Raw genomic sequence first — 44842 nt, 5'->3', positions numbered from 1 at the left:
TAAAATCAGCAAGAAATAAAAAATTATCTTGAAAGTGGAATCCGAAAAACCTGAATTAATGTTTTTAGTGGACAATCTTGTTTTTACCAAAAAAAAGAAGCTGTCCTTTTGAGACAGCCTCTTGTTTATTTTACTCCTAATTACGTTCCTCTTTTAAATTAAAAATTTAAATATATCATTTTCAAACTTTTTTGTAAATTCATCCTTAATTACAGATTGCTTTTCTCCAAAATTATTGACTAAAAGATAAACGTATGGCAAGAATACATTTATTTGAATTTGAAGACCAAAAATGGTTTCCTGTTTTTTTAAGAAACTACATAACCGACTTTTTACAATTCCTGTCGAACAAAACCGGAATGTACAAACCCGTTGTTCCTTTACTTGTCGATATTTTAAAAACGAACAATACAACAACAATTATTGATCTCGCTTCAGGCGGAGGCGGTGGACTTATTTGGTTAAACAATGAATTAAAAAAAGAAATCCCGAACTTACAAATCATTCTAACTGATTATTACCCAAATATTCCGGCTTTTGAATACACTAAAAAGCAAGCTGATAATTTTGAATACATAAGTCATTCTGTCGATGCCCGAAATGTTCCTTCAGACTTAAACGGACTTAGAACTCAATTTCTTTCCTTACATCATTTTAAACCAAACGATGCGAAACAGATTTTGCAAAATGCTGTAGATTCTAAATCTTCAATTGCCATTTTTGAAGTTCAGGAAAGAAGCTTTGCCAGTATCGCAGCAATGATTTTTTCTCCAATAAGCGTTTTATTGACTACGCCATTCATCAGGCCTTTTAAACTTGGCCGCATTATTTTCACTTATTTAATTCCTGTAGTTCCTCTTTTTGTTTTATGGGATGGTATTGTTTCTTCCTTAAGAACTTATTCAGTTGAAGAAATGAATGATCTTGTAAAAGACCTACATAATACAGAATCTTATAACTGGCAGATTAACAGGGTAAAATCCGGCCCTGGAGTTGTACTGTATTTAATAGGAACAGAGAAAAAATAAATTCTTAAAGCATTTATCCCAAACATAATCCACAATTCATAATTCTTAATAATTATTTTGCAAAAGAATACTTTCTAAAAACAAAACTTTACTAAATTCGTTTGAAGAAAAATTAACCTGCTAATCCCAAATTAGTTTATGAAAAACCTACTACTTGTATCATTTATTATGATAAGCTTTTCGTCGTGGTCACAAACCGCAGAAATTTATTTTAACAAAGCTTTTAACAAAGCTGCAACCGGAAATTACAAAAGCGCAATTGCTGATTACACAAAAGCCATTGGCAAAAATTCTAAATTTGTTGAAGCGTATCAAAATCGTGGCGTTGCAAAATACCAATTGAATGACTTACAAGGTGCAATGGCCGACTTTAGCAAAACAATTGAACTTGACGAAATGAATGCCGATGCTTTTACGGGCCGTGCAAACGTAAACTTCAAACTGTCAAAATTCCACGAAGCTATTCAAGATTGTACTTCTTCACTTGGTTTAAACCCAAGAGATTATGTTGCTTACAATTTACGAGGTTTAGCTTACAATAAAATTGGAGACAAAGCCAATTCCTGCAAAGATTTCCTAAAAGCAATCGAATTAGGAAGCCAAAGTGCTATAAAAAACAAAAGAACTTTTTGTAAATAATAATTTGAAATTATCTTAATAAAAAAGCAATCTGCAAATACATTCTTTTGCTGATTGCTTTTTGTATTTTATTATAATAATTTATCTGTCCAAGAAAGTATTAACACAATAAAAACAGATTGGAGCTTGTAACCAAAAGGAATTTATTATATTTCGATTTCAAATGAAAAATGGACACAGCACCAAAAAAATAATCAAACAATAACAGTAAAAACTGCATGTCACTTTTAAGAAAAATAAATAACCTTCAAACAGATAAAAATTCAGGATTTGGTACTAATGCCGGAAGCTACGGCGGAAGATTTGTAAATAAAAACGGAACTCCAAATATAGAAAAAAGAGGTATGCACCTGCTCCGACGAACAAGCTGGTACCATACCATGATTGATATGCCGAATTGGAAGTTCATGTTTATTTTATTTTCTTTCTATATTATAATCAATTTTATTTTTGCTGTTATTTATTATGCCATCGGAATCGAACATTTGGACGGAATTGCCCAATCGGGAAGCATTTTAACCCAGTTTGGACAGGCCTATTTTTTTAGTGCACAGACTTTTACAACCGTTGGTTATGGACATATAAGTCCAACCGGATTCCTTACAAGTGCTTTATCTGCGGCCGAAGCCCTGATTGGTCTGCTCAGTTTTGCAATCGCAACAGGTTTATTCTTTGGAAGATTCAGCAAACCAACAGCTTTTTTAAAATTTTCACACAATGCTTTAATCTCTCCTTATGCAGAAGGCAAAGCCTTAATGATTCGACTTGTTCCTTTTAAAAATACCAATTTTACAGATGCGGCAGCAAAAGTTACTTTAGGAATGAGTATTGAAGAAAACGGCCAGAGGGTAAATAAATTTTATAATCTTAACCTCGAATTAGATCGTATAAATGCACTTTCGTTAAGCTGGACATTAGTTCACCCAATTGATGAAAACAGTCCGCTGTACAATTATACCGAAGAAGATTTTAACAAAACTCATGGTGAGATTTTAGTCTTTATTACCACTTTTGATGACATGTTTAGTAATACAGTGGCAGCCAGAACTTCATATACCTTCAGTGAAATAATTTACGGCGCAAAATTCAGGACTATGTACAACCGAAGTAAAGATGGTACTAAAACGATTTTGCATTTAGACAAATTAAATCAATTTGATACTATAACCTTCTCATAAGGTATCATTTTTATCAAGTTTTAAAGGTTTTTTGAGATTTTATTTTACTTTTGTTTACATAATCGTATAAAAATGGTAAACAACATAAAAACTGTTTTCAGTATAAAAGATCTTGAGAATTTATCCGGAATAAAAGCACACACGATTCGTATTTGGGAAAAAAGATATAACATTTTGGAGCCAATGCGCACTGATACCAATATCAGACTTTATAATCTGCAAAATTTACAGAAACTTCTAAACATCACCTTATTACACGAATACGGTTATAAAATTTCTAAAATAGCAACTTACCCGGAAGAAAAAATCCCGCAGTTGGTACGCGAAATTATTTCGAAGAAAAACTCTCAAAATTATGCCATTACATCTTTTAAAATGGCCATGATGAATTTTGATCAGGAACTGTTTTTCAACACTTTTGACTGGCTTATTTCTGAAAAAACGTTCAAAGAAGTTTTTAAAGAACATTTTTTGCCCTTATTAAAAGAATTAGGATTATTGTGGCAGTCGGAAACAATAACACCTGCAAATGAACACTTTATGAGTCATTTGATCAAACAGAAAATTTTAATTTATACCGAAAGCCTTCAGATTCAAAAACCAACAAAAACAGACAGAATTTTTGTTCTTTCACTTCCGTTAAATGAAATTCATCAAATTGGACTGCTTTATCTTCAATATGAAATTTTATCTAAAGGCTACAAAACCATTTATTTAGGCGAAAGTATGCCCATTGAAAATCTGCAGGATTTAACCAAGCATTTTGAAAACATCACTTTTGTATCCTTTATGACTATCCAGCCAGATCGCAGCGTTATTAACCAATATGTAAAATCAATGGGGCAAAAACTGCTGCAAAAAAATAATGAAATCTGGCTTATGGGTAAAATGGTCGAACACATCGATCAAAAAGTACTGCCGGAAAGAATCCGTATTTTTGATTCCATGGAAGAAACAATAGAAACAATTTAAATATTCTGTTTAAAGTTTTTGTATATTTGTTAAACAAAAATGACAAAAACTATCGCAATAATAGGATCAGGCTTTTCTTCGCTAGCCGCTTCTTGTTACCTGGCACAACAAGGAAACAAGGTCACTATTTATGAAAAAAATCTAACCATTGGCGGTCGGGCAAGACAATTCAAAAAAAACGGTTTTACATTTGATATGGGACCAAGCTGGTATTGGATGCCAGATGTTTTTGAACGTTTTTTTAATGACTTCAACAAAAAACCATCAGATTATTACGAGCTTATAAAACTAAATCCTGCCTATCGCGTTTATTTTGGCATAAATGATTTTATCAGTATTTATGACAGTTTAGAAGAAATTAAAACCACATTTGAAGAAATTGAAAAAGGAAGTGGTAAACAACTGGAAACCTTTATTAATCAAGCCAAAAGCAATTATGATATTGCTATAAAAGATTTAGTGTATCGTCCCGGAGTTTCTCCTCTGGAATTAATCACAAAAAAAACGGTTTTAAAACTCAATCAATTTTTTAATAATGTCAGCTCTGATATTCGCAAGAAATTTAAAAATGAAAGACTGATTCAAATTCTCGAATTTCCCGTTTTATTCCTCGGAGCGAAGCCAGCTAAAACACCATCATTTTACAATTTTATGAATTATGCCGATTTCGGACTCGGAACCTGGCATCCAAAAACCGGAATGTTTGATGTCATTCGAGGAATCGAAAAATTAGCTTTAGAACTTGGCGTTACCATCAAAACAAATTCTTCCATTGAGAAAATAATTGTTGAAAACAGAACTGCCTCGGGAATTATTGTAAATGGAAAAACAATAAAAGCTGACATCATTTTAAGTGGAGCAGATTATCAGCATACTGAAACTTTACTGGAAAAAGAACATCAGGTTTATTCTCAAAAATATTGGGAGAGTCGAATCTTTGCCCCATCTTCTCTCTTGTTTTTTATAGGGTTCAATAAGAAAATTGAGAACATTTCGCATCATGCCTTATTTTTTGATGTCGATTTTAATCAGCATGCGGCAGATATTTATGACAATCCAAAATGGCCTGAAGCTCCTTTATTTTATGCCAATTTCCCGTCTAAAACAGATCAGACTGCTGCACCAGACGGAATGGAAACTGGGTTCTTCTTAATTCCGCTGGCACCCGGAATTGAAGATAACGAAACATTAAGAGAGGCATATTTCGAAAAGATAATTACTCGTTTTGAGCAGCTTACACAACAGAAAATCAGAAATAATATTATATTTAAGGAATCCTTTTGTAAAAACGATTTTGAAGCAGATTATAACGCCTATAAAGGAAACGCTTACGGAATGGCTAATACATTATTACAAACCGCATTTTTGCGTCCAAAACTAAAAAGCAAAAAAGTACGTAACTTATATTTTACAGGGCAATTGACAGTTCCCGGGCCAGGTGTTCCGCCTGCATTAATTTCAGGAAAACTAGCTGCTGAATTAATTCAAAAATCTTTAAGGTCTTAAAAAATGAAAACATTATTCGACGCCGTTTCTTTTAAATGCAGCAAATTGATTACCAAGAACTACAGTTCCTCTTTTTCGCTTGCTGTAAAAATGCTGTCGCCAAGCATTCGCGATGCCATTTACAGCATTTACGGATTTGTTCGTTTTGCTGATGAAATTGTAGATTCTTTTCACGATTATGATAAAGAATCCCTGATTGACGATTTCGAAAAAGAATATTACAAAGCAATGGAGTTAGGAATCAGCCTAAATCCTATTTTAAATTCTTTTCAGCATACTGTAAAAGAATATAATATTACCGACGATTTGGTTCAGGCTTTTTTAAAAAGCATGAAACTCGACCTTATAAAATCAACTTACAACACACAAGCCGAATATGCTGATTACATTTACGGTTCTGCCGATGTTGTAGGTTTAATGTGTTTAAAGGTTTTTGTATCGGGAAAAGAACATAAATACGAACAGTTAAAAAACGAATCCATGCGATTAGGATCGGCCTTTCAGAAAGTGAATTTTTTGAGAGATTTAAAAGATGACAATACCATCTTGAACCGAACTTATTTTCCGGGCGTTAACCTCAACAATTTCAACGAAGATTCAAAAGCACAGATCATCAAAGAAATCGAAGAAGATTTTCGTATTGCATATCAGGGAATTGTAAAACTGCCAATCGAAGCCAAATTTGGCGTTTATACCGCATATGTTTATTACAGAAAACTGCTTAAAAAACTAAAAAAAACACCTTCTCATGAAATTGGAAATTCAAGAATCCGGGTTTCAAATTATACAAAAGCAGGGCTTTTAGCACAGTCGTTTGTGACATATAAATTGAAGCTGGTTTAGATTAAACGAACAGTTTGTCATTTCGACCGAAGGGAGAAATCGCACTCGAAACTCCGCAATGTGAAGAACCAATCTTTGTCGAATCCCGTGTGCGATTTCTCCCTTCGGTCGAAATGACAAACAAAAAAATAATCTTTAGAGTCAATCTTTAATAAACTATAGCTAAACTCTACAGATTTTAAATCATAATTTTAATAACAACATTTATAAAATGATTTCTTTTTTAATCTTTTTAGGCGTTTTTCTGTTTATGGAATGTGTTACCTGGCTTACACACAAATATATAATGCACGGTTTTATGTGGTATTTTCATGCTGATCATCATCAGCCAAAATACGAGCATACTTTTGAGCGCAACGACATTTTCTTTGTCATTTTTGCTACGCCGAGTATTCTTTTATTTTATTTTGGAGTTGAGGGCGGATTCAACTATTTGTTTTTTATTGCCTGCGGTATTACGCTTTACGGAGCTTGTTATTTTTTAATTCACGATGTATTAATCCATCAGCGTTTTAAATGGTTTAAAAACACCAAAAACAAATACCTCGTCGGACTCAGAAAGGCGCATAAAATACACCACAAACACCTAAATAAAGAAAAAGGAGAATGTTTCGGAATGTTGTTTGTACCATTAAAATATTATAAAATGTAATTATTTGGGCGTTCCAAAAAACATTTGTAACAATTGATTTAGTTAGAAGATGAAATTATACAAGATAGCAACCGTACAATATGTAAATGCCAAGGTCGAAGACTGCTGGGATTTTTTCTCCAGTCCCAAAAACCTGCAGACTATTACACTCGACAATATGAATTTTAAAATCAAAGATTTTGATGAAAAGCGAATGTATCACGGGCAGATTATAACCTATACTTTACGGCCGCTTTTAGGAATAAAAATTTCGTGGGTTACAGAAATCACAGCCTGTAAAGAAAATCATTATTTTATCGACGTTCAGCGTTTTGGCCCTTATAAATTATGGCATCATAAACACTTTTTTGAACGAACAGCCGATGGCGGAACCAAAATGACAGACATCGTTCATTATGCGCTCCCACTCGGAATATTGGGAAGAATTATGAATAGATTAGTGGTGAAGAACAAACTAAAGACCATTTTTGATTTCCGTTATAATAAGATCGAGGAATTGTTTAATTCAAAATCACAGCCAAAGATTATACAGATTAATGCAGAGCAAAAAAGCATATAATTTATTTTTAAACACATAGAGACATAGTATTCATAGCTTTTAAAAAGGCGTTTCACTTGCATAAACAAACATAGATATTACTATGTGTTAGAAACTTGTTTCTTTTTATATTCTTTTACAAGAAAAACAGAACCTATGTTTCTATGTGTTTAAAAAACCACACACAATACAAAATATTCGTCAAGCGAAAATTATAAAATGACAAAACAAAAAGTTTCCTTTTTCTGGTTCAGACGAGATTTACGTTTAGAAGACAATACCGGATTATTTCAAGCCTTACAAGCCAATTTTCCTGTAATTCCATTATTTATTTTTGATGATGATATTCTGGACAATCTTCCAAAAAATGATGCACGGGTAAGTTTCATTTACGATTCACTTCAAAAAATAAATACCGAATTAAATACTTTTGAATCTTCTATTTTAATCAAAAAAGGAAAAACAAAAAATGTTTGGAAATCACTTCTGGAAGAATTCGATATTCAAAACGTATTCTTCAATAAAGATTATGAACCTTTTACTATTAAACGCGATACTGCAATTTGCTCTTTATTGAAGGTAAATAATATTGAATGTTTTTCTTTTAAAGACCACGTTATTTTTGAAGAAAAAGAAATCACAAAAGCCGACGGGCTTCCGTACACGGTTTATACACCTTATAAAAATAAATGGCTCGAAAAGTATCATTTAGCAGGATCTGCTCCAGAATATGATTCTGCTCCATTTCAATCTAATTTTGCAAAAAATCAATTTCCATTTCCAGAATTAGCAGCAATTGGTTTTGAAAAAAGCCCGATAAAAGTGCAGCCGCACAACTTAACTCAAATTACCAATTATAAAGAAACAAGAGATTTTCCGGCTCTTGACAGTACTTCTTATCTTTCTCCTCATTTACGTTTCGGAACCGTAAGTATTCGAAAATTAGTAAACTGGGCAAATCGAAAAAATCAGACTTTTTTAAGCGAATTAATTTGGAGAGAATTCTTTATTCAGATTCTGTTCAGTTTTCCTAATTGTGTCAATCATAATTTTAAATCGGCATACGACGGAATTCAATGGCGAAATAATGAAGAGGATTTCAAACGCTGGTGTTCTGGAACAACCGGATACGCTATGGTCGATGCCGGGATGCGCCAGCTAAACGAAACAGGTTATATGCACAATCGTGTTCGTATGGTTGTGGCTAGTTTTTTATGCAAACATTTATTGATTAACTGGCAGTGGGGCGAAGCTTATTTTGCCAAAAAACTACTGGATTTCGAACTGGCTTCAAACGTTGGAAACTGGCAATGGGCTGCAGGAACAGGCTGTGATGCAGCACCGTATTTCAGGGTTTTTAATCCTGAAATACAACAAAAGAAGTTTGACGAAAAAGGCGAATATATCCGCAAATGGATTCCTGAGTTTGATTTTGGTTATAATGAACCTATGATTGATCATACCTTTGCGAGAGATCGCGCGATTGCAACTTATAAAGCGGGAATCATTAAATAAAATTCCAATTCCAAATTGTTCTTAATCTTGTCATCCTGAGGAACGAAGGATCACACTAGAAGCTCCGCAAACAATATCGCCAATCTTTGTCGATTTCCGAATGTGATCCTTCGTTCCTCAGGATGACAAACTAGACAAAAAAATCTTTGTCAAATGTTTCAAGTTTCACGCTGCGTAACCTGAAACTTGAAACCTGAAACAAAAGAAACAATTCTTAATACTTCAAATAATTCTCCACAGCAATTTTCGCTTTCAAATCGAACATTAAACTATAAAGTCCAAAGAACAGTTCATGTAAATAAATTTGTATCCGCTCTTTTTTTGCATTTTTCTCTAATAAATGCTATTCTAATACTTATTTCTTCGGCAAAATCCTTTTCTTTTCAATAAGGCCGTTTTCTTTCAAAATACACAACTGATTAACAATCAAGTATTTATTTTATTTGTAAGAAAAAAAATACGTTAATTTATGTTTGTAAGTTTTTAAATACAAAATTTTTTATATATTTTGCATTTTTTTTAAGTACAAAATATAATTTTTGTTATAACAATTAAACAAGTAAAAAACATATATAAAACAACTTAGCAACCTTTTATTGGTATCAATTTTAAATTTTAAAAATAATGAATATGAAGAAAATTGTATGTATGCTTTTATTAGCTCAGAGTTCATTTATGATGGCGCAGACAGAAACGTTTATTACCACCAATGGTAAAAAAGTAGAAATAAATCCTAACTCATTAAATACTGCTGACAATGGCTTATCTGCAAGTAATGGAAAAGTTCAATTAGGAGGAACATTGAATAAACCTACACAAATTGTAACAACCAGCTCAAATACATTAACAATACAAGGACTGCAAACTGGTGCCGGTACAGATAATGTACTGGTTGCAGATGCTAATGGTGTATTAAAATGGGTAACAAGATCCTCTTTTTTGGGTGATAATTTAGGTAATCATACCGCTGCTCAAAATTTAAATATGAGCAATAAAAACATTACTAATATTAGCAATGCTTATATTAAAAATGAAGCCCAAATTCTAGATAGAACCCCTGAAAATACTAATTATTTTTCATTATATAAGAGTAATGGAATATTTGGCATTTATAGTTCAAATAAAGGAGGAAATCCCCTTGAAATTGATGAGGCAACTGGTAAAAATACTGTAAGCTCACTTCGAATAACAAAAGGAACAGATAATATAGCCCCTGTTGCTGGTGCGATTGCTACTTCTGCAGATAATAATGGTAATGTAAAATGGGTGGCTCCATCTGAAGTAACTCCTGTAGGAACTGCCTTTTTTAAATATACATTACAAAGTGACGCAAGTTTTGCAGGTAATAATGGAAAAGTGAAATTTGATAATAAAATCGTTGATAAAAGTAATTTAAAAGCTAGTATCGTTGATAATAGCGGAACTTATTCAATATTTGTTGTCCCAAAGACAGGTTTTTACAGCATTACGGCAGCAGTTTATCAGTTTTTTGCCAGTACCGGGACTATTTCTACACCTGTAACAATGAGAGGGTCTGTTTATATAAATAATGAAACTACTGGAACAAAAATAGGAACTGTCGATCTTTATGCACTTTCAGTTAGTCCTTATTATTGGACACCTGGTTTATTAACATCGATAGAAAAATTAAATGCGGGTGATAAAATATCTGTTAGCTTTAGTAATAATTTTGCATCTCAATCTGGTATCAATGCTGGAACTAATATTGCAGGAGATGGCGGGCATCCATCAGTTACCTATTTTTCAGGTTACTTTATTTCAGAATAATAAAAAAGATACTTTTAAGGAAGTAGATTATCTTTTTGCACATTGTTTTCTTAAAAGAGGAAGTTACAGCTTCCTCTTTTTTGTTAAAAACCCTAATACTTCAAATAATTCTCAACCACAATTTTCGCCTTCAAATCGAACATTAAATTATAAAGTCCGAAGAAAGTACGGTTCATATAAATAAAGTGCTTAGAACCACGATTTCCGTTCATTTTTTTCAAATTTGTATCTTCAGAAAAACGTTTGCCTAATTCTGCAATCGCGTTAAAAAAAGTTTCATCGGCAAAATCGAAAGTTTCATTTTGAAAAGGCTTCGTGAAAAGCGATAATAAATCATGAAACATTTCGGTGAAATATTCTACTTCTGCCGGAGTATCATCTGGACGAAGGATTTCTAATTCGAATAATTTTTTATTAAAAAGCTTCTCGTCTGTAATCACATTTTTATTGATTAACTCAAAATATGGTGTATAAAACTCCTCAGGAATTTGTTTCATACAGCCAAAATCCAGGGCAATTAATTGGTTTTCATCGTTAACCAAAAAGTTTCCAGGATGCGGGTCTGCATGTACTTTTCGCAAAACATGAATTTGGTACATATAAAAATCCCAAAGCGCCTGCCCTATTTTATCTGCAGCTTCCTGATCTGTATTTTTAGCTGTAAATTCAGAAAGATGAATTCCCGTCATCCAATCCATTGTAATGATTTTCTCTGATGAAAATTCCGGATAGTAATTCGGGAAAATAATATTTTCAATTTTACTGCAGGCTTCTACAACTTCCTGACTTTGTTTTAATTCTAACAAATAGTTCGTTTCTTCGATAAGTTTATCTTCAACTTCTTTGAAATATTTATCTGAATCTTTTCCCTGCAGATTAAACATTCTAATTGCAATTGGTTTTACCAAAGCCAAGTCAGAAGAAATACTGTTGGCAACACCCGGATATTGAATTTTAACGGCCAGTTTTTTATTGTTTTTCTTTGCTAAATGAACTTGACCAATACTTGCCGCATTTACAGAATTTGCATTGAACTCATCAAAAATTTCATATGGTGTTTTGCCAAAATTAGTTTTGAAAGTTTTTAAAACCAAAGGTGCAGAAAGCGGCGGAACTGAAAATTGTGATAAAGAGAATTTCTCCACATAAGCCTGAGGCAAAAAGTTTTTGTCCATGCTTAACATTTGAGCTACTTTCAAAGCGCTTCCTTTTAAGCTTTTAAGTCCGTCATAAATATCTTCGGCGTTATTTTCGTTAAGTTTATCGCGGGTTAAATCTGGGTTTACTACTTTTTCAGCATAGTGCTTTATATAATTTACTCCAATTTTGGCGCCGGTTTGAACTAATTTTCCGGCTCTTTCTATTTTTGAAGTTGGAATATAATCGATTGTTTTCATTGTTTGGTGTATATTTTTTCTTTGAATAGAAATTTTCCAAAATCTATCAAATGGTTCATTGGCGCAGCATTCATTAATTCAAATGATGCATTAACAGATTTTTCGATAAATATGTCTGTTTTTTCAAAAGCAGCAGATTCATCTTCCATCCAGAATTTAATGGTCAGCATTAATTGTAACCATGCCGATTCCTGAATGGCTTTTTCCTGAAATTTCTGCAATTTTTCCTGTTCTAATCTATAATCATCAGTTAGGATTTCAGAAACATATTCTTTAAAACTATTTCTAAGTGTAGTTACCTGAACCAGGTTTTTAAACGGATTTCTATCAATTTTAAGCGATTGTAAAACGTAACTTCTGTTTGCAGTTAGGATTTCGAAGAAAGTAAAATAGAAACTTAGCATTTTATTCTTCATGTCATATTCCTGATATTCTTCATTTTTATGAAGTAAGTTAACTGTGTTTTCAAAAAACAGTCGGAATATTTCTTTTTCTAAACCTTCTAATGTTCCAAAAAAGGAATAAAACTCAGCTTCGGTAAAATCATTTTCTTTGGCAAAATGATAAACTGATTTTGGTTTTTGGCCTTTTTCTAAAACTTCATCCATATATTTTGAAACGATATCATCTTTGGTAATTACCTTCTTTTTAGTCGCCATTTTATTTAAAATTTAGAATTTGCCATAAAGGTAAACATTGTTTAAGTACCTTTACTAATGATTAAACGGCAAGCACTGTTAAATATATTATAAACTATTATGGCTCAAAATGTTCTATTAACCGGAGGAAGCGGATTCATTGGAAAACATTTAGCAAATATTCTAATTGGAGCTGGATATTCTGTGTCAGTTTTGAGCCGTTCTGATAAAGAAAACACTTCTGAAATCACGTATTATAAATGGGATTTGGACAAAAACTATATGGATGAAAATGCCGTTCTAAATGCTGATTTCATAATTCATCTTGCGGGCGAAGGAATCGTTGAAAAAAGATGGACAGAAAAGAGAAAAAAAGCAATTTTGGAAAGCCGCATAAAACCAATTGATTTGATTTTTTCGGTTTTAGAAAAAAACAATAAAAAGCTTAATGCTTTTATTTCGGCATCGGGAGTTGGAATTTACGGCGCTGTTACCAGTCACAAAATTTGTACAGAAGAAACGCCGGCGGCAGATGACTTTTTAGGCACAACCTGTCGGGTTTGGGAAAATGCAGCTGATAAGATCGAAGCATTAGGCATTCGAACCGTAAAAATCAGAACCGCAATTGTTTTGGGAAAAGATGAAGGGTTCCTAAAAAAAGTTAACCCTAATTTTAAATCTGGTTTTGGGGCAGTTTTAGGTTCGGGAAAACAATATTTACCCTGGATTCATATCGAAGATTTATCTCAAATTTATTGTAAAGCAGTTTCAGATGACCAAATGCATGGTCCGTATAATGCGGCCGTGACAGATAACACTACAAATTTGAGGTTTTCAAAAATATTAGCAGCATTATACGGATATGCTATCTGGCTTCCTAAAATCCCTCCTTTTATTCTTAGAATTGTTTTAGGAGAAATGAGTGAAGCTGTTTTGACAGGGCAAAGGGTGTCATCAGAAAAAATACAAAAAACCGGATTTGAATTTCAGTTTACCGATTTAGAAAAAGCACTTATAGCAAGCATTAATTAAAAATCATTTCAAAGTTAAATACTTCATATCTTCGCTTTGTACAACTCCAAGTAAATTAGTATTAGCAGTTTTTGAAATTTTACTGGCTACAACACTTGGTATTGCAATATTAAAATCTGAAAGTGAAATTGGATAATTACACGAAATTTGAATTCCGTCAGGAACTCTTTTTATCAAAGCTTTCATTTCAATAATTTTCGATTTTCCGTGCAGATAAAGCTTTCCCTTTACATCATATTCCTTTTCAATTCCATCAACGTTTTTTAAATCAAATTTTGCAACTTTCCCTTTAAATACAGCCTTTGGATAACGATGGCTTTCAATATAGTTTTCATTAAAATGCTCTTGCATTAAATCCATTTTAAAACGAAAATCTTTGATTACAACAGTACAAATTAAAGCACTTGTTTCTGGTTCAAGAATAATAGACCCGAGTTTATTTACTGCTTTTACTTCTTCAAAAAAAGGAACAGAAGCTTCAAAATTTACAACTGCCTTAGTGGTTTTAAATTTGTCTTGGGCAAGTATTGAAAATGCAGTAAAAAATAAAATAAGCAATGTAGTTCTTTTCATAATCGTCATCAATTAAACAATTATGTCATTCTATTTTTAAGAAGAAAATTACAAGATAAAAAATAGAACGGCAGTACTCCGTGAAAAAATTTCGTAACCAAATTTTATACTTAAAGTTACGAAATTTCGAGACGCAGAGTTCTTGAACTAGTGCTAAATATTTGTGAATATTTTGGGGTGTAAAATGGCAGTTGTAATATGTAAAATGTAAAGTCCTTACGGGACAAAAACGTGGTTACAATTTTATTTTTTTTCTACCGATATGTAATCTCTACGAGATATTTTTTTTAATTTGATAGTGAAACAACAAATGCCGTGTAGTCCCTACAGGACAAAAACGATGTCGTCAATTTATTTTTTTTCTACCGATATATAATCTCTACGAGATATTCCGCTAGGAATTATATATCGGTAGCTAAAAAATAACGAATGACCCAAATGTCCCGTAGGGACTTCACAGCCATTCACACGATTGATCAATTTTTATCCATGCATTGGCGTGCAGATCTCCAATAAAAAACCATCTGTATCTCTAACATAGGCAACAACTTGTCCCCATGGTTTTTTCTTTGGTTCTGTAACTAAAACAGCCCCAAACGAAGTTGCTTTTTGAACGAGCTCACCAACATCTTCTGTTATGAAACCTAATTCAATGGCAAAAGGTTTGGCTTCTAAACTGCTTTCTATAAAACCATCGCTTAAATTATGCGATGCTAACTTTTTTGATGCGAAAGAAATTGTAGTTTCTCCGGTATTTAATTCTCCGTAATCATTATCCGGGCTTATAAATTTTCTTGTAAACCCAAATGCGTTTTCATAAAATTCTATTGATTTTGCTACGTTCTCAACGTACAAAATTGTATATCCAAACTTTATCATGTATTTTAGTTTAAATGTGCGTTAAATAAAGATAGGGAAATTTAGCTGATCTCTAAAAGCACATTGTATTTATCTAAGCTTGCTAAGTCTTCGATTGAGTTAATATTGGCAATTTTTTCGTGTTCTTCTACTTCTTTTCTAACTTCGATGTGTTTGATTGCTTTTCTAAAACGTCGTACTTCTTCGAGATTAGATAAAATAAGTCCTGGAACGGGAACACTTTTTCCTTCCTTATCTTTGGCAACCATTGTAAAATAAGACGAATTACAATGTTTTATAACTCCGGTTTGAATATTCTCCGCTTCAACACGAATGCCTACTATCATTGAGCTTCTTCCAACATAATTTACAGAAGCTTTCATGGTTACTAATTCTCCAACTTCTATTGGTTTAAGAAAGTTTACTGTGTCAACAGAAGCCGTTACACAATAGTTACCGCTAAATTTTGAAGCCGAAGCAAACGCTATCTGATCCAGCAGCTGTAAAATATATCCCCCATGAATTTTACCGCTAAAGTTGGTATGCGACGGAAGCATTAATTCTGAAATGCTGATTTTTGATGAAGAAACGGGTTTAAAATCTGTAGTCATGTTTTTGTTTTTGGAAATTTCTATAATTATTATTTTAAACACATAGAAACATAGTTTTCAAATGTCGTTAAAGGTGTTTCACTTGCATTAACAAACATAGATAACTATGTGTTAGAAACTAGTTTCTTTTTAATTCTTTCACAGAAAAATATCCCGATAGCTATCGCGACTATGTGTTTAAATATTTTCTTGATTCAATAATTCATTTTCATCCGTATTTAAAGCTCTGTTGATGATATTTTCGGGAAGTGATTTCTTGGCTTTTGCACCCATTTTTTTCAATTTTTCTACACTCGAAATCAGGTTTCCTTTACCGTCAACAAGTTTGTTCATGGCGCTTTCATATTCTGTTTTGGTATCTTTAATTTTATTTCCAATTCGAACTAAATCGGTTACAAAACCTTCAAATTTATCGTATAAAGCTCCTGCTTGTCGGGCAATTTCAAAAGCATTTTCCTGCTGCTTTTGGTTTGCCCACATGCTGTCTATTGTACGCAGTGTTGCTAATAATGTACTTGGAGTAACAATTACAATATTTCTGTCGAAAGCTTTATTGTATAAAGTCGAATCTTCGTTCAGCGCAATAGCAAAAGCCGGTTCTATCGGGATAAAAAGCAAAACAAAATCCGGGCTTTCTATTTGGTATAAATCGTGATAATTTTTATTTCCGAGTTGTTCTACGTGGCGTTTAATTGACAAAACGTGTTCTTTAAGCCAATCGATTTTTAGTAAATCAGATTCTTCGTTTACCCATTTTTCATAAGCAACAAGAGAAACTTTAGAATCGACTATCATTTTCTTACCGTCTGGAAGATTGATTACAACGTCAGGAAAAACGCGGTTTCCTTCGCTGTTTACAAAACTTTGCTGTACTTCATATTCGCGGCCTTTTTCTAAACCAGATTTTTCGAGAACGCGTTCTAAAACAAGTTCACCCCAGTTTCCCTGCATTTTGCTGTCGCCTTTTAATGCTTTGGTCAGGTTTAGGGTTTCTTTGCTCATTTGAGCATTCATTTCGCTTAAACCAATAATCTGCTGGCGAAGCGCCGCATGATAATCGATACTTTCTTTATGGGTTTGATCTACTTTTTGTTCAAATACATGAATTTTATCCTGAAGCGGCAGCAGAATATTTTTCATATTCTCGCTGTTTTGTTCTGTAAATTTTGCCGATTTTTCTTCGAGAATTTTATTGGCCAGGTTTTCAAATTCTTTGGTGAATTTTTCCTGAAGTTCGTTTATTTCACTTTTTTGTTCTTTATGGCGTTCCCATAAATTTTCAAAATCAACTTCTTTTTTAGAAAGCTGAATTGCCAGACTATCTTTTTCTGTTCTGATATTTTCCTTCTCAGAATTACTTAAATGAAGCTGTTTCTGAAAATTATTTCTTTCTATTTCAAATTGCTCTTTCTGCAGTTGAGACTGACTCGCATTTGCATTTAATCTTTCTTCTAAGCTCACTTTTTCTGCCTGAAATTTAGCAGAAAACAACATTTTTCCTAAGTATATCCCCAGAAACAAAGCAATTATAAAAGCCAATAAAAGTGGAAGAAATTCTAACATGTCTAAGTTTATTTTAAGTAAAAGTACGCAATAATACGTAGTGCTTAATTTTAAAAATTAAAATTTCACGAATTAGTATTAATTCTAAATTAAACAAACATAATTCTTTGTTTTTAACGCAACCATTTTAAAAGTGTACCATCTACATGATATAACCTATTAAAAAATAATCATGAAAAAATTAATGTTGAGCTTATTTATCGCTTTTGGATTTAGCGCCTGCTCTCTTAGTAATGACGACCTGAATGTTGATTGTGGAACTAATGCAGATTTACCTTTTTCAGGTTTCCCTCTTTTATGCAATTATAGTGTAAAAAATTTGCCTAATAATCCAAGTGCACTAATTGTAGGTTCTCAGGAAAAAATGGATGCTTATTTTACAAAACATGAAAATACATGTACAGTTGCAAGCGATCCAAACATTGATTTTTCAAAAAATTATTTAGTAGCACTTTTTGCCGGAGTAAAACCTACAAATGGTTACGCAATAAAAATTACTTCAATTGTAGAAAACAACTGCGAAATCATTATTAATTTTTATGAAAAAGGGCCGCAGACAGGAGAAACTTTAACGCAGACCCCAACTTATCCATCTGATTTCATTTTGATTCCAAGAACTTCAAAAGCAATTTTATTTAACAGAACAAACGAAAGCCCTGATAATATTGTAATTGGAAGTTTTGCAACTACAAACGACTTTTTTCAGCTCAATGACTACAATGTTTTAAAATTTCTTGGTGTAACTACCGGAAACTATGAGTTTGCACAATATAAATACAATGCAAAAACAGTAAGAAGTGAGTATACATTATTCTCAAAAACAATTCCTGCAGAAATTTTAGCAATTAAAGGTCAGACAAAAACGTATGGTACACCAGGTGCTCAAGGTGGTGTTTATTTTGAGCTTCGCCAAGGAATTACGGTAACTAAAATTACTATTGACAATAATGATACTGCAGATCAAAGCAGTGAAATTAAAGCTTTCAAAATGGCAATTAAGGCAAAAATCAACAGCCTAAAATAATATTCTTTGAGTAGTGTCTGTATCTTTTACGACCCAACAAAAGATACAGATATACTTGATAATCAAAAACTAACACAAAATACCACTGGTTCTGACTATTTACAAAATGTAGTTTTGTAAGCTTTTAAGAACTATTTTTGCAAAACCAAATTAATCCATTTTTTGAAAGACGATTTAGAGAAATATATTAAGCTTTGCATGAAAAATGACAGAGGAGGGCAACTGAAAATATATCAGTTGTTCTCTCCTGTTTTATATGGTATCTGCCTTAAGTATATGAAAAATGAAGACGATGCGAAGGATGTTTTCCAGGAAGCATTTGTAATTGTTTTTCAAAAAATAGGCCAATATAAATTTGAAGGAAGTTTTGAAGGCTGGCTAAAACGGATTTTCATTAATAAATTGATTGAAACTATAAATAAGAAGAAAAAAGAGAGTTTCTTTTTAGATGTTTTTGATCCCGATACTGATTTTATCGAAGAAGAGGAACTGGACATTATCCCGATTGAACAAGAAAAACTGTTAGAATATATTAGGGATTTACCGGATCAATATCGAACGGTTTTTAACCTTTATGTTTTTGAAAAAATGAAACACAAAGAGATTGCCGAATTATTAAAAATCTCTGAAGGAACATCAAAATCAAATTTGAATCGGGCAAAGCACATTTTGCAAAAAAGAATACTGAGCATAAAAAATTTTAAGATAGCATGAAGAAGCAAAAAATAGAAGATATTTTTTCATCAATGGAAGACTTCTCGAGTGTTCCGCCTCCTGAATTGTGGGGGCAGATTGAAGAAAAACTAGACAAACCTAAAAAGAAGAAGAGAGCAATTCTTTGGTGGTCGGCGGCTGCATGCTTATTATTAGGCTTACTGCTTCCTTCTGTGTTGTATTTTACTTCTAATAATTCCGGAATTAAAACAATACAAAACAATTCTATTGAAGATAATAATGTTGTTCTGGATCACAAAAATATTAACGCAGATAAAACCAGAAGTATTCAAACTAAAGAAAATATCCTTGAAAAAGAATCAAATAATAATCGGGTTTCATCATCAGAAAAAACAACAAATCAATCAAACAGTAATCAATTAAATCAAAATCCGGAAGCAGTTAAAGCTCAGACTGGTTCTCAAAACAAAACAAACAATAGCCGCTTTGAACCAAAATTTAACGCTGAAAGAAATAATGCCGTAGCCGAAAAATCATTTATTCCGGCAAGAAGTAAAACGTTTAATTCTGTTTCAAAAAATCAAATTTCAAACCATAAATACGGAAATTCAAATCAGGCTGCTGCCGAAAAATCATTTGTTTCAGCTGGAGGGAATGGATTTAATGCGGCATCTAAAAATCAAATTTCGACCACTAAAAAAGAGAATTTAAATAAGGCTGTCGCCGAAAAATCATTTGCCCCAAACAAATCGAATTCTTTTAATTTTGGTTCGAAAAGTCAATCAGACATTGAAAAAAGAAATGCTGATAAGATTTTGGCAGAGAAAACATTTGCTCCGGCAAAAACAAATAAATTTAATGTTGCTTCGAAAACCCAAATATCAAATTCAATTTTTGAAGAAAATCCAAATTCAAAAAACAATAACAATATTGTTTACAATGCTTTAAAATCTCCTTCTAATTCTCCTTTAAATAGAAATTTAATTGCCGTTAATACAAATAAAGAAAAACAAAACATTCAAAAAACTGCGGTTGATAAAAGCATCGTAAGCAGCCAAAACGATAATTCAAAAAACAATACTGTTTTTACCAATACCAGCGTATTAAGCAAAAAGGATTCAGTGCAGCTGGCAGAGCTTCAAAATTTAGAAAAAGGAATTGTAACTCCTGAGGAGAAAAAGAAAAAAGAAGAAAAATTATTATCAAAATCAGAAAAATGGGCTTTACAGCTTTTTGCAGGTGTTGCCAATTCTGAAAATTATAAAAACAATAAAACTTTAGGAAACGTAAACGATTCTAAACAAAGTAATTCATACGGTGTAAAAACACAGTACAAAATCAATAAAAAATGGGCCGTTGCTTCTGGTTTTAAAATTAATGAACTAGGGCAAAGTGTGGCAAATGTTTCTTATTTGAGCGCAAGAAATGAAGCTCTTTTTAGTTCGACTGATTATTTTGTAAAAAATGAAAGCGTTCCTCAAATTGCAACCAGCGCAAATTATCTTCTGGTTTCAAATAGTACTAAAGATGTGCTGCAAAGCGAAAATATCGAAACTGGAAATCTGGACCAAAATCTTCGTTACATTGAAATGCCCCTGGAAGTATCGTATTCTGTTTTTAATAAAAACAGGACAAATATTAATATAAACACTGGCGGATTTGTTGGTAAATTGATTTCAAACAGTGTATCGATAGATGGAAATTCTATGGGAGAAAACGTAAATGCAAACAACTACGTTTATGGTTCTACCTTAAGCAGTACTATACAATACCGTGTTTATAAAAAAACAAATGTATTTGTTGAGCCTGCTGTAAATTATTATGCAAATCCTTTAAGTAATCAATCTTTCAATCAATTTCAATGGGGATTGAATTTTGGATTAAATGTTAATTTTTAATATCTATAGTTTATTGTTTTTAATTACATTAGATATAACAAAAAGGCAGTTCGAATTGAACTGCCTTTTTTATTGAATTATGTTTGATTTATTGTAATTTGCAAGAAAAACAAACCAATAAATGGCTTTTAAAAATAATTGGAATGATATAAAATTTATTCCGAAGAATTTACAAATTGCAAAAGAACTGATTTATGATATTTGCAATTTTGAGTGTTCTGAACCTCAACCCGAAAAAGAGAGCCAGGAATATGATGCTTTCGATTTTAAAATCGGCGAAAGCCGGATTAAATTTAGATCGGCTAAAATTACTCCAACAAAAACAGGCCAGTTTGTAACTCTATGGAAACGTAATAAAGCTGGAATTATCGAACCTTTTGATTATTTAGATACAATAGATTTTGTAATCGTCAGCGTTCAAAAAGAAAATCTTTTAGGTCAGTTTATTTTTCCGAAAGAGATTCTGCTCAAAAAAGGAATTTTTACTACAACTGTAAAAGAAGGAATAAGAGCTACAAGAGTTTATCCGCCCTGGGACGAAACAACAAGCAGACAGGCACAAAAAACCCAGCAATGGCAATTGGATTATTTTTTGTCAATTTCTGATCAAATTGATATAGATCGTGCTAAGTTTTTACTTGGCAGATAGACAAAAACAAAAAGGCAGTTCGAATTTGAACTGCCTTTTTTTATGAATTAAAACCCTTCTTATTTTTTTAGGATTTTTTCTTTATAAACCACTTTATTATTTTCTGATAAAGTATAAATGTAAAGTCCCGGATATAAATTGCGAACAGACAATACTGTATTTGAAAGCTCCTGACTGCTATTAATTTCGATAGGATTTCCTAATACACGGCCATTTATATCGTAAAGTCTTAGTTTAAAGTTTCTGTTTTCGTTTGTTTTTACGGCAAAATTTAAATCATCAACCGCCGGATTTGGATATGCTGTTACAAAAAATCCATTTTTAGATCCAAAATCAGGAGTAGACAAAACATCTTGTTTTAATTCAAAACGAGCAATTACAGGTCCGTGATCTGATGTTGTTGTGGTATAACCCGGGATATCATTACGAGGATCATAAACTGCAATTGAGTTAGGAATATATTGATCGCTTAATTCATTAGAAATTATAATGTGATCTAAAAATCCGCCTGAACTTAAAAAACTGTAAGCGCCAGCCTGGCTGATTCCTAAAGTAAGTGCATTGTAGTTATTAGTATCTGTAACAAAACTTTCGTAAGAGGAAGGATTTGGCGTAATTACAGATGCTTTTACGTCATCATTATAATCTCCTAAAATAATTAAATTAGAGTTTGAATAATGTGCATCTAAACTGTCTTTTAAAACCTGGGCATCATATTTACGCATATTGTATCGTGAAATATCGCTGCCGCTGTTTGCACGCGCGTGAAGATCAATAAGATTGATTTCTTTTGTAAATCCGCCCATATTGGTTTCGATCGTTACCAAATATGGCAAACGTCCAGAGGAGAAAAAACTCGACCCATTTCCGCCAGGATAATTAGGCAGTGTTTTTGTTCCGGCACGAACTTCGTCATAAAACTCTTTAAACATAACACGAGTTTTTTTTACTGTTGTTGTCTGCGTGTTATAAAGTACTACTAGTTTTTGCGGCGGGAAATTCGGATCTGGCGCTTCAAAAGAATACGACCATGATGTCGAAGTTGTTTTATCGAATGTTTTTCCGTTGATATTTATTTTTTGAATTAAAGCGTCAATTGACGGATCATCAGAAACTTCCTGAACAACATAAACATCTGCATTTAGCTTGTTCATTACTTTGGCAACATTTTCAATCTGCAGTGCATCATCTGTTGGGCCAAACTCTACTCCGTCTGTACCTTTTACATCACTGCCAAAAAATTCTAAATTATAAGTTACCACATCAAATGTATCTGCTTTTGGTAAAGAAGAACCCGTTAATAAACCTATTTGTTTGTTTAATGAAGTTCCGGTAACGGTTAAAGATCCGGATATTGACAATTGTTTTGTAGTTGGTGCAAATCTTACGTAAAGTGTTTTTCCGGCTGCAGCATCGGCAGATGAAACTGTTAAACTCGATTGAAATGTCACATTATCCAATGATAATTCAAAAGATGCCGGAGCTGTAATTGTAATATCATCATAACCTTCTGCATTAAAAACGAAAGACTGACTTGCCGAAACAGTATTTGGTGCAGTATCTCCAAAGTCTAAAACAGGGTTTGAAGCTACATAACCCGCTTCATTTGTAATTGCTGCATCGTCAAACGACCATTCGGCAGCAAAATTAGTTCCTCCCGCTGTAGTTTCATAAACCCAGGCTAAATAAGTATGGCTCGTTTTGTAATCATTTAATTTGATGTATTGCGATTTGGTATAAGTTCCCGTAACAGTTGGGAAATTACCTTGCAATTCTGTCCAGGTTGCCGTTTCAGGATTACTTTTTCCATCGTAATCAGTAGATACCAATAATTTTAAACCAGGACCTGCATAAAATTTACGAGAGTAAAAAGATAATAATGCAAATTGCCCAAAAGTATCTAAACGCAATTTAGGAGAAATCAACCAGTCTTTACTCGCTCCCGAATCAGAATAACCGTTCATTAAAACTGCTCCCGTTCCTGAATTTACATTTCTGGCAACAGTTGTAGGCGACCATTTATTTACTGTTCCGGCTGCATTATACTGTGTCCATCCGCTATTAGACAAGACATTAGGATCATTAAATCCTTGTACGTACGGATTAATTCCTACTCCCGTCAGTGTAACTATTTTAGTAGCTGCACCATTTGATTCGTGCGTTATCTCTCCGGTAAAACTGCTGATTGCATTTGGTGTAAACTTTACATAAACAGTTGGAGCAGCATTTGAAGCAAAATCAGCAGCAGCAAATGTTAAGGATGAAGCAAATGTACTGTTATCTTTAGAAATGGTAAAGTTTGCTGTCGAAGTTAAAATAACGTCATCTGTAAGATTTGAACCTTGAATTTGGTACGTAAAAATATCTGAATCAAAATTTGTTTCAGAAAAACCTAAATTCAAAGAAGCAACCGTAGTTGTTAAAGAAGGAAGGGCAACACTTGAAGTTGCTGCATCTATTCTATTTACAGCAGACTGAATATTTCCATAAGGATCTTCGGAGACAGAAAAAACAGAGTATGAAGTACTCAAACTTAATCCCGTAAAACTTTTTACAGATTCCTGAGATGCATCTGTAATATCTAAAAATCCAGATTGCAAAGCAGCTGCTCCGGCGGCATCCTGTCCGGCTTTTATTTGTGCAATAGTTGGTTCTGCACTTCCTCCCGGTAATAACACATAATATGTTTTTCCTATTTCATCCAGTTTACTGATAAAATCAAAACTTTGAGATAAGATATTATCTACTTTTGGATAACCAGCTGCATTAACCGGAGCTAATACATCGCTTTTAATATCAACATTATCAATTGCAAATGAAGGACGTGCCCCTGCTCCTGAAACTTGTCTTGAAATCCATCGAATTTGTACTATTGGCTGATTGTCACATTCAGCCGGTAAAGTTACTTTTATCGTTTTTAAATTCTGAGGCGTTGTAACCGCTGTTGTCTGTTTTACATCATTATTTGCGTAAGCAGTTGATAATAATGATGTAAAAGGAGCGCTTGTACCAACTCTGTATTGTAAAACCATTTCATTAATACGAGTATTAGTTGCAGCAGGCGGCACATCGTATGGATTACGAATTGTCATAGCATCATACTGAACTTGTATTGCTTTTTGTCCAGTGCCATCAAAAGCAAAACCAATTGTAAGGTCTAATGAACCTGTATTTAAAAAACCAATTTTGCCATCATAATTATGAAAATTTCCACTATTAGTTGCTGCAGTACTGCTAGCTGCTAAAGGTCTGTCTGCCACTAATGCTGCATTTGTATTAAACGCAGATCCCGGAGCTGTAGCTGCAGTCCAGCCCTGAAACCCTAAAGGGTACGCTGTAACTGTTGGGGCAAAAGAAAAATTTTGCTCATAAGGCAAATTCTGAGGCGTTGGAAAAGTTTGCGCAACCAGACTTAACGAACACCAAAAAAAAGTTAAAGCCATGAGATGGCGTATCGAGTAAATGTTTTTCATAAGCTTAAAAATTGAGTTTTTAGAGATCAAATTTATACCGTTTAAAGTTAAGAGAATATTGTAAAAACATGAAATTATTGTAAGTTATTTCATAAATACACCTAAAAGACACAGCAACATTTTACTTTTAATTATCGTTATCCTCAATAATAATGCGTTTTTAGAAGATTTTTCTGAGGCATAAATAAGCTAAAACCGATTAGTTTTATTAACAAGAAAATACCCTTGTTTTACTGTATTGTATTTTTGCAGATATAAAAAGAATGTCTCAAAAAGGAACAGCTTTAAATAATTTATATCGAAAAAAAGCGGATTAAGGCTTTATTATAATCAAATGTTATTTCACATTAAACTCACTTAAGTCAGTAATTTTTTCCTTACCATTTAATTTCATATTTCTGCGGTCTTTATGATTATCCGGACGCAAATTTGAATAGCGTTTTTGAGAAATGGTTTAACACAGCATTAGTTTAGAAATCATTTTCATAACTTTAAACATAAACTTACAATTTGTTATTTTTCAAACAATTAAACTAAAAAACTAATCTTATGGAATTTTTTAAAATCAAAACAAGCTGGTCTAATGCCGAATTTATTCTGATAAAATTATGCATGGCTTCAATCTATATTTTTATTGGAAGTTATTTTCATGATTTCTTCAAAAATTATTATACACCACTTTTAATTCTGTTTGGAATTACAGTGATCTGGTTTGTTTATGAGTGGCTGAAAAAGATGAAAACAAAAAACGGGTAATCGATTCTTTTAATTTACTTTAATACTTGCAGAACAAAGCTATCTTTGCAAAAAAAATAAAACATGCACCGACACTTCATTCTTTTTAAACCTTACGGTTATTTGAGTCAATTTATTTATGAATTGAAAAGAAAGAAAAAGCTTTTGGGCGAACTGCATGATTTTCCCGAAGGTACAATGGCGATTGGAAGGCTCGATGAAGATTCTGAAGGTTTGCTTTTATTAACGACAGACGGAAAAGTAAGTGAACAGATAAGAAGCAAAAAAGTCGACAAAGAATATTATGTTCAGGTTGATGGCATAATTACTCCCGAAGCTATTGAACAATTGCAAAAAGGCGTAGAAATAGGTTTTGAAGGCGGAAAATACAAAACAAAACCCTGCACTGCTTTTATTGTTACTGAAATTCCTGATTTTGGACCAAGGGCAAAAAAAATCAGAGACGAACGACATGGCCCGACTTCATGGGCATCGATTACTGTAAACGAAGGAAAATTTCGCCAGGTTCGCAAAATGACCGCCGCAGTTGGTTTTCCCACTTTACGTTTAGTTCGTGTTCGGATAGGAAATGTATATTTGCAGAACTTAAAAGCCGGAGAGGTTTTAGAAGTAAACGATTTCCAAATAAACGATTAAACGAATTAACAAATAAACGATAATGCTAAACGTTGTTCTTGTAGAACCAGAAATACCAAATAATACCGGAAATATTGGAAGATTATGTGTAGGAACACAAAGCAGACTGCATTTAATTCATCCTTTTGGTTTTGTAATTAATGATAAAAACCTTAAACGTTCCGGTTTGGATTATTGGGTACACCTTGATGTAACCGAATATCAAAATGTTGACGAATGGGTAAAACAAATTCCAGATCATTCCCGTGTATTTTTAATGAGTTCTCATTCTGAAAAATCATATTTAGAAAATGAATTTCAGGATGGTGACTGGTTAGTTTTCGGAAAGGAAAGCGTTGGTTTAAGCAAAGAATTTATGGCCAGATTTGAAAATCATTTAACGATTCCTATGTCGCCGCTTATTCGCTCTTTTAATATTGCGAATTCTGTTGCTTTTGTAGTTGGTGAAGCTAAGAGGCAGATTGCTCTAAAAAAATAGTCATGAGACCTTTAATTGATGTAAATAATTTAAGCTATTCTAAAGAAAAACTAATTTATTATTCTCAAACTACAATTTATGCTTGGCTTTTAGCCGCAATTGGACTTTTCATCTTTGCAATTTACTCACTGACAAATAAAAACACTTTCATAGTATTCTTTTTATTATTGCCTATTATTCTATTTTTAGTTTACAAAGCATTAAAGTTGCTAAAGAAAGTTAATGAAGTTCAGTTTCGAATTAACTCAAAAGGAATTCAGTACAAAAATGAAGAACTTGTCCCCTGGAATAATATTGAAAACGAAAGAGTTGATACGAAATTCTACGGCAGGTCCAGCACCGATTTTTTTATTTATTATATTATTGAACCTAGTCAGGTAATGCAGTTTGATCTTAATGAATTAAATACTGACGCAAGTGAATTAAGCATCGCGCTTACTATTCACCGAAATAGATTTAAGAAAGAAAATAATATCCAATAAAATATCTTTCTAAAAATGTATACTTTTAAATTAAAAACAAACTTAGAAACTCAAGATATTATAAATAAACTCAATTCTATTACCGAAAAATTTCATACAAATTCAAAAGGAGAATACAAGTTTGAAGGAAAAATATCTACTTCTGAGTTTCAAATATATCCAACATTTGATTTTGGTCCAAGAAGTCAATTACGTCCTGAAATTAACGGTGAGATAATAGAATATTTAAATCATCGTGTTATCATTTTAAGTTTTAAAATACCTTCTTATTTAAAGCCAATATTCTTTTTAATTCTATTATTAAATATAGGCTTTACTATTTTCATATTTATAAATCCAATTGACGACTTTTTTAACTGGAAAATATTCGCATCTTTTATAGTTTTTACAGCCCTTATATTTTACATTAACTTTAAAAGCAAAGTTAATACATCTTTAAAAATTCTGATAAAAGCTCTAAATGCTGAAATACAAAATCATCAATAAAATTAATATTTAAGATTTTATCTAAGAAACGATTATTTTAGCTTAAAGAAAACAAAAATAAATATCCAATTAACAATTAATTCAGCATGAGTATAAATTTTAAAGAAAAGGCAAAAGGCTTATTCAAATACATATTTTTAGGGATACTTTTATTAGGGATACTAATTTTTCGTGTTGGACTTGACGGAAATATAATGTTTGTGGGAATAGGAATAATTATTTTATTACCCTTTGGTATTTGGTTATTTATTGAAAATTCAAAAGATAAAAAAGCAATAGAAAATAATAATGCTGAGATTCAAAAGCTTAAGAAATATGGAGAAAAAATAATTGTTAATCTTGAAAATATTCCAATAAAATCAAATTCATGGAAAGAAGAAGTTAGACATACATCACAGTATGAAGATAAAGTTTCTTCTGTGAATATTAACTATAATTTGATTGAGCTTGAAATCCCTTACAAAGGTGATTTTATACATTATAGTCTTCATATAGGTATGGATACAACCATATTAAAAATGCATTTCGCAATAAAAAGAGAAACTGTTTTATATATAGATTTAAAAGACAAAAATAAAAACTACCTTGATTTAGAATTTTTAGAAAGGTAAGGATTAAAAAAAATCTCGGTCTTCCTGCAAGGTTTTCCAAACCTTGTAGGTATAAATTTTAAAAGCTGGCAATAAACAAATACCTACAAGGTTTGGAAAACCTTGCAGGAAATGAATCAGGTAACGATAAACTTTCCTTTTTCAGCATCAAAAATAATATGTTCATCTTTGAACAAAGCTGCAAAACTTCCATTTGAAATTAAATGACAAGGTTCATCCTGCACAACATTTTCGGGCGTCATAACTATCATTTCATCACTTAATTGAATTGCCAAATCAATATCGTGTGTTGAAAACAAAATGCATTTTTGAGTTTCCTGAGTCAGCTTTTTCAAAAGTTTAAACAACGAAACTTTATGCAGTAAATCTAAATGTGTTGTAGGTTCATCTAAAATAATCAGCGGAGTATCTTGTGCCAAAGCTCTTGCGATTAAAACCTTTTGCAATTGTCCGTCGCTTATTTCGTAATGTTTTTTATGAGAAAGATGTTCGATCTGCGTCAACTTCATTGCTTCCTGAACTTTTTCGATATCAGTTTGGGTTAAAGTTCCAACCCAATTTGTGTAAGGCTGGCGACCGAGCGCCACCAATTCAAAAACGGAGAGATTGCTAGGCGGTAATTTTTCGGTTAAAACCAAACTTAAATTCTGTGCTAAATCTAAGGGTGTATAAGCTGAGATATTTTTTTTATTCAAATAAACATTTCCTGATAACGGATGTTGAATTCCGGTAATTGTTCGCAATAAAGTCGATTTCCCAATTCCGTTTGCACCAATTAAAGAAATCAGTTTTCCTGAACTTAAATTTAAATTTAGATTCTCTGCAATAGTCACTGTTGTTTTTTTGGATTTGTATCCAATAGTTAAGTTTGAAGCTGATAGAATATTCTTCATTGCGTTTTTTATTTAAACACATAGAAACATAGGTTTCTTTGTCTTATTAGAAGGAATTTAAGATTTACTTGTAAATCAAACATAGTTGAACTAAAGCTTTGGTAATGATCTGAAATATTCATTTACAAATGTTTTTTGACCTTCTTTAAAAATATTAAAACAATTAAAATTAATTATAATTCCTTTTGGTGCTTTTAAAAGTTTCATTTATGTCAACAGTTGAGCTTGATGAATCGAATTTATTTCGGAAACTGTTTTTAATTCTACTACTAAACAATTTTCAACAAATAAATCACATCGAAAATCTGTTACTAATTCCTTATCCTTAATATATTATTGGAACTCTCATCTCTGTGAAAAAATTTAATTTTCTTTGTGAGAGTTCTTCTTTCAGACATTCATGATAAACATTTTCCAGTAATCCTTTTCCAATGATTTTATGGACTTCTATTGAAGCACCTAAAACTTCATAAGTTAATTCATCTAAATATTTTTGAGTAATCATTAATTCATTAATTGAAATAAAAACTATGTTTCTATGTGTTTAAAAAAATTAAAGATATAAATATTTGTAGGTTTTTACTGAAAATTTCTTTTTCTTATCAAAAGCCAAATCACAACCGGCGCACCAATTATAGACGTTATGGCATTTATTGGAAGCGTAACATCAAAACCAGGCATTTGTGAAACAATATCGCAGAACAACATTATAATCGCTCCAAAAAACAAAGTACTCCAAAACAAAATAGTATGATTACTGGTTTGAAAAGTCAGCTTTGCAATATGCGGCACTGCTAAACCGATAAAAGCAATTGGCCCTGCAAAAGCCGTTATGCTTCCAGATAAAATACTGGTCGCAACAATGATTATTAATCTCGCTCTTTTAAAATTCAAACCCATACTTTTTGCGTAATTTTCGCCCAGAAGTAATGCGTTTAAAGGTTTTATACAATTAGCACTTAAAAGCAGGCCAAATAGCACACAGAAACTTAAAATCCCTATAGTTGACCACGAAAAATTGCCAAGGCTTCCCATTGACCAAAATGTAAATTTCTGCAGCTGTTCTGCCGTACTAAAATAAGTCAAAACACTTACGATTGCGATTGTAAAACTCCCAAACATTAGCCCCATGATTAAAATTGCCATGGTATCACGTAATCTTTGTGAAACTACCACAACCAAAAGTAAAACCATTGTACTCCCAAACGTCGAAGCAATCACTATTCCGTAAGGCGATAAAACAATTACACTTAAAAACGGAGGTAGAAATCCCGCTCCTAAAATTACAAATGCAACACTTAAACTAGCACCTGAACTGAGTCCCAGAACATCAGGTCCGGCAAGAGGGTTCCTAAATAAAGTCTGCATTAAAAGTCCGCTGATCGAAAGTCCGGTTCCAACCAAAACTGCCGTAATCGCTTTTGGCAGACGATAATTTATAATGATATATTCCCAGGTTGATTTTGCAGCATGGCCTCCGGTTAAACTTGTAAAAACATCTTTTAGCGGAATCATGACTGATCCTAAACTAATGCTTGCCAGAAACATTAGTAAAAGCCCCAGAGTCAAAACAACAAATAAAATGGTATTTCGTTTTTTGTTTGCCAATTTAATTCAGTTTTGATGCAAAAGTAAATTCATAGCCCGGCAATAAATCAGGATGAAAAATTTTAATATAATCTTTTAAAACTAAATCCGGGCGGCTTGGCGCCAATTCATAATAAACCGTTCCGCCAGTTGCCCCACGTTTCCCTTCAAAACTATAAACTTTTTTATTTGTAAAAGCATCAAATTCTCCATAATGCGGGTTCGCTTTTTGCAATTCATCCAGACTTTTAAAAGACCCCGAAGCAATCCAGACATTTGCCGTTTTTGCTTTATCCAAAACTTTTTCAAAAGACAAACCTTCACTTCCAGTTCCTTTTAAATCTGCCCATAAATAATTGGCGTGCGCATCTTTCATAAACTCGGCAACCCAGCTGTTTCCTTTGGCAACGTACCACACATCCTCGTACATCGAACCGTATAAAACTGTTGAGCCTGCTATTTTTTCTGCTGCCAGTTTTTTTGTCTGATCATAACTCTGAACGATTTTATCAAATAATTCTTTTGCCTTTTCTTCTTTACCAAATAATGCTCCGTAAAGTTTTATCCATTCTGCTTTTCCAAGCGGGGACTGTTCCATCCAGTCACCCTGAATCAAAACATTCAAACCGCTTTTCTTTAAATTATCCAGCATCGGATTGTTATTATCAACTCCAAAAGTCACAATCAAATCCGGCGATAATTCTATTAATTGTTCGATATTCAATTTTTCATTTTGTCCAACGTTTTTCACAAAACCTTTGTCAATTAATACTCTTGTTTTTTCAGACGAAATATAATCGGTATGCGGAAATCCAACTAATTTATTTTCTACTCCAAGCATTTCTAAAAACGGAATATTGGTTGTTGAAGTTACCACAACAGATTCTAACGGAACCTGGACTGTGGTATATGTCTGCAGGCTATCCGGAACCTTTGCTTCTTTTTCTTTTAAAATATATTTAAGGTCTTTATTCGAATTAGGCCATGGATTTGAAACTGTTACGACTGAATAACCATCATATTTTACAATAGAAAGTCCAGATGCATATTCAATACTGTTTTTTGCAGTCTCAGATTTTGCTACTTCGCTCGTTTCGTTCTTCTTACATCCGAAGAGAATAAAAAAAGAAGAAATAAAAATCAATTTAGGGAATAAATGTCTCATATTTTACGTTTTCGAAAGGAACAAAGGTAAAGCATTTTCTAAATTTTTTGTTTACCTTTATTCTTACAAAATTCAACAATTTGTATCTTTACGTTATGAATACCACAAAAATTAAAATTTGCTCAAGCTGTGAATCTCAATTCAGCTGCGGAGATATTTCGGTTGAAAAATGCTGGTGCAACGACTACCCGCCAATTTTCAACCTTTCTGAAGGAGGCGACTGTCTTTGTCCCGTTTGTTTTAAAGAAGCCTGCGAAGACAAAATCGATGCTTATGTAGAAACTATCACTCCTAAAAATGCCCTTAAAAATAAAGCCATATCTTTGCCCAAAACAGATAAACTAATTGAGGGAATTGACTACTATACCGAAAACGGCAATATGGTTTTTAAAACCTGGTATCATCTAAAACGTGGTACCTGCTGTGGAAACAAATGTCGTCATTGCCCTTATTAGAAGTTATGAGTGTTGAGTTATAAGTTAAAGATCTTTACTTGTTACTCTGCGTTTCATAACTTATAACTCATAACTTATAACTAAATAAAAAATGATTTATTTAATTACCGGAGGCGAGCGATCAGGAAAAAGCAGTTATGCCCAGAATTTAGCATTACAGCTTACAGATGCTCCTATATATGTGGCGACAGCCAGAAAATGGGATTCTGATTTTCAAAACCGGATTGATCGTCATCAACTGGAAAGAGACGAACGCTGGACAAATATTGAAAAAGAAAAACATCTAAGCGAAATAAACTTTTCCGGAAAAGTTGCTTTAATCGACTGTGTAACGCTTTGGCTTACCAACTTTTTTGTAGACAATAAAAATGATGTCACTTTAAGTTTAGAAGAAGCAAAAAAAGAATTTCTTTCAATTGCCAATCAGGAAAATGCAACACTAATTATTGTAACCAACGAAATTGGAATGGGCGTTCACGCCGCAACCGAAATTGGCAGAAAATTTACTGAACTGCAAGGCTGGATGAATCAGTTTCTGGCCTCAAATGCAGATGAAGTGGTTTTGATGGTTTCCGGAATTCCGGTCAAAATTAAGAGTTAAATTCCAAAATTTAAATTCCAAATTCCAATATCGTGAAGTATCTTTACGTGAATTCCAAAATTGATATTGAATTTTGATATTGTAATTGAATTTGGAATTTGAAATTTAAAAAATTGGAATTTATGACTAGTTTAGACGATATATTAAAATCACGCCGCGATACCCGACATTTTACAACCGATGAGGTTCCGGACGGAGTAATTCAAAAAGCTTTGCAGGCTGGACATTGGGCGCCTTCTGTTGGGCTTACAGATGCTACAAGATATTATATCATTAAATCAGATGAGGTTAAAAGTGCCATTAAAAATTTATTTTTAGATTATAATAAAAAAGCCGAAGAACTTACCGACAATCCGGAGCAGAAAGAACTTTATAAATCATTGAAACTGGAGGCGATTGAAGAAGCTCCAATTGGACTTATAATAGCTTATGACCGTTCTGTTTTAAATCAGTTTACGATTGGAACTATCGGCAGTAACGAAGCTGTAAAATTTAGTTCGGTTTGTGCGGCGCAGAATATTTGGCTTTCGCTTACAGAACAAGGTTACGGAATGGGCTGGGTTTCAATTTTAAATTATTACCAGTTTAAAAAAATCCTTGATTTACCAGAATACATAGAACCGCTTGGGTATTTCTGCATTGGTAAACCTGCTACAAATTATGGTAATCAGCCTATGTTACAGCAACTGCATTGGAAACAAAAATCTGAAACTGCCGATTGTAAAGAAATCAATGAAATTCATAAAATAAACGTTTCAGATTTTGATTTTAAGTCTCAGAAAAAAGAAAATAATCAAACCAATTTCAGTCAGCTTTTACAAGAAAAAATAGATTCCAAAACAAAACCTGTTGGTTCTTTAGGAACTTTAGAAACCCTGGCTTTTCAAATGGCAGCAGTTTTTGAAACTTTAAATCCTAAAATCATCAAACCTAATATTGTTGTTTTTGCAGCAGATCACGGAATTGCAAATCATGGTGTAAGTGACTATCCGCAGGATGTAACTCGCCAAATGGTGAATAATTTCCTGGAAGGCGGCGCAGCAATTAATGCTTTCTGCAAGCAGAATAATATTCAATTATCGATTGTAGATTCTGGAGTAAATTATGATTTCCCGACAAATGCAAAATTGATTGACGCCAAAATAGCAAAAGGAACGCAGTCTTTTCTACATGTTTCTGCCATGAGCGAAACGGAATTACAATTGTGTTTTGAAAAAGGAAAAGCAATTGTTGACGATATTGCTAAAACAGGTTCTAATTGTATCGGTTTTGGTGAAATGGGAATTGGAAACACCTCTACTGCATCGGTTTTAATGAGTCTTTTGACCGGTTTTTCAATTGAAGAGTGTGTTGGAAAAGGAACCGGAATTAACGATCAAAAACTTCTGAACAAACAAAATATTCTAAAAAAAGCACTCGAAAATTATTCCGGCCAAGCCGAATTAAAACAACTAATCGCCCATTTTGGAGGTTTTGAAATTATTCAAATGGCCGGCGGAATGCTGACCGCTTTTGAAAACAAAATGCTTATTCTGGTTGATGGTTTTATTTGTTCTGCCGCTTATTTAATTGCTTTTAAAATAAATCCTGATATTAAAAAAAATGCCATATTCTGTCATTGCTCTGCCGAAAAAGCACATCAAAAATTATTAAATTATCTTGGTGCAAAACCTATTTTAAATTTAGATTTGCGTCTGGGCGAAGGAACCGGCTGTGCAGTTGCATTTCCTATTTTAAAATCGGCTGAGGCTTTTTTGAATGAAATGGCTAGTTTTGAAAGTGCTGGAGTTAGTAGGAAATAGTTTTCAATTTTAATTTACAGTTTATATCTTTGAATCATAAATTGAAATTATTTTAAAAATCATACATGCCTTTTACTAAAGTTTATATTCATTGTGTTTGGAGTACAAAAAACAGGTTCCCATTTTTAAATTCGGTTGATCTACGCCAAAAAATCTGGCACCACATAAAAGAAAATGCATTAAAAAAAGAAATATATCTGGATTACATTAGTGGATATTCTGACCATTGCCATTGTTTGATTTCATTAGGAAATAATCAAACAATTCAAAAAACAATACAATTGTTAAAAGGTGAGTCTTCATACTGGATTAATAAAAATCAATTAACAAAAGAAAAATTTGAATGGCAGGATGAATATTTTGCGGTTTCTGTATCAGAATCTATTGTTGGCAAAGTGAGAAATTATATTATAAATCAAGAAGAACATCATAAAAAGAAAACATTTCAAGAGGAATATGATGAGTTTATAACCAAATTTGGTTTTAAAAAAATATCTTGATGGAATTTGGCTAAAGCCCAGAAGGTGCTAATTCTTTTTAACCTCCAGATAAATCTGGAGGCAATTAAATTTAACTTTTATCTTAAAATATTTTATGCAAAGAGCATTTCATAATAAATTAAAATTCAATTGCCAACATCTTTAGATGTTGGGATAAAATAATTGCCTCTCAAAAGGGCTTTAGCCAAATGGCGAATTCGGCTAAAGCCTTTTAGACATAACATCCTTCAAACCTCCAGATAAATCTGGAGGCAATTAAACCAAAACATTAAATTTTTATTTTCAAAATTTTACCCCTTTGAAAAGAATGAACTAAGCATAAAAAATAAGTTAAAAATCAATTGCCAATATCTTTAGATACTGGGATAAAATAATTACCTCTCAAAGGGCTTTAGCCAAATAGAGAATTCGGCTAAAGCCTTTTAGACATAACATCCTTCAAACCTCCAGATAAATCTGGAGGCAGTTAAATATTTTTTTTATTTTCGATTACTTATTAAATCTGAAAGAATGGACTATCAATAAAATAACACAAAAGCAATTGCCAACATCTTTAGATGTTGATATAGAAATATTGTTTCTTAAAAAGACTTTAGCCAAATAGTGAATTCAGCTAAAGCCTGTTAGACATAACATCTCTCAAACCTCCAGATAAATCTGGAGGCAGTTAAATATTTTTTTTATTTTCGATTACTTATTAAATCCGAAAGAATGAACCATCAATAAAATAATAAAAAATCAATTGCCAACATCTTTAGATGTTGGGATAAAATAATTGCCTCTCAAAAGGGCTTTAGCCAAATACCACAATCTAAATGAAAAAAGAACTACACATTTTCTTCACCTGCTTAATGTTCTACACCAGAATTCCCTGCCCAAAAAACATTACTCACGATCCAGATTATTTAAACAAAGCAACAAGATATTTCCCTTTTATAGGATGGATTGTCGGGTCAATTTCATTTCTTGCCTATTATATTTTTTCTCTTTTTCTTTCAACAGAGACGGCTGTCATTTTTGCAATAATAATTTCAGTTCTAACAACAGGCGCTTTTCATGAAGATGGATTTGCAGATGTCTGCGACGGATTTGGCGGCGGCTGGACTAAAGAAAAAATCCTAATGATTATGAAAGACAGCGCCATTGGTGCTTATGGTGCAATTGGATTAGTTTTGCTTTTTCTGGCAAAATTCAAACTACTTTCAGAATCCATTTTACTTTTTACTAATAACATTTTACTGATTTTCCTTTTATTTATTTCGGCACATTCTTTAAGTCGTTTGGCTGCAATCAGTATTGTTTTTACACATCAATATTCCCGTAATGACGCTTCGAGCAAAAGCAAACCAATTGCTAAAAACCATAGCTGGAAAGAAATTTTTGGATCTTTTTTCTTTGGGTTAATTCCTTTATTGGCACTCACCTATTTCAATTATAAAGTTCTTTTAGCTATAATTCCTGTTTTCATAACCAGATATTTTCTGGCTGGATATTTTCAAAAATGGATTGACGGTTATACCGGAGATTGTCTTGGTGCAACGCAGCAGGTTTGTGAAGTAATTTATTATTTAAGTATTCTTTTTATATGGAAATTTATTTAGTTCGCCATACCGAAACCATCTGCGAAAAAGGCATTTGTTACGGCCAGTCTGATGTAAATATTGCCGAACCTTTTGATGAAATCTTTGACCGGATTATTTCAGAATTACCTGCAGAAGCCATTATTTTTTCAAGTCCTTTAAAACGCTGCACTATTTTAGCAAAACACATTCAAGAGAATATAAAAACAATTTCTTATCAGGAAGATGACCGATTGAAAGAAATGAATTTTGGTGACTGGGAATTAAAAAACTGGAACGAAATTCCGCCGGAACAATTAAATCCGTGGATGGAAGATTTTGTAAACATTCAAGTTTCAAACGGAGAATCATTTGTGGAATTACATCAAAGAGCTGGTGATTTTTTAGCAGAACAAATTTCGCAAAAAACCCAGCATCCTATCGTTATTGCAACTCATGCCGGAATTATTAGAAGTATATTATGTCATCAAACTTCACTGCCTTTGAAAGAAGCTTTTCAAAATAAAGTCGATTTTGGGCAAGTCATAAAAATTACATTTTAATTTAGTTTTGTTTAGAATTTAATTCAAATAGTAAAACAAATTTGAATATTCAATAATTTTAACTTTATCTTTGCAGCAAATTTAAGGTTGTGTTTTTATAAAACACATTAAAAGGGAATCAAGTAAAATCTTGAGCTGTTCCCGCAACTGTAAGCTTTGTTCTAAAAAAAGAATGCTTGTTGTAACTACAAAACCACTGCTCGCCCCGGCGAGTGGGAAGGTAAACAACAAGACGCAAGCCAGGAGACCTGCCTTTGTAACAAATATCGAGCTCTCGGGAAAAAGAGTGTAGAAATTATGACTTTAAGAATACGTTTTGCTTTTTTACTTTTAATGTTGTGCCAATTGATTTCGGCGCAGGGCGATTCTATTAAATTAACAGAAGTCGTAGTTTCTGACGCAAATCTTAAAAAATACTCCAATTCTCAATCGGTTTTAAAACTTAGTGATTCAATTATCAACAGGAATGAAGCTTTATTGACTGATCTCTTAAATTTCAATTCAACCATTTATTTTAAAGAATACGGACGCGGAATGCTTTCTACAGTTTCTTTTCGCGGAACTACATCTTCTCAAACGGCTGTAATCTGGAACGGAATCAACATTAATTCGCAGATGAACGGAAGCACCGATTTTAATACCATTTCGGGTTCTGATTATAATTCGATAAGTGTAAAAGCCGGAGGAGGAAGCGTTATTTACGGAAGCGGCGCAATTGGCGGTACAGTTCATTTAAACAATGATCTGGCATTTTATAATCGGTTTGAGAATAATTTAAAACTGGATTACGGAAGTTTCAACACTATTGGAATAAATTATAAAACGAATATTTCTAACGAAAAATGGAGTGCACAAATTGGTTTTTCTAAAAACAGTTCTACAAACGATTATAAGTATTTAAACCGTTATACCTGGCGGGGCGAACAGCGCTGGAACCAAAACGGGCAATATGATATTATAACCATGAGCGCTAATGCCGGTTATAAAATCGACTCAAGAAACACTTTAAAACTTTATAGTCAGTTTTCAAATACAGACCGAAATACTTCCTTGGTTGTAGAAACTGAAACGAAAAGCAAATATATAAACGGTTTCAACCGAAACTTATTAGAATACGATGGCGATTTTGGAAAATTTAAAACCAATTTCAAAACGGCATACATTTTTGAAAACTATCAATATTTTGCCGATAATTCAACCAATTTATATACTTACGGAAAAACCGAAAGTTTAATTACGAAAGCTGATTTAGGCTATACCTTATTCAAATCAACTCAAATAAATGGGGTTTTTGATTATAACAGAACTAAAGGCTACGGAAGCAGTTTTGGCGATCACGTTCGTGAAATCAGCTCTGCGGGATTATTAGTGAAACAAGATTTTTCTGAAGCATGGAAAAACGAACTCGGTATTCGAAAAGAGTTTACAAATAATTACAAATCTCCGGTTTTATTCACTTTGGGATCTTCGTATCAGTTTAGCAAGTTGTACAATTTCAAACTGAATTTATCCCGAAATTTCAGAATTCCAACTTATAATGATTTGTATTGGGACGAAGGCGGAAATCCGGATTTAAAACCCGAAAGTTCGTATCAGGCCGAAATTGGAAACGTATTTACTTTCAAAAACATTTCGCTTACGCAGACTTTCTACTACATCAAAATTAAAGATTTACTGCAATGGGTTCCAGGTAAAAATGGCATTTGGAGCCCTATAAACAAAGACAATGTTAATAGTTATGGTGCAGAAACTTTATTGGGCTGGAAAAAACAATTCGGTAAAAATAACTTCAGTGCAAATGCTTCTTATGCTTATACTGCATCAAAAGATGAAGAAACTAAAAAGCAGCTTTTCTTTGTTCCTTTTAATAAAGTAACGGGTTCAGTCGCTTATTCCCGAAATAGAATTTCTGCTTACTATCAATTTTTATATAATGGATTTGTCTACACAAGAGCAGATAATAATCCGGATGAAATTATAAACGATTATACGGTTTCAAATCTCGGAATCGATTATGATTTTAAATTCTTAGACTCTTTTAAACTTGGTTTTCAGGTTTTAAACATCTTCAATGAAGATTATGAAAGCCTGGAAGACAGGCCAATGCCGGGTCGAAATTTCAACATGTATTTAACTTTAAAATTTTAATATTTATGAAACTTAGTAAATTACTTTTAATAGCACTTAGCGTTTCGTTATTCGTTTCTTGTTCGAGTGATGACGATAATGACGAATCAAAAGGACAATATGAAAACGGATTTTTCATTTTAAATGAAGGAAGTGCAGGACAAGGAAGTGTTTCTTTTTCAAGCGATGATTTCAGCGTATTCACAAAAGATGCTTACACTGCAGCAAACGGAACAGATTTGCTTGGAAAATATGCTCAAAATATCTTTTTTGACGGAGATAATGCCTATATTATTGCAGGCGGTTCTAATGTTATAAATGTAGTAAACAGATACACATTTAAACTAATAGCTAAAATCGACAGCGGACTTGCCAACCCAAGATATGGTGTTGTAAAAGATGGTAAAGCTTATGTAACGAATGCTAATACTTATTTCTCAACTAACAATCCAAACGGAAATACTGATGATTACGTTGCAGTAATAAACTTAACTACAAATACATTTGAATCTAAAATCAATTTGAATGCAACGGGTAACAGAATTATAGAAGAAAACGGCAAATTATATATTACTGAACCTTATAACAGTGATAAATTATTAATAGTAAATATTGCAACGAAAGCATTAGAAACTCCTGTAGTAATTGGTTCAAGTGCAGATACAATAGAAGAAGAAAACGGAACTTTATATATCTTAAGAGGTCCTTATGGAGATAGAAGCGAAATTGTAAAAGTAAAATTATCAGACAAATCTGTTTCTAGAATTACATTTCCTGAATCATTAGACGGAGCTGGATTTTTAGATATTTATGAAAATAAAATTTATTATACAGTAGGTAATTCGGTTTACTCTATTGGTACTAGTGTGGCTGAAGCTTCAACAACACCAATATTAACTGCTAGTTTGGGTTATTTATACGGGTTTGCAGTAAACAACAATCATATTTACTTAGCTGACAGCGGAGACTTTAAAGCTGATAGCAAAGCTTACATTTATAGTTTAACCGGAAGTTTGCAAAAAGAATTAGCGGTTGGTGTGGGGCCAAACGGTTTTTATTTTAACGATTAATTTGCTTTAGAATTGTTTTTTATTTGTTTTGGTAAAAAAAGAGGCTGTCTCAAAAGTCGAGACAACCTCTTTTTTATTCGGATACCTATCGGAGAAATTTTCCATTTACGCGATTCTCAACAGCTTGATTTTACTTTTGAGACAGCCTCTTTTTTTGTTTCCATTCCGGAAAATATTTAAACGCAATTATTTATAAGTACATTTCGTTTCGTAATCCGTTGATTTTTTTAGAATCATTTATATAAGGTAAAACCTCACGATGATCATTTTGGATTCTCTTAGCTGTTGAACCTGTAATTTTAGAGATTGCCAAATTCAGTAATGGTTCAGAAGGATCACCTAAAACCCCATAATTACTGACATATTCATACTGTACATAAGTAGGAACCAAGCCTCCTGTATAATCTCCAAAATCTGCAGCATTAGAAATTTTAAAGATTAAAGGCTGCATCGCATATTTATGGTTTGGGTTTATATTACTTTTCAATACTAAACTCGGCGAATCATAAAGCGTCATTGAGCCAACGTTTTTACCAATAGTTGTTTCACCAATCTGCACCACATTAATATAAGGTTTTAATCCATTTATAACCAATTCACTTGCTGATGCCGTATTTGAAGTTGTTAAAATATAAACCGTAGCCATATTTAAACCATTTACAGTAGTACCACCAAAACTAGTTACAAATCTTTCGTTTAAGTCTTCAAGCTCATCAGAAGACAAACCAGCCATCTGTTTAAAATTATATTGTCTTTTCGAAAATATTTCGCCGTCAAACTGCCCTGTAATCATACTTGCCAAACGGGTTGAAGATCGCACAGAACCTCCTCCGTTATATCTTAAATCTAAAACGAAATCTGTAACACCCTGCGCTTTTAATTCTCCAAATGCCTCATTTAACTGGGTATCATACTCCTGATAAAAACCATTATACATTAAGTAGCCTATTTTATGGCTGCCGGAAGTAATTACTTTATTAATTAAAATTGGGTTTTCTTCTAAAGTTGTTTTAGTTAAAGAAAGTGATTTTCCGTTCAAAACAAATGCAGAACCATTGTAATCAGCAAAATTCAACGTATAAGTATCAGCGCCTAATAACAACGATTGGTAATTTGAAACCGTCAGTTTTGTTCCGTTTACACCCGTAAATAAATCACCTCGTTTTATATCTTTATTCGAAGCATCAGAATTTGGAATAATATAACGCACATAACCTACTAAATCATTAGATCCTTCGGCAACTCGGGTTAGTTTAAAATCTACCCCGTTGTTTTTTGTGATTCCGTTAAGTTCTTGTTCTAAAACGGTATAATCTTCTACCATCCAGCTAAAACGATCAATGGCGTTGCTTGGGTATTTGCTTACCGGTTTATTCAATAAATCCTGAAATAAATCTTCGGGATTCGAATATCCGGCTAAAAAAGAATTAAATACTCCTTCCGAGCTAAAACGATCATCGGCTAAATTAGGCACATCAGCCTGCCATAAATAATATTTATTTAATCCTCTCCATATAAAATCATTTACTTGTAACTCCGCAGGAGTCCTAACATCATCTTCATCTTCACAAGACTGCAGAAAAAATGTTAATACAAATAAAAAGAGTATAGACTTTAAAATTGGTTTCATAGAATATTAGGTTTCGGTATAATGGTATTGTATTAACGTAAAAATACTACCTTTAGTTTTAAGTAGTATTCTTTTTTTATAAAAAAATTACAATATCGCTGTAACAAAAATAATTGTGCCTCGTCTTGACTATATAAGCTAACGAATAACCTTTTAATTTATGAACCAAAATGTGTTTATAGAATTAGTTAATCCTTTTAAAGACAAAGTTTTTCGTCTGGCAAAACGATTGCTTACAAGTACTGAAGAAGCCGAAGATGCCACTCAGGAAGTAATGGTAAAATTATGGAACAAAAAAGAGAACCTGGACACCTACAATAATGTCGAAGCACTAGCAATGACTATGACAAAAAATTATTGCCTGGATCAGTTAAAATCGAAAAGGGCCGGAAACCTCCAGATTGTTCATAATAATTTTACAGACCGTGAGCCGCAGTTAGACCGGAAATTAGAAGATGCTGATAGTCTGGAATGGGTTGGAAAAATTATAAATCAGCTGCCGGAACAGCTTCAAATATTAATCCAGCTGCGGGATGTAGAACAATATGAATTTGAAGAAATTGCAAAAATCGTCAATATGAACGAAACCGCAATCAGGGTGGCACTTTCGAGAGCAAGAAAAAAAATAAGAGAATCAATGATAAATGCACACAGTTATGGAATTAGATAAAATAGAAAATATATTAGAAAAATACTTTCAGGGAGAAACCACTATTGCCGAAGAAAATCAATTAAAAGAATATTTTTCTTCATCAGATGTTGCGCAGCATTTGGAGCAATACAGACCAATTTTTGGTTATTTCTCTCAGGTAAAACAACAAAAATCAACGCAGGAAATCCCACTAAAAACTAAAAAACGAAATGTGGCGTGGTTATCGATTGCAGCTTCAGTTGTTGTTTTACTAGGAATTGGAACCTATTATTTTGCAGGCGAAAAAACAACTCCGGTTGTCGCACAGTCAGAACTAGGAACCTACGACGATCCTGAAGAAGCCCTTGCAGCAACGCAGAAAGCTTTGGCACTATTGTCAAACAATGTTAATGTAGGTATTGAAAGTGTTCAATACATTAACGAATATGAACAATCAAAAAACAAAATTTTTAAACAGTAATTAAACACAAAAATAATCATGAAATCAACGATTCACGAATACCAAAAAAACAATAAACTAAGCATGAGTAAAAATTTCATCATAACTCTAGTTTTCGCATTCGTTACACAAGCTTTTTATGCTCAAAGTGCCTTTGACAAATATGATGGTCAGGACGATGTAACATCAGTAATTGTAAACAAAAAAATGTTTGATTTAATGAGCAAAGTAAAAGTTGATGCTTCTGATAAAGAAACACAGCAATACATAAACTTGATTAAAAAATTAGACTACTTAAAAGTGTTTACAACGAAGAACCCTAAAGTTGAAGCTGACATGAAAGCTTCTGCAGATAAATACATAAAATCTGCCGGTTTAGAAGAACTTATGCGAGTAAACGACAGTGGTAAAAACGTCAAAATAATGGTCAAATCCGGCGCAAGCGATACACAAATTAAAGAATTGCTGATGTTTGTTGACGGTGCAAAAAATGACGAGACTGTTTTGTTATCGCTTACAGGTAATTTTGATTTAAACGAAATCTCAGTACTTACAGACAAAATGCAGCTTCCAGGCGGAACTGATTTAAAAAAAGCTTCTAAAGGCAAAAAATAATTATGAAAATCAGCGTTTTCACCACAGCCATTTTAGCATTACTAACTTTTGTAAGTTGTAATTCTGAGCCTTCACTGCAAAAGTATTTTGTCGAAAACACAGACAAAAAAGACTTTATTGCACTCGATATTTCGTCTACTATTTTAAATCTTGACGATACCAAATTGTCTGCAGAGCAAAAAGAAGCCATAAATTCATTTGACAAAATGAACATATTAGCCTTTAAAGCAAATGATAAAAATCAAGTACAATTTGAAGCAGAACGAAATAAAGTTAAGGCGATATTAAAAGACCCAAAATATCAGGAATTAATGAAAGTTGGCTCCGGTAGAGACGGTGCATCAATAAGTTATGTCGGCTCTGATGAAAACATCAAAGAATTCATAGTTTTTGCAAACAGAAAAGAAAATGGTTTTGCCGTTGTTCGTGTTTTAGGAAACAATATGAACCCGAATAACATTATAACTTTAATGTCTGTTTTGAAAGAATCAAAAATAGATATGGAACAATTGAAACCTTTACAGCAGTTGATTAAATAAAACATCTTACTTTTAAACGAAGAAGAGGCTGTCTCAAAAGTGAGGCAGCTTTTTTTGTGGCATAAAAAAAGGAAAGCTTTCGCTTTCCTAATTCTTGCAATTTGATTAAATTGCGGTGTGTGTATAGCTTCAAAAGTAGTCTTTAA

Annotated in this window: 46 protein-coding genes and 1 riboswitch; of the genes, 33 read left to right on the top strand and 13 right to left on the bottom strand. The window is 32.7% G+C overall.

Annotation, left to right across the window (positions count from 1 at the left end; translation table 11 throughout):
• The first annotated feature begins 254 nt into the window (after positions 1 to 254).
• The 10 genes from LUU93_RS20945 (at position 255) to LUU93_RS20900 (ending at position 10659) form a co-directional block, all read left to right on the top strand.
• A complete protein-coding gene (locus LUU93_RS20945; RefSeq protein WP_232683119.1) occupies positions 255 to 1028 on the top strand; it encodes a hypothetical protein in 774 nt (257 codons plus the stop codon).
• 138 nt (positions 1029 to 1166) lie between these two features.
• The gene (locus tag LUU93_RS20940; RefSeq protein ID WP_232683118.1) at positions 1167 to 1667 is read left to right on the top strand and encodes a tetratricopeptide repeat protein; all 501 of its coding nucleotides are present in this window, start codon (positions 1167 to 1169) and stop codon (positions 1665 to 1667) included.
• 218 nt (positions 1668 to 1885) lie between these two features.
• Entirely contained in the window at positions 1886 to 2845 is a 960-nt protein-coding gene (locus LUU93_RS20935; protein WP_232683117.1) for an ion channel, read from the top strand.
• A 72-nt stretch (positions 2846 to 2917) separates the two neighbouring features.
• On the top strand, positions 2918 to 3817 hold the full coding sequence (locus tag LUU93_RS20930) for a MerR family transcriptional regulator (protein ID WP_232683116.1): 900 nt from the start codon (positions 2918 to 2920) through the stop codon (positions 3815 to 3817).
• Between the two features lie 39 nt (positions 3818 to 3856).
• On the top strand, positions 3857 to 5323 hold the full coding sequence (gene crtID, locus LUU93_RS20925) for a bifunctional phytoene desaturase/3,4-desaturase (protein WP_232683115.1): 1467 nt from the start codon (positions 3857 to 3859) through the stop codon (positions 5321 to 5323).
• Between the two features lie 3 nt (positions 5324 to 5326).
• On the top strand, positions 5327 to 6166 hold the full coding sequence (locus LUU93_RS20920) for a phytoene/squalene synthase family protein (RefSeq protein WP_232683114.1): 840 nt from the start codon (positions 5327 to 5329) through the stop codon (positions 6164 to 6166).
• A gap of 211 nt (positions 6167 to 6377) precedes the next feature.
• Positions 6378 to 6818, top strand: coding sequence for a sterol desaturase family protein (locus LUU93_RS20915; protein ID WP_232683113.1), 441 nt, complete (start codon positions 6378 to 6380; stop codon positions 6816 to 6818).
• Positions 6819 to 6867: 49 nt separating this feature from the next.
• Complete coding sequence (locus LUU93_RS20910; RefSeq protein ID WP_232683112.1) at positions 6868 to 7377, top strand: SRPBCC family protein; 510 nt, start codon at positions 6868 to 6870, stop codon at positions 7375 to 7377.
• A 198-nt stretch (positions 7378 to 7575) separates the two neighbouring features.
• Complete coding sequence (locus LUU93_RS20905; protein ID WP_232683110.1) at positions 7576 to 8871, top strand: cryptochrome/photolyase family protein; 1296 nt, start codon at positions 7576 to 7578, stop codon at positions 8869 to 8871.
• Positions 8872 to 9501: 630 nt separating this feature from the next.
• Entirely contained in the window at positions 9502 to 10659 is a 1158-nt protein-coding gene (locus LUU93_RS20900) for a TNF domain-containing protein (protein WP_232683109.1), read from the top strand.
• Positions 10660 to 10751: 92 nt separating this feature from the next.
• Here LUU93_RS20900 and LUU93_RS20895 read toward each other — a convergent pair whose 3' ends face one another.
• Both LUU93_RS20895 and LUU93_RS20890 read right to left on the bottom strand, forming a co-directional pair.
• Positions 10752 to 12056: an ABC1 kinase family protein gene (locus LUU93_RS20895; protein ID WP_232683108.1), complete on the bottom strand. Its 1305-nt coding sequence runs from the start codon at positions 12054 to 12056 to the stop codon at positions 10752 to 10754.
• Positions 12053 to 12715 carry a TetR family transcriptional regulator C-terminal domain-containing protein gene (locus LUU93_RS20890; RefSeq protein WP_232683107.1) on the bottom strand — a complete coding sequence of 221 codons (663 nt, stop codon included), beginning with the start codon at positions 12713 to 12715 and terminating at the stop codon, positions 12053 to 12055. Before LUU93_RS20890 ends, LUU93_RS20895 begins: the two co-directional genes overlap by 4 nt.
• 99 nt (positions 12716 to 12814) lie before the next feature.
• Here LUU93_RS20890 and LUU93_RS20885 point away from each other — a divergent pair, with 99 nt between their 5' ends.
• Positions 12815 to 13726 carry a TIGR01777 family oxidoreductase gene (locus LUU93_RS20885; RefSeq protein WP_232683106.1) on the top strand — a complete coding sequence of 304 codons (912 nt, stop codon included), beginning with the start codon at positions 12815 to 12817 and terminating at the stop codon, positions 13724 to 13726.
• Positions 13727 to 13729: 3 nt separating this feature from the next.
• Here the strand turns inward: LUU93_RS20885 and LUU93_RS20880 are convergent, their stop codons facing one another.
• The 4 genes from LUU93_RS20880 to LUU93_RS20865 form a co-directional block, all read right to left on the bottom strand.
• Positions 13730 to 14299, bottom strand: coding sequence for a YceI family protein (locus tag LUU93_RS20880; protein ID WP_232683105.1), 570 nt, complete (start codon positions 14297 to 14299; stop codon positions 13730 to 13732).
• A 483-nt stretch (positions 14300 to 14782) separates the two neighbouring features.
• Positions 14783 to 15178, bottom strand: coding sequence for a VOC family protein (locus LUU93_RS20875; protein WP_232683104.1), 396 nt, complete (start codon positions 15176 to 15178; stop codon positions 14783 to 14785).
• A gap of 41 nt (positions 15179 to 15219) precedes the next feature.
• Complete coding sequence (locus LUU93_RS20870; RefSeq protein WP_232683103.1) at positions 15220 to 15768, bottom strand: acyl-CoA thioesterase; 549 nt, start codon at positions 15766 to 15768, stop codon at positions 15220 to 15222.
• Positions 15769 to 15945: 177 nt separating this feature from the next.
• Complete coding sequence (locus LUU93_RS20865; RefSeq protein ID WP_232683102.1) at positions 15946 to 17331, bottom strand: DNA recombination protein RmuC; 1386 nt, start codon at positions 17329 to 17331, stop codon at positions 15946 to 15948.
• Between the two features lie 172 nt (positions 17332 to 17503).
• Here LUU93_RS20865 and LUU93_RS20860 point away from each other — a divergent pair, with 172 nt between their 5' ends.
• The 4 genes from LUU93_RS20860 to LUU93_RS20845 all read left to right on the top strand — a co-directional run bounded on the left by LUU93_RS20860 (position 17504) and on the right by LUU93_RS20845 (position 21577).
• Positions 17504 to 18355 carry a protease complex subunit PrcB family protein gene (locus tag LUU93_RS20860; protein WP_232683101.1) on the top strand — a complete coding sequence of 284 codons (852 nt, stop codon included), beginning with the start codon at positions 17504 to 17506 and terminating at the stop codon, positions 18353 to 18355.
• Between the two features lie 162 nt (positions 18356 to 18517).
• Positions 18518 to 19069 carry an RNA polymerase sigma factor gene (locus tag LUU93_RS20855; protein ID WP_232683100.1) on the top strand — a complete coding sequence of 184 codons (552 nt, stop codon included), beginning with the start codon at positions 18518 to 18520 and terminating at the stop codon, positions 19067 to 19069.
• Positions 19066 to 20928: a hypothetical protein gene (locus LUU93_RS20850; protein WP_232683099.1), complete on the top strand. Its 1863-nt coding sequence runs from the start codon at positions 19066 to 19068 to the stop codon at positions 20926 to 20928. The genes LUU93_RS20855 and LUU93_RS20850 overlap by 4 nt, the downstream gene beginning before the upstream one ends.
• 121 nt (positions 20929 to 21049) lie before the next feature.
• Complete coding sequence (locus tag LUU93_RS20845) at positions 21050 to 21577, top strand: MepB family protein (RefSeq protein WP_232683098.1); 528 nt, start codon at positions 21050 to 21052, stop codon at positions 21575 to 21577.
• A gap of 59 nt (positions 21578 to 21636) precedes the next feature.
• Here the strand turns inward: LUU93_RS20845 and LUU93_RS20840 are convergent, their stop codons facing one another.
• Entirely contained in the window at positions 21637 to 25050 is a 3414-nt protein-coding gene (locus LUU93_RS20840) for a T9SS-dependent choice-of-anchor J family protein (protein ID WP_232683097.1), read from the bottom strand.
• A 549-nt stretch (positions 25051 to 25599) separates the two neighbouring features.
• Here LUU93_RS20840 and LUU93_RS20835 point away from each other — a divergent pair.
• The 6 genes from LUU93_RS20835 (at position 25600) to LUU93_RS20810 (ending at position 28499) form a co-directional block, all read left to right on the top strand.
• Positions 25600 to 25806, top strand: coding sequence for a hypothetical protein (locus LUU93_RS20835; protein WP_232683096.1), 207 nt, complete (start codon positions 25600 to 25602; stop codon positions 25804 to 25806).
• 63 nt (positions 25807 to 25869) lie between these two features.
• Positions 25870 to 26442, top strand: a complete 573-nt coding sequence (locus LUU93_RS20830; RefSeq protein WP_073486218.1) for a pseudouridine synthase — start codon at positions 25870 to 25872, stop codon at positions 26440 to 26442.
• Between the two features lie 22 nt (positions 26443 to 26464).
• Complete coding sequence (locus LUU93_RS20825; protein ID WP_232683095.1) at positions 26465 to 26920, top strand: tRNA (cytidine(34)-2'-O)-methyltransferase; 456 nt, start codon at positions 26465 to 26467, stop codon at positions 26918 to 26920.
• Between the two features lie 2 nt (positions 26921 to 26922).
• Positions 26923 to 27402: a hypothetical protein gene (locus LUU93_RS20820; RefSeq protein WP_232683094.1), complete on the top strand. Its 480-nt coding sequence runs from the start codon at positions 26923 to 26925 to the stop codon at positions 27400 to 27402.
• Between the two features lie 15 nt (positions 27403 to 27417).
• The gene (locus LUU93_RS20815; RefSeq protein WP_232683092.1) at positions 27418 to 27888 is read left to right on the top strand and encodes a hypothetical protein; all 471 of its coding nucleotides are present in this window, start codon (positions 27418 to 27420) and stop codon (positions 27886 to 27888) included.
• Between the two features lie 86 nt (positions 27889 to 27974).
• Positions 27975 to 28499: a hypothetical protein gene (locus LUU93_RS20810; RefSeq protein ID WP_232683091.1), complete on the top strand. Its 525-nt coding sequence runs from the start codon at positions 27975 to 27977 to the stop codon at positions 28497 to 28499.
• 116 nt (positions 28500 to 28615) lie between these two features.
• On the opposite strand, the gene LUU93_RS20805 is transcribed toward LUU93_RS20810, so the two are convergent.
• The 5 genes from LUU93_RS20805 to LUU93_RS20790 all read right to left on the bottom strand — a co-directional run bounded on the left by LUU93_RS20805 (position 28616) and on the right by LUU93_RS20790 (position 32144).
• Positions 28616 to 29392, bottom strand: coding sequence for an ABC transporter ATP-binding protein (locus LUU93_RS20805; protein ID WP_232683090.1), 777 nt, complete (start codon positions 29390 to 29392; stop codon positions 28616 to 28618).
• A gap of 207 nt (positions 29393 to 29599) precedes the next feature.
• Positions 29600 to 29722, bottom strand: a complete 123-nt coding sequence (locus tag LUU93_RS21800) for a GxxExxY protein (RefSeq protein WP_311202640.1) — start codon at positions 29720 to 29722, stop codon at positions 29600 to 29602.
• The gene (locus LUU93_RS21750; protein ID WP_255669562.1) at positions 29718 to 29897 is read right to left on the bottom strand and encodes a GxxExxY protein; all 180 of its coding nucleotides are present in this window, start codon (positions 29895 to 29897) and stop codon (positions 29718 to 29720) included. Before LUU93_RS21750 ends, LUU93_RS21800 begins: the two co-directional genes overlap by 5 nt.
• Before the next feature lie 74 nt (positions 29898 to 29971).
• Positions 29972 to 30940, bottom strand: a complete 969-nt coding sequence (locus LUU93_RS20795) for an iron chelate uptake ABC transporter family permease subunit (protein ID WP_232683121.1) — start codon at positions 30938 to 30940, stop codon at positions 29972 to 29974.
• Positions 30941 to 31001: 61 nt separating this feature from the next.
• On the bottom strand, positions 31002 to 32144 hold the full coding sequence (locus LUU93_RS20790; protein ID WP_232683089.1) for an ABC transporter substrate-binding protein: 1143 nt from the start codon (positions 32142 to 32144) through the stop codon (positions 31002 to 31004).
• 95 nt (positions 32145 to 32239) lie between these two features.
• Between LUU93_RS20790 and LUU93_RS20785 the strand changes: the two genes are divergently transcribed.
• From LUU93_RS20785 to LUU93_RS20750, 8 genes are all read left to right on the top strand, one after another.
• Positions 32240 to 32599: a C1orf53 family protein gene (locus tag LUU93_RS20785; protein ID WP_232683088.1), complete on the top strand. Its 360-nt coding sequence runs from the start codon at positions 32240 to 32242 to the stop codon at positions 32597 to 32599.
• A gap of 91 nt (positions 32600 to 32690) precedes the next feature.
• Complete coding sequence (gene cobU / locus LUU93_RS20780; RefSeq protein WP_232683087.1) at positions 32691 to 33200, top strand: bifunctional adenosylcobinamide kinase/adenosylcobinamide-phosphate guanylyltransferase; 510 nt, start codon at positions 32691 to 32693, stop codon at positions 33198 to 33200.
• Between the two features lie 122 nt (positions 33201 to 33322).
• Positions 33323 to 35002 carry a nicotinate-nucleotide--dimethylbenzimidazole phosphoribosyltransferase gene (cobT, locus tag LUU93_RS20775; protein ID WP_232683086.1) on the top strand — a complete coding sequence of 560 codons (1680 nt, stop codon included), beginning with the start codon at positions 33323 to 33325 and terminating at the stop codon, positions 35000 to 35002.
• Between the two features lie 65 nt (positions 35003 to 35067).
• Positions 35068 to 35502, top strand: coding sequence for a transposase (locus LUU93_RS20770; RefSeq protein ID WP_232683085.1), 435 nt, complete (start codon positions 35068 to 35070; stop codon positions 35500 to 35502).
• An 815-nt stretch (positions 35503 to 36317) separates the two neighbouring features.
• Positions 36318 to 37103: an adenosylcobinamide-GDP ribazoletransferase gene (locus LUU93_RS20765; RefSeq protein WP_232683084.1), complete on the top strand. Its 786-nt coding sequence runs from the start codon at positions 36318 to 36320 to the stop codon at positions 37101 to 37103.
• Positions 37088 to 37624, top strand: a complete 537-nt coding sequence (gene cobC, locus LUU93_RS20760; protein WP_232683083.1) for an alpha-ribazole phosphatase — start codon at positions 37088 to 37090, stop codon at positions 37622 to 37624. Before LUU93_RS20765 ends, cobC begins: the two co-directional genes overlap by 16 nt.
• A gap of 67 nt (positions 37625 to 37691) precedes the next feature.
• A riboswitch (cobalamin riboswitch) is annotated at positions 37692 to 37894 on the top strand.
• 27 nt (positions 37895 to 37921) lie between these two features.
• Positions 37922 to 39772, top strand: coding sequence for a TonB-dependent receptor plug domain-containing protein (locus tag LUU93_RS20755; protein WP_232683082.1), 1851 nt, complete (start codon positions 37922 to 37924; stop codon positions 39770 to 39772).
• Between the two features lie 5 nt (positions 39773 to 39777).
• Complete coding sequence (locus tag LUU93_RS20750; protein ID WP_232683080.1) at positions 39778 to 40821, top strand: YncE family protein; 1044 nt, start codon at positions 39778 to 39780, stop codon at positions 40819 to 40821.
• Positions 40822 to 41011: 190 nt separating this feature from the next.
• Here LUU93_RS20750 and LUU93_RS20745 read toward each other — a convergent pair whose 3' ends face one another.
• Positions 41012 to 42451: a GFO_1087 family putative carboxy terminal peptidase gene (locus LUU93_RS20745; protein WP_232683079.1), complete on the bottom strand. Its 1440-nt coding sequence runs from the start codon at positions 42449 to 42451 to the stop codon at positions 41012 to 41014.
• 160 nt (positions 42452 to 42611) lie between these two features.
• Between LUU93_RS20745 and LUU93_RS20740 the strand changes: the two genes are divergently transcribed.
• From LUU93_RS20740 to LUU93_RS20725, 4 genes are read left to right on the top strand one after another with little or no spacing between them, the layout of a single operon-like run.
• Positions 42612 to 43121 (top strand): GFO_1088 family ECF-type sigma factor, encoded by a 510-nt coding sequence (locus LUU93_RS20740; protein WP_232683078.1) that lies wholly within the window; start codon positions 42612 to 42614, stop codon positions 43119 to 43121.
• On the top strand, positions 43108 to 43563 hold the full coding sequence (locus tag LUU93_RS20735; protein WP_232683077.1) for a PG0215 family putative anti-sigma factor: 456 nt from the start codon (positions 43108 to 43110) through the stop codon (positions 43561 to 43563). The genes LUU93_RS20740 and LUU93_RS20735 overlap by 14 nt, the downstream gene beginning before the upstream one ends.
• Positions 43564 to 43581: 18 nt before the next feature.
• Complete coding sequence (locus LUU93_RS20730; protein WP_406844380.1) at positions 43582 to 44157, top strand: GFO_1090 family protein; 576 nt, start codon at positions 43582 to 43584, stop codon at positions 44155 to 44157.
• 2 nt (positions 44158 to 44159) lie between these two features.
• On the top strand, positions 44160 to 44696 hold the full coding sequence (locus tag LUU93_RS20725; protein ID WP_232683076.1) for a GFO_1091 family lipoprotein: 537 nt from the start codon (positions 44160 to 44162) through the stop codon (positions 44694 to 44696).
• The last annotated feature ends 146 nt before the right edge of the window (positions 44697 to 44842 follow it).

The organism is Flavobacterium soyae (assembly GCF_021245985.1).
GTDB lineage: Bacteria > Bacteroidota > Bacteroidia > Flavobacteriales > Flavobacteriaceae > Flavobacterium > Flavobacterium soyae.
This window is presented reverse-complemented; position numbering and strand designations above follow the sequence as displayed.

Excerpts from the sequence above, each read along its gene's own strand:
- LUU93_RS20795 (WP_232683121.1), bottom strand. The coding sequence starts at position 30,940 with ATGTTTCTGGCAAGCATTAGTTTAGGATCAGTCATGATTCCGCTAAAA.
- LUU93_RS20825 (WP_232683095.1), top strand. The coding sequence starts at position 26,465 with ATGCTAAACGTTGTTCTTGTAGAACCAGAAATACCAAATAATACCGGA.
- LUU93_RS20875 (WP_232683104.1), bottom strand. The coding sequence starts at position 15,178 with ATGATAAAGTTTGGATATACAATTTTGTACGTTGAGAACGTAGCAAAA.
- LUU93_RS20895 (WP_232683108.1), bottom strand. The coding sequence starts at position 12,056 with ATGAAAACAATCGATTATATTCCAACTTCAAAAATAGAAAGAGCCGGA.
- LUU93_RS20915 (WP_232683113.1), top strand. The coding sequence starts at position 6,378 with ATGATTTCTTTTTTAATCTTTTTAGGCGTTTTTCTGTTTATGGAATGT.
- LUU93_RS20755 (WP_232683082.1), top strand. The coding sequence starts at position 37,922 with ATGACTTTAAGAATACGTTTTGCTTTTTTACTTTTAATGTTGTGCCAA.
- LUU93_RS20870 (WP_232683103.1), bottom strand. The coding sequence starts at position 15,768 with ATGACTACAGATTTTAAACCCGTTTCTTCATCAAAAATCAGCATTTCA.
- LUU93_RS20730 (WP_406844380.1), top strand. The coding sequence starts at position 43,582 with ATGAAATCAACGATTCACGAATACCAAAAAAACAATAAACTAAGCATG.
- LUU93_RS20905 (WP_232683110.1), top strand. The coding sequence starts at position 7,576 with ATGACAAAACAAAAAGTTTCCTTTTTCTGGTTCAGACGAGATTTACGT.
- LUU93_RS20830 (WP_073486218.1), top strand. The coding sequence starts at position 25,870 with ATGCACCGACACTTCATTCTTTTTAAACCTTACGGTTATTTGAGTCAA.
- LUU93_RS20900 (WP_232683109.1), top strand. The coding sequence starts at position 9,502 with ATGAAGAAAATTGTATGTATGCTTTTATTAGCTCAGAGTTCATTTATG.
- LUU93_RS20940 (WP_232683118.1), top strand. The coding sequence starts at position 1,167 with ATGAAAAACCTACTACTTGTATCATTTATTATGATAAGCTTTTCGTCG.
- LUU93_RS20910 (WP_232683112.1), top strand. The coding sequence starts at position 6,868 with ATGAAATTATACAAGATAGCAACCGTACAATATGTAAATGCCAAGGTC.
- cobU (WP_232683087.1), top strand. The coding sequence starts at position 32,691 with ATGATTTATTTAATTACCGGAGGCGAGCGATCAGGAAAAAGCAGTTAT.
- LUU93_RS20860 (WP_232683101.1), top strand. The coding sequence starts at position 17,504 with ATGAAAAAATTAATGTTGAGCTTATTTATCGCTTTTGGATTTAGCGCC.
- LUU93_RS20815 (WP_232683092.1), top strand. The coding sequence starts at position 27,418 with ATGTATACTTTTAAATTAAAAACAAACTTAGAAACTCAAGATATTATA.
- LUU93_RS20935 (WP_232683117.1), top strand. The coding sequence starts at position 1,886 with ATGTCACTTTTAAGAAAAATAAATAACCTTCAAACAGATAAAAATTCA.
- LUU93_RS20865 (WP_232683102.1), bottom strand. The coding sequence starts at position 17,331 with ATGTTAGAATTTCTTCCACTTTTATTGGCTTTTATAATTGCTTTGTTT.
- LUU93_RS20765 (WP_232683084.1), top strand. The coding sequence starts at position 36,318 with ATGAAAAAAGAACTACACATTTTCTTCACCTGCTTAATGTTCTACACC.
- LUU93_RS20770 (WP_232683085.1), top strand. The coding sequence starts at position 35,068 with ATGCCTTTTACTAAAGTTTATATTCATTGTGTTTGGAGTACAAAAAAC.
- LUU93_RS20850 (WP_232683099.1), top strand. The coding sequence starts at position 19,066 with ATGAAGAAGCAAAAAATAGAAGATATTTTTTCATCAATGGAAGACTTC.
- crtID (WP_232683115.1), top strand. The coding sequence starts at position 3,857 with ATGACAAAAACTATCGCAATAATAGGATCAGGCTTTTCTTCGCTAGCC.
- LUU93_RS20885 (WP_232683106.1), top strand. The coding sequence starts at position 12,815 with ATGGCTCAAAATGTTCTATTAACCGGAGGAAGCGGATTCATTGGAAAA.
- cobT (WP_232683086.1), top strand. The coding sequence starts at position 33,323 with ATGACTAGTTTAGACGATATATTAAAATCACGCCGCGATACCCGACAT.
- LUU93_RS20750 (WP_232683080.1), top strand. The coding sequence starts at position 39,778 with ATGAAACTTAGTAAATTACTTTTAATAGCACTTAGCGTTTCGTTATTC.
- LUU93_RS20920 (WP_232683114.1), top strand. The coding sequence starts at position 5,327 with ATGAAAACATTATTCGACGCCGTTTCTTTTAAATGCAGCAAATTGATT.
- LUU93_RS20840 (WP_232683097.1), bottom strand. The coding sequence starts at position 25,050 with ATGAAAAACATTTACTCGATACGCCATCTCATGGCTTTAACTTTTTTT.
- LUU93_RS20890 (WP_232683107.1), bottom strand. The coding sequence starts at position 12,715 with ATGGCGACTAAAAAGAAGGTAATTACCAAAGATGATATCGTTTCAAAA.
- LUU93_RS20845 (WP_232683098.1), top strand. The coding sequence starts at position 21,050 with ATGGCTTTTAAAAATAATTGGAATGATATAAAATTTATTCCGAAGAAT.
- LUU93_RS20835 (WP_232683096.1), top strand. The coding sequence starts at position 25,600 with ATGGAATTTTTTAAAATCAAAACAAGCTGGTCTAATGCCGAATTTATT.
- LUU93_RS20735 (WP_232683077.1), top strand. The coding sequence starts at position 43,108 with ATGGAATTAGATAAAATAGAAAATATATTAGAAAAATACTTTCAGGGA.
- LUU93_RS21750 (WP_255669562.1), bottom strand. The coding sequence starts at position 29,897 with ATGATTACTCAAAAATATTTAGATGAATTAACTTATGAAGTTTTAGGT.
- LUU93_RS20945 (WP_232683119.1), top strand. The coding sequence starts at position 255 with ATGGCAAGAATACATTTATTTGAATTTGAAGACCAAAAATGGTTTCCT.
- LUU93_RS20790 (WP_232683089.1), bottom strand. The coding sequence starts at position 32,144 with ATGAGACATTTATTCCCTAAATTGATTTTTATTTCTTCTTTTTTTATT.
- LUU93_RS20785 (WP_232683088.1), top strand. The coding sequence starts at position 32,240 with ATGAATACCACAAAAATTAAAATTTGCTCAAGCTGTGAATCTCAATTC.
- LUU93_RS20805 (WP_232683090.1), bottom strand. The coding sequence starts at position 29,392 with ATGAAGAATATTCTATCAGCTTCAAACTTAACTATTGGATACAAATCC.
- LUU93_RS20880 (WP_232683105.1), bottom strand. The coding sequence starts at position 14,299 with ATGAAAAGAACTACATTGCTTATTTTATTTTTTACTGCATTTTCAATA.
- LUU93_RS20740 (WP_232683078.1), top strand. The coding sequence starts at position 42,612 with ATGAACCAAAATGTGTTTATAGAATTAGTTAATCCTTTTAAAGACAAA.
- cobC (WP_232683083.1), top strand. The coding sequence starts at position 37,088 with ATGGAAATTTATTTAGTTCGCCATACCGAAACCATCTGCGAAAAAGGC.
- LUU93_RS20810 (WP_232683091.1), top strand. The coding sequence starts at position 27,975 with ATGAGTATAAATTTTAAAGAAAAGGCAAAAGGCTTATTCAAATACATA.
- LUU93_RS20725 (WP_232683076.1), top strand. The coding sequence starts at position 44,160 with ATGAAAATCAGCGTTTTCACCACAGCCATTTTAGCATTACTAACTTTT.
- LUU93_RS20820 (WP_232683094.1), top strand. The coding sequence starts at position 26,923 with ATGAGACCTTTAATTGATGTAAATAATTTAAGCTATTCTAAAGAAAAA.
- LUU93_RS20930 (WP_232683116.1), top strand. The coding sequence starts at position 2,918 with ATGGTAAACAACATAAAAACTGTTTTCAGTATAAAAGATCTTGAGAAT.
- LUU93_RS20745 (WP_232683079.1), bottom strand. The coding sequence starts at position 42,451 with ATGAAACCAATTTTAAAGTCTATACTCTTTTTATTTGTATTAACATTT.